This is a genomic window from Gammaproteobacteria bacterium (genome assembly GCA_029882975.1).
Taxonomy (GTDB): Bacteria; Pseudomonadota; Gammaproteobacteria; order SZUA-152; family SZUA-152; genus JAJDNG01.
The window spans coordinates 1-57,671 of the sequence record JAOUJW010000017.1 but is presented as its reverse complement, the minus strand read 5'-3'; the positions used below and the strand labels follow the sequence as shown (position 1 = coordinate 57,671).

Below are 57,671 nucleotides of genomic sequence, written 5' to 3'. Positions count from 1 at the left end.
CTGCTAGTGTCTCCGATTCATTTTTAGTCAGACCATGTTTAAAAGGTGCTCTATACAATGCTTGAGTAATAAGCTCATGGTTGTTTGGGTATTCCTCGATGGTAAGGATTGCCCGTTTATAATATAAGCGTGCATCCGCTGCTTTCGATTGCGTCATAATTTCTTCATTGTCTGCGAACGCTTCGGCATACTGCACCGTATCCCACCATTCCGGCTTAAGAAATTCCAAAGTATCGTAATTTATCAGGGTAGGAAATACACTAACAATGACAAAACATATCAAAGATAAGATGCGGGACCACATATTGCCCTCATTGGAGTAATTAAATTACTACGACTATAGTGCCCCTTACTAATAGCGTTTTCTGAAGAGGCGGATGTGATCACTAAGTCTAAGAGAGAAATTGTGAGAAAATTCTTTTGTTTCTTATACATTTATTTCTATCCAAGATCTATGACTGTTTAAATTATCTGTTAAGCCATCATGTAAATAAAGAGTAAAATGATGAGACGATTATCAGGAGCCTATAACATAAGAAATTTCTATCTAGCCGGTACTATGCTGTAGGAAATGCGCCATTCATACCCTTTAATTATCAAGTAGTTAATGCGAATAGTGAAACCATATCAAGAGGCGAGTTGCAAAGGGGTTGTACATATTTCGTTCAACTTAGATAGCAATCGTTCCAACTGGAGATGACTAGTCTGGGACTTCAGCTTCCATCACACCAAGGACGTGGGCGTCTGTATTATTTGTTTATCATTGTCAATTTAAGACCTTTCAATTGTGTAAAACGTAACCGAGGCAGAAATGGAACTAGAGAGCTTTTCAGCCGCCTGGGATGCGAAATACCCCGCTATAGCCAAGTCATGGCGAGAACACTGGCCTAACCTAATTGCCTTGTACGATTATCCTGAGGAAATACGGAAAATCATCTATACGACAAACGCCATTGAGTCGCTCAATAGCGTGATTCGCAAGGCGACAAAAAATCGGTAAATCTTCCCTCATGATAACTCGGCTATGAGAGTTGTATACTTGGCTATACGCTTGTAGTGTAACGATATCTTCACTACGACTCTTATTACGTTTCAGCTCCTCGGTAATCCTCCTATTTTTAACAGAGGCGGATTCAACCGGTCACTGCAACACTGCTTCCAGTCTATCAGCTGGCGTTACAGATCCTAGTGTTTTTCTTGGGCGGTTGTTTAGTTTCGCTGCTATTTTGTTTAACTCCCCGATAGCGTAAAAATATTTGTGTGCTACTATATTTAGTATTCATGCAAACCCGGAACGTCTGGGATGGTTAAACCATCTGGTAATTATAGGGCACTCACAAGGTGTATACTTTCAGTCCTGCTGCTAATTTTATTAAGCGGTTGCGCCACAGATATCGTTCAAAAAAAGATTGATAATGCGTACGGTTATGAGATCAAAGAAACAGATATGGTTTCAATTAAAAAAGACCAGTTAATTATGTGTGTTGGTCTTAACTATCCACACTCATACGGCATCGTATTGACTGTGACTGCTCCAATTGATACAAGACAGCGCAATGGACAAACTGTGACGCTGGACAAATTGCCAATATACAAGCTAGACCAAGATCGCTTTATGATCATAAAACAAAGCGCCCCTTGCGAATATATCTCGGGTGCAATGCCAGTCGAGGTGTATCAAGGTGTTTACTACACCAGATTTAACAAACTGATTGTCACTAAGACAAAATATAGTTTCAACACCGAAATACCTGTCCTTTTGTTAATTTCTTTGGACGACACATTGTCCATAAAAAACTCCGGCGATACCAATCATCATGATTTCAAGGACGATAATGGCGTTTTCTACAAGCAAAATATACAACCGTTTTTAGATGACGTCGATGGCCTGGGAAGCATACTAGTCTATCTACCACACGGGTTTGATTTGGAAAATAATTACGGTTATGTAGTGCCACACTACGAAAAGAACTATCCATCTTTGATTTTGTGGTCTGTCCTAATCCCATTTGCATTCGTTTTTGATGTGGTAACTCTTCCATTTCAGGCGATATATTTCAGTCGACATTAGCGGTTAGATCATGGTTCCCAGGTTTGTGCCAACGACACTACCTTGTGGTTTTTGGCTAAGCGTCCAGGAGTATTCTAGGAACTCGTCGTCCTGATCGGCGCTGCTGCTGCCGTCAAGCGTAATCGTTTGCCCAACTTCAATCGTGTCGTTATCAGCAGTAAATCCCGCTATCGGAGGATAATTGACCTGGTTTTGATTTTGGTTGCCTCCATCATTACCTCCACCGCCGCCATCGCAGGCTGCGATAGACGCAATGATTATGAATAACGATAGATAACGAACCCCCTGAGCCATAGACGTGAACATGATTCTACTTCCAATCAATTTATTATTTTGTTGTTTATTATTCTTGCGGGCTGCCATAGCCGAAGTATTTTGATCTATTATGAGCCGTAGGGAGAATGTGGTCAATAAAAACACATCGACGACGCTTGGACGGAAAGTAATTTCCCAGTACCATTAATCACACCGACCTGCTTATAAACGCCGGCAGCGGGATTTGGGGGTAAATTGTAAGAAAATTGTTTAGGAGTTGAGTTGTTATGGGTGATTTGTTGATATAAAACAATGAGATAATAGTTTGACTGGGGTGGGTGGCATTTGGTAAAGGAGGTGGTTATCGAGTTAAGGAGGGTATTGGGGACTTGTCACCACAGCTTAATTCGTAAGCGATAAAGTCATATGATAAACAACAATTCGTAGGGCCTGTTGTCAGCCAATTTTAGACTCTTAAAAATATCGAATATTTTCATGCGCGAATGAGTAAGAAATGACTGACTTGATTTACTCGTTATACTTTTCGACAGATCGGACATTTTGCAGATTCATATTAAAATTTGTGAATTTCTCAAGAACAAACGTCTAATTGCCGGATTGCTATTTGACAACCTAATTTCAGCAAGAAAAATCTGCTTTCATAATCAGGTGCGTGGCGATGAGTGTTTATAGTAAAGAAGTTTTCATATAGAATATCCTGGTATCCGTCCTAAACTTGGGGTCCACCTCAGTTTCACTTTTTTGAGTCTAGTTAATCAGATCAATCATCGGAGTGTACTTTAATGTTACGCCTGTTTTGTACAATATCTGTTCTATCCATCATCCTTTTGAGTGGTTGCGGGGGTGGCGGCGGTGATACCGAACCCACCGTACCAAATTCCAATAATTCGCCGGAAATAACCAAGGTCAGCATCATTGAGGTTCAGGAAAACACCATCGAGGTAATGAAGGTTAATGTAGGCAGCAACGAGCAAACTCTCTCCTTTTCCCTGGACAATACACTTGCGGATTCCGCCCTACTTACAATAAATTCAGCGGGAGTATTGCAGTTTAGAAGTGCGCCGGATTTTGAAAATGCACTAGATGAAAATGCAGACAATATTTATGAAACCCGTATCAGTGTTAGTAATGACAGCCAGTCGACAACTTTTGATCTGAGCATAGTGGTTATCGATGTCCCTCCTGATACGCCTGCCAACAGTGCGCCGGTGATTTTGAACGGCAACCGCTTAAAAGTGGCAGAAAACACTACCCAAGTGGTAAACATTATCGCTACCGATAAAGAGGAAGAGGCCATAACTATTACAATTGGCGGTAGTGACGAAGCAGATTTTGATATATCAAGTGAAGGCGTGTTGTCTTTTGCAGTCCCGCCAAATTATGAGTCACCCAGGGACAGTAATAACGATAACATCTATGAAATAAGTATTTCCGTCAGTGACGGTTCACTTTCCTCAACCAATAATATATTTGTTGAAGTGCTGGACGAGAATGATGCCCCGACTATCGTTTCTCGTAATGAGGTTAACACCTACGAGAACAACACCTTTGTGCAGCAAATAGACGTTGTTGATGAAGATGGAGATATTACGCTCAGCTATCAGGTTAGCGGCGCAGACAGAAATTTGTTCACTGTTTCGAACACTGGTGTACTGCGGTTTATTGATGCGCCATCGTATGATGATACGCATGTAAACAATACCTTTAATATCACGTTAACCGTCGATGATGGGGGACTTTCCAGCGAACAAGCGCTTCGTGTTCATCTGATAAAACACATCGTTATACCCGATACCAGTTTTGGTGAAGTTGACTCTATCAACCTCAATCAACGGCTAGGATATACCAACTCAAATATTCAAAGTATGGACAGGATTGAAGATTCTGCACTGACTAATGACAAGAAGCTGGTTGTTGTGGGGGGCAATCGGGAAGGGGGCATAAATTATGTTGATTTAATAATCTGGCGCTACACTTCCGATGGTCTATTGGATACCGACCTGGAGACAGGTTTTGGTCCTGTCGATCCCAACAACAGTAACAAACGGCTGGGTTACAGCACTGGCCACAATACAGTGAATGGAGGCGGGTGGGAGCAGGTAAAGGCGGTTGACATCACCAGTGATAACAAAATTGTTATAGTGGGTTACATAAAATCAGCTTCTGGCGCTCGCAGAAGTGCTGTTTGGCGTTTCACTGCCGACGGCTTTCTCGATACCGGATTTGGCGACGTGGATAGAAACAATGTAGGACAACGTTTGGGTTATACCTTACTTCCCTATGGGAGTAACGCAGATAGATTAAATGATGTCATATTGACGGGGGATGACAGTATTCTGGCAACCGGGACACGTGGTCTTCGACCAACCATTGGCAGCAGCGTCGATGATATGATCCTTTGGAAACTTACGCCAATAGGTGAGCCGGACACCACTTTCGGACTTACGGATCCTGATGATCCTACAATACGGCGAGGTTATGTAGTTCGAAATGGGTTGGGTAGAAATATCAATGAGCCAGAAGTCTATGACACAGGATCTTTCATAGAGCTTACCGACACGGGTAACATCATTGTATTAGGAGGAACTGGAGGAAGTGGTCTGATTGTTTGGCACTACTCTTCTTCGGGGGCTCGTGGCGCCACTTACTTGCTTCGTGACAAGTTACACTACAGTAGCGCCCGTTCTTTTACGCTCAGTAACGCTATAGGAATGAAAAAAACACCGGACAACAAAATATTAATTTTAGCGCGTATGCGTCCCTATTCAGGAAACATCCCGACTCGTGAAATACTGATTCGACTCACCGCGGAAGGGGCATTGGATGATTCTCCTTCTACCGGTTTCGGCCCGGTTGATCCTGATATCAATAATATCCATAGCTTGCGAATGGGTTATAATGACCAGTTACTGGATTCGAGCGGTATTACTACGGTTGCCGCTGATCTTGCCGTTTTACCGGATAACAAGATTATTGTCGCGGCTTACGGTAACTATCAGTCAGAAAACCGCAGCGATACTATGTTACTTCGATACAGTGAAAACGGCTTTCTGGAAGGATATGATTATCATCGCATGCAAGCCAATACCCCTGAAGAGTTTACCAGCGCACTGGTTCTGGATAACGACAGAATTATAATTACGGGAAGAGCTCAGTATATTGCCGGTCAGCCGTATATTAACAAAATCTTTGTGAAGAGTTTTGTTCAAATACCATAAGGACTACAAGATTAAGAGATTAAGATTTCGTACTTGAGTAAAGTAAAAACAAAGCGGTTAGGAGTAGGTTTGTGCGGTTTTTTTTGGCCCCGGTTTTTTAACGACGGTATTTTTGATAAATATCACGCACCCACGAGTATACCGCATGGTTTTGCAACTCTTGGCAGAATGCCTCAATTTCCGCCGGCAATTGCACGCTTGTATCGTAGCTGTCCGGTCGTACTAAGGGTGCCAGTAGTGCGCACACACTAAGGTCGGCCCGGCTAAACTGATCACCGGTCAAATACTTTCTATCGCGCAAATGCTCAGCGAGTTCTCCCATTGCTTTTTCAATGGTGGTGCGACTGACCTTTGCGGTATCTTCATTTATCTTGTAGCCCTTGCGTACTAGCTGTTGAACTTTGCGAAAAGTTAGAGTGTAAAACAATTTACCGTACCAAGGTCCACCTCGTGTCCAGCGCTGAATAACCAGCGGAGGATGTTGCAGCAGGTAGTGATAAAAATAACAACGCAACGGTTCACCAATAATTCTGGAGGCATAATGCTCCCACTCTCGCGCTTCTTCAGCCAGCTTGGTGTCGGAGGGGGTTAGGGGATTGACCGGTATATTGGCATCGAGATAGTCGATGATTTTGTCTGAGTACTGAATATGGGCGTTATTAATGGACAATACGGGCACAGCAGTATCCGACGCAAAACGCAGTATCGGTTTACGGTGCAGGCCCGGCAGCAGGTTTTTTATCTGATAATCAATATCCTTAAAGTCCAATGCCCAACGTGCTTTCTCACAATAATGGGAAATGCTGAATTGATACAGTACGGGTTTATTGTTCATAAGATGTAATCTTGACTTCGATATGATTACTATACCATTTTTGTGAAATTAATACCTGTCGAGCAGAATTGGTTCTACCCACGAATAGTGGAGACTTTTTCAAAATTCCTAATACGACATGGTTACACGATGTATTCTGTACTGGCGACGAATGTGTCTACGCTGTCGTTGGAAATGATGGTAAGCAGTCTTTACACCTCAATCACTGTTGCGATTGAATCACTGTAATGGGATCGGTGAATAATCTTGAATTCGGTATCAGTATCTTTTTCCCCTCGCAATTTAATTCGGTGTATCTCAGGTCAATAGACATGACATTGCCCTCATACCCGGAGACACTGATGGTATCTCCTATGTAAAAGGGTCGATACAACAGAATAAGAATGCCGGAAAGCAAATTTGATATGGTATCTTTTAAGGCAAAGCCCAGTGCAAAGCCGGTCAGCCCCAGTCCTGCAACAATTGCCGACACATTAATACCCAAAGTACCCAGTGCCGTAACAAAACCTATTATGACAACGGTGATGCCGCTAACGCGAGCCAGAAATGCTGCCAAATGTCGATCAAAATCAATACGTTCAGAGCCTTTGTTAATAGCAGTTTTAATAAATTTTGAGATCACAAAAAAGATAAGAACGACCGCGACGGCACCACCCATTCTTGGAACCCATAGCGTAGCTTGGTCAAGTAACGTTTGCAGTACTTTATCCAAAAAATATCTCCTTGGTGAATTGGTAACGATATTAGTTTAACGAAAAACAGGGATAAGAAAAACCATGCCGAGAACAGCCATGCCGAGAACAACCATACTAAGAACAACCAAGGAAGCTCATTGTGATCCCGGTTTTGCTTTGACACAAAGGGTGAATGGGTAGTATATTTTCATCGTATCCTGCAAGTGCAGAGAATTATGAATCCAGCCCAGATCCTGACAGAATGTTCTAAAAACAGACAAGGGCAAACGAGGCACCTCATGCAAATTGTTCCTTTCCTAGTGGTTAGCCACAAAAGTCCGTTTTGTAATGCTCTGCGGTTTGTATGTGTGGTGTCGCTGCTTTTGATACTAAGTGCTTGTGGCGGTTCGGATGATAAATCGCCCAATCCGCAATCCCTTACCGCCCATAACCTGGGTGGACTCAGCGTTAACGAAGATGAGTCACTGCTCATCACTTTGACCGGAACTGACCCAGACGATCTGCCCCTGACATTCGCTGTAACAACTGATGTGAAAAACGGCAGTTTGCTGTGCGATGTGGCCGGTGCCTGCACCTATACGCCCAATGACAACTACTATGGTCCTGACGCATTTACTTTTACTGCAAGCAACGGCAGCGAGACCTCACAGACGGCCATGGTCAGTATTACGGTGAACCCCGTCAACGATATTCCCACGGCCGGCGCAGGAACGGATCAGGCCCTGATAGGGGGCGAAACATTCGTGTTGGACGGCAGCGCCAGCTACGATGTAGACAATGATAGTCTAAGCTATGATTGGTTGCAGATTGGTGGTGCACCTGTGGTTCTGCAAGACGAAAACACTGCTGCACCTCGCTTTCTGGTGCCCAATAGTAACGATACCTTGGTGTTTAGGCTCATTGTGAATGACGGTATATCCGACTCTCTACCGGCAACAGTTACGTTGAGCAGCAATGCCTATACGGGAACCACCAATCGGCGTCTGGTAGAGAATCCATTCTGGGTGTCCGACAAGAGTTGCAGTTTTTCAAGTGGTGTGGTCGTCTCGGGCAATTACGCTTATTTGGTCTGTAACACAATCAACACAACCGGCCTATATATCTTTGATATCAGCAATCCAGTCGGCCCAAGGGCAGTGGGATTTTACAACACTCCCGGCGGCGCGAACCGTGTCGCGGTTGTTGGCTCCTATGCTTACGTGGCCGACACCGGCGCCGGTCTTCAAATAATTGATGTGAGTGACCCTGCGTTGCCCACCTTGACCGGAAGCTACGATACTCCGGGTTCGGCGGTGTCAGTGTCGATAGCGGGTGATTACGCCTACGTGGCTGATGGTAGCAGCGGTTTGCAAATTATCAATATAAGTACTCCCGCGACACCCAGCCTTGCGGGCAGTGTTGATACTACCGGTCATGCTTATGATGTTACCGTCAGTGGCAATTACGCTTACCTTGCCGACGGCAGTGTCAGTCTTGTTGTTGTTTCTGTTGCAGATCCCACCGCTCCGGTAATACAAGGCAGTTACAATACATCGGGCACCGCAACGGGGATAGCAGTGGCAGGCAATCATGCTTATGTGGCCAGCGCATCCGGCTTGGTGGTTGTCAATGTTTCCAACCCTACTGTCCCAACGCACACCAGGACTTTTACTGCAGCCGGGGATTTGAACGATCTTACCTTGGTTGACGACAAGGCCTATGCGGTAAGTTTCAACCGGTTGCAAATTATCGATCTTACTGATCCGGGTAATCCGGTACTGCAGGGGTCTTATGACACCGGGTCATTTTCACGCGATGTGGCAGTGGCGGGAAACCGTGCTTACGTTACAACGGGACCCTATGGCGGGTTGCGTATCATCGACATTACCGAACCCGACCTGCCCAGCTATGTAGGGCAGTACACCCAGGTGCAAAATGCCACTGATGTGGTGGTGACCGATTCTCTTGCCTATTTGAGTGGAGGCGATTCAGGATTGCATCTGGTCGACATTAGCAACCCCAGCATTCCACAGTGGGCGGGCAACCATACCGTTTCGGGATATGCCTGGGGAGTGGCGCATGCCAGCCAACACGCTTATGTTACAGACGGATATGGTCTTAAGGTTGTGGACGTCAGTGATGCGAACCTTCCAACAGAAGCAGGTTTGTACAACAGCTTGGGTTTTGCGACCCGCGTTACATTGGCCGGCAACCATGCCTACATGGTCGACGGAATCTATACCGGGGAGCTTGCTGACGGCTTGCATATGATAGACATTTCCAATCCCAACTCGCCGCAATTGACGGCATCTTACAGGGTCGCGGGTTACGCTACGGATGTGGCGGTACAGGGAGAATACGCTTATCTCGCGGTTAGTAACTATGACCGGGGAGTGCACATTATCAACGTTGCCGATCCACAGAATCCAAGCTTTGTTGCTAAAATTGCAACGACGGCAACTGGCTTGGTCCGCGGGGTGGCGGTTTCGGGCTCCCACGTGTATGTGGCCGATGGGTCCAGTGGTTTATTGGTTGTTGACGTGAGTACCCCTGAAACGCCCAATACTCTGAGCACGTTTGATACCACGGGTTCTGCCTACGGGGTGACAGTGCAGTACGGCGAAGTTTATCTGGCTACTTCAGGGGCAGTATTTTCCTTTGATGTTACCGACCCTACGCTACCGAGTCTTATAGGTGCTTACGGCGTAGTGTGTACTGCAAGAAGCGTGAGCCTCACGAATGAACATGCGTACGCTGCCTGTGACACCGGAGGGCTGCAAGTCCTGCCACGAAAAGCCACTTTATCACAGTCGTATACCACTGCATCCGCGGGAGGTCAGAGTTTGACCTATCTGGTGACCTGGCCGGAAGCGACTGTGGCTCAGGAGCAGCGGGTGAAATGCTGGGTTACCGGAGGCAGCTGTTCGGTTGGGGCGGTGGACAATATGCTAAACCTAACCGCTGTTACCTGGATTCCGCCCACATCAGCGGGACATCACGAAATCAGGGTAGCGGTTGGCAACGAGCACTACTTCATCACGCAGAGAGACCGCGTGATGTTTGAGTAGGGCGTCATCGGCAGTAAACTGACCGGATACCACTATATCGGCTCGGTCTCCAGTGTGGATGGAGTACTTTTGGGAGAAGTCCTTTCCCCCTGATTTTTTGGTGGCGGTGGAGGTGGGTTTTTACCGGCTCGCGTCAAGGTGGGCGGCCTATAGTCGCTGCTGGACTGCCAGCGCTGCCACACGGACGGATCAATTGTTACATTGATAGCTGGGTTACCTTTGTAATCCTTATCATAGAGTCGATAGTGGCGGCCGTCGCCTTTATGAAACCAGCCGCGAAGTAGTTTATATGCTCCGCCCAGAAATTCTTTGAAAGAGTCTTTCGGGGGTGTTTTGCAAGCATCAGGTGCGGGGCAGCATTGATTAATTTTTAAACCGGCCGCTATTGCTTTTTCTTGAAGCCAGGCCAGTGGAATCTCGCATAAGGGTTCATCCCCGTAACCGCCGCCGACATTGGCGTGGGCGCCAATGAACCAACGTTGTTCTACTTCCAGTTGAGTCGGTTTTTGTTTTCCGTCTTTGTTGGTCCAGGGGGCTATATCGTAGGCTTCGCGATGTTCGTCCAGCGCCATGGCGTGATAGGCGCGTTCGACGATTTTGGACAATTGGGTGTCGTACCAGGAGAATATACCGCGTTCGGAAAGAAACGTACCGGGTACCCCTACGGCGCCTACCGTGTCCCAGACGCCTATGAAATGTATTTTAACTTCCTGGCTGTAGTCGTTGCGGAATTGTTTGCATGTGTCGTCATCCGGTTTGGCCGATTTGTCACGGTAGATTTTTTTAGCCTTTTCCAGTAAATCTTCAGTAACGATATGCAGAAGACCGCATTTTCGAATCATGCCCACCATGCTGCGTGCGGTGTAAGCACCACGACTGAAACCAAATACCCAGATTTCATCGCCGTCCCGGTAGCGGCGGGCCAGCCATTCGTAACCCTGTAATAGATTTTTATCCAGACCGTACCCAAAAACACCACCGCGAAACCGTGTTGTGCGTGAGGTGCCGACACCGGGGTCGTAAAAAAAACGTTGAGCAATGTCGCCATCGAAGTCCTGCAAACATCGCGACATTCGGTATACGTTGGTTCGGTCTTCCGGGTCGTTCCAGGTGCCATCGAATAATACTATAAGACGCTGTTTGAGGTTTGACGTGGGTGACATGACAGCCTCCAGTAAACGGCGATGAGTAATGATGAGTAATTATGGTTCAATGTTAGTAGAATACAACTTACAAGGAGTTTAATTATTCTTTAAACTATTTATAACATTATTTTATGCAAAACATATACCGATGTTAAAACTTAAACCCTTTCAGCTTGTCCTTCAGTTTATCCTTTACTTCCTGTTTTTTGGTATCCGTGGCAGATTTGAGTTCCGTCTTCAGCATTTTTTCCAGCCTATTAATTCGTTGCTCCAGGGAGTTTTCCTTGTCAGTGAGGAAGGCTAGATGTTCTTTGCTCGGATCTGCCATAGATGTAATCTTGTCATTCAACCGTGCCTTAAATTTGGCTTCCAATTCGTTTTGGGCTGATTTCAATTGTCCTGAAACAGCTTCTTTTAATTGTTGATCCAGATCGGAGCGTAAAGAAAGCTTTGGTGAGCTTAATGTACCCTGAAGTTTTCCAAGCAGATCAAACTGGCGGATGGATGTTATGGATTTGGCGATACGGCCGGTCATGCCTTCGGTTGCTGTACTGCTCCAGTTGGCGTTGTTAAACTTAGCATCCACATTCGCAGTGAGCACCTTGCCCTTGAGTTCAATATTGCCGGTAAAGTCGGATAGCGCACTGCTTAGGGTAAGCGGTAAACTGCTGCTTTTGGAAATGGAAACATCTGACATTTTATAACCGGAAAGAGACCAGGTAATGGTGTCTTTTGTCGCATGAGGTTTGACGTGGTCGAATACTCCGTCGATTTTGACGCTGCCGGCATTCTTCAAATTGCTACCCGAGGTGTGTAAGCGCATGGGACGGCCAAGAATATGGGGTTGATTGGTGGCGTCATTCACCTCAAGATCAATATTGCCTGCGGGTATCTCCAGGCTCAGCTTTGCCTTGCGTATGAGAAAGTCCGGCAGGGGATTGGCTGTGGCAAACTTAATGTAGCGGCCGGTTCCGCGAGGTGGAGGCAAGGACTTTGGAGTATTGTTACCGTCATCACCGGGCAACAGGCTTTGGGCCTGTTGGGCCCATGCCAATAAGCGCGTTAGCCACAATTGGGCACTTTCGCCAAACAACAGGCCGGTTATATTGTTTGCGCCGGATGCATCGAGTCCATAACGAGATTTAATCTTATCCCAGTCTTCAGTGGGCGAATTTTTCAGCGCTTCGTATTGTTGTTTAAGTTCTCCTTTGGCATTTTTCAGCTGTTGACGCACTTTTTTCAGAGTATCACGGTCAGAGCGAATGTCGTTCTTTACGGTGTTTAATTCCTGTTTTCTTGTTTTTAATTCTTCAACGGACTTTACTTTTGCTTCGCTCAGCTCTTTAATGCGTTTCTCATGCTGTTTTAGTTTGGCCTCATCCGGTAACGCCGCCAGGTTTTTGTCAAAATCCGTACGTTCGGTTTTGATGTGATCATCAAGAGCCTTGATATTGTCCAAGGTGGAAATGGACTCTTTGGCGAGGATTTCATCGATGCTGGGTAATGAATCTTTTTCTGTGGACGAGTCCTGCTTTGATCTCTGTGTAGACGGTTGTTCAGATTGGGTTTCGGTTCTGGATTTTTGTATGGCACCGGATTTCTGTCGCACGGTATCCAAGCGTATCCCGGTTGCCGACATTTCTTTGATAATCACCAGTCCCATAAGCAAGGGCTCTAACTCCAGTGAGCCGACAAGTTGATCGAATTGAATCATGTTTTGCATGGGCTGTTTCGGGTTGGTGACCTGCAGGTTTTGTAGACGGAAACCCAGTGGTGAAAAAGTCAGATTTGCACTTGCCAGTTCTACGCGAGCGCCAACCGCTTTTGTACCGACCGATTCGATGGATGCTTTTACTAACCAGTCGGCCAATAGCCACCAAACCAGTCCAATGGCAGTGATGACTACCAAGAAAACCATCGCGCCGGCGGGGCGTATTATCTTAAGCATCAATCACCCCCTGATACTGCATTGTAGGTGCGATACAGGCGACTGGCCTTTAAGAGCTGAGAGAGTTTTGATTTCGCTACCCAGCCTAATATATGTTGACGGTAGTTTCTGATGAGAAAGTTACTGACAAAGACCATGGGTACAGCAATCACAACTGCGCAAACCAGACTGCCTAAAGTCAAGGTGTTGTTAAAATGCGTAATACGCCATACAGGCTGGTTATACATACCGGTCCATATAGATTTTAATTCTGGGGAGGATAGTAGGGTCGCGCCCAGCTGTTCCATAGCGGGATCAGCCAAATAGGCGATTCCGGAGAAGAATGCCCACGATAGTAAGAAGGCGGAAAAGTTTACTCTGAAAAGAAAAACCAGGAATAGCAGCAGCAAATTATGCAGGCTCCAGAGCGGCGTCAGACCAACAATGAATCCTGCAGCGAAACCCAGACTAATTTGAGAGGGGCTAACCTCGGCGTTTAATACTTTAATAAGCTTCGCTATCGTGTCCAGCATAGACAATACCTTGTAAATACTAAGGAGAAATTAGAGTAACTCTATAAATGCTAAAGATTTTTATAGACTTCTATGGAGGTTATTCTATGCAAAGTAAAGACAAGACTTTCTTATTTTTCAAGGACACGGGTTGAGTTAATTGCTTTAGTGTCCGTTAAACCGTGGAGCTAAACTCAGCTCCCGGTTTTTATTCCTGGGTTTCTAACTGTGGTAGGTCAATATGTGTGCGTTATGGCCAGTTGTGATTGTTTTGAGTTTTGCTAAATAGTATTTGTGTGCCGACTACTTTTTCTTGCGCGAGGTGTAAACGGAGTAGCAGTTGGCGGCCCGCATATTAAGTTTATCAACCACGCATTCAACGTACTGGGTGACATCATGGAAACTTCCCAGTTGATAGCCCCTAATCTTGGAATTACCTTCGCTAATAACATAACTGCACCATTCACCGTCCTGAACACCCTCGGGTGGGGGAGATTTTTGCACGCTTTCCACGCGGTATTTGGGCAGAGTCGTACCTGGTTTTATGTTCATGTGTCAGCTCGCTTTGAAATTATAATGAATGAAACCGTATTGTTTGATTGCGCTCGGTGGGATGTGCGAAACAGCAGACGCGTTCGTGATATTAAGGTTTTTGCCATTTGTGGATCAGGGTAACCGCTTTCTCTAACATGCATCTGAGATCAGTCCAGTAGGAAACGGTTTACGTCTTATCGTGAAGGGTGCCCGGTAGGGAGGCACCGATAGATGATCGCCGTATTTTTAAATACTATCCGCTCAGTATATCACAACTTCGAGCGGAAGTACGGGGTAATGCTACATCAGAGATTTGGCGACGTGGTCATTTATGGGTTTCCTTGAACTTTAAACAATTTCAAAGACCTGGCAGCAATTTAGGGTAACCGGTACTCAATAGTATATGGATTGGAGGATTTTCGAAAATCGATCTTTAAAACCCGGAACATTATATTATTAATCAACTCTTACTGGGTTGTAACACAGGAACGAGCAGCATGGCAGAATTGTCAGCAATAAAGAGCATATTTAACAGGAGAAACCTTTATGACAAGTAGGGCAAGTTTGATGGGAACTGCATTTGTATTGCTTGCTGATTTAGTACAGCCCTTACGCATGCCTCTTTGGCGATGGTGGTATAACAGGCTGGCGAAAAAATATACTTCTGAAGATTTGCTGTTCATGAATTATGGATATGCTGATCCGGTCGCCACCGGCTCACCTCTAAAACTCAAAGAACAGGATGAACCTTATCGCTATCCGATACAGTTATACGAGTATGTGACTAACCGAGTGGATCTACAAAATAAAGACGTTTTAGAAGTAGGGTGTGGCCGTGGCGGCGGTATGAAGCACTTGGCCGGAGCTTATCCGCTACATAAAATCACCGGAGTGGATTTATCCAAGATTGCCGTTGCTTGGTGTCGACAACATCATCGTTTGCCCAATGCGGAGTTCTTACAAGGCAGAGCAGAGGATTTACCATTAAACGATCATTCTGTGGATTTGGTGATAAACGTCGAATCATCACACTGCTATGCGGACATGTCAAAATTCGTTAACGAAGTTTTTCGTGTACTACGACCCGATGGTATTTTTACGTTTTGTGATCTACGCACACCGGGTGGTGTTGATGAAGTGAAGAGTCTGTTTCAAAAGGCCGGTTTTGACATCATTTACGAAGAACAAATCAACCAGCAAGTGGTACGTGCTTTAGATCTTGTGTATGAGCAGCGAAAAAGGGAGTTGCAATACGCGGTTCCTAAAATCTGGCGCAAGGTAATGCGGGATTTTGCGGCTCTAAAAGGTTCTTCCGTTTACAACAAATTTAGGCAAGGGGAATTGCAGTATGTGCACTATCTTATGCAGAAACGATAGCACGGGAGCCGGACCCGGACCCGGACCGTATCGAAATGCGGTCCAGGGTTTGCGGCGAAAGGGTTTAACGTAAAATTTCATTTTGTACTGACGCTGAAACTGCAATACTGCACCATTTGTTAGATCATTGATCCCATCTCTGGTCGCAGCATCACTTTGCCCGGTCTCCGGTTACCAGTACATTAGAGTCAGCAACCCTTGTGCCCGCCAAACCGCTGAGTGCTGAGGAGTTTTCCCGATAGTAGTTGTGCCATTCGGCTGAATTTTATACGTATGGTGTTCGCGAAACCGGCTGGGCTTGTTGCCGATAAGGACAGATAAGTAGGTCTTACAGACAGCCTGGAAAATTTGGTGGTCGTTCTGAAATGACAAATATGACCGTCTGTAGTCTTGCTAGTGTAGGGTTGAGGCAATCCTATGAGAATTATCAAATACTCTAAATTTAATGGCAATGATGTTTGGCCAATAGAAATTAGCAAACAAAAAAGTATCGCCGTACATTTGTTTCCGACCCTGAAAAATCTTCAGGTAAGTTTGCGGAAAATAAGAAAAAACTGACTCTCCCGATCTTTCGGGATAGGTTTTCAGTTGAATCCATCCTACTTCAAAGGTGGATTGTCTCTTCCATGTGTAATCCAAGGCACAATTTCCTAAAGCGAATTCTCAAAACGCCGACAACATACAAAATCCATCAGGTATTTCCAGTCTTGTTTAGCTGCTAAAGACCTGATTTAGACGCTTTGAGCGCCATATTTTAAGTAAAATACTGTTGGGATAGACCATGAGAAGACTAATCTTCCCTCGCGATAGGTCACTAATCTATTGGGGTCCTCTGGCCGTATTTTGGCTGGTTTGGCTGGCTATATTAGGTTTTGATAATATTGTGCCGGTGTTCGAGACCTACTGGCGTAGTAGTGTGACCATGATTGCCGGTTCGTTCGTTGCCGGCGCTACCCCCCTGGGCGGCGGTGCTGTCGCATTTCCCGTGCTAACGAAAGTACTGCATGTCGATAGCCTTGATGCCAGTATATTCAGCTTGTTTATTCAATCTGTCGGTATGACTTTCGCGACACTGTATTTTATCAGTCGCAAAATCAATATTGATTGGCACGTGATTAAATACGCCAGTATTGGAAGTTTTTTGTCTCTGCCTTTTGGGTTGGCTTTCGTTGCCCTGGACAATACCACGATTCGTTTCATTTTTTCCGAATTTATAATTTTCTGTGCTTTTATGATTTTGTGGGATCGTCGTCATTCCAAAGAAAAAAATGATATTTCTGTGTACTGGCCAATTGCTTTCGGATTTGCCGGAGGGCTACTGACCGCCAAGATCGGATCGGGTTGCGATGCTATCTTGTATTTCTATTTGGTTTTTGTTTGCCGTGGCTGTATACGACGCAGTATCCCCACCACTGTGTGCTTTATGGCAATCAATTCGATCTACGCCAGCGCCTGGCTGCTGATGATGATAGAGCCCAGCGATTTTGTTGTGGGCAGTTGGTGGTCTTCAGCGCCGGTGGTTTCCTTGGGTGCTCCGCTTGGTGCGTTTGTATTATCCAAACTCAAAATGGGGCAAACCATTTCATTGGTTGTGACTATTATTTGTCTTGAGGTAGCCACCACCTTAATGTTCGTTCCTTTCTCACTTTTCGATAAAGTCACTATCTTAATCACAGTGGGAATATTGTCGCTTTATACTCGTTGGGATCTAACCAGGGCAAAACGCGTTGGTCTCATGAGTGGGCAACCGTAAAGCCTACGCTACTAAGTGCATATCTCTGCGGTAAAGGGTTTAACCTAATTTGTCCAGGTGCTTCAGGTTAGTGCTTATACACAAACCTTGTTCCTTGTTGTTATACTCCAGGAGCCTCTGATTAACTCCGTGACTGGCATTTATGACGGAAAAACCAATTGCTTCGTGGCAATTTTTCCCTCATCTCTGCTCATCAATCAGAGGTTCCCTAATTTCTATGCAATAAAAGTACGAATTAGTACGATCAAAACTATAAGTATAATTATGCCAAGAAATTTTGATGCGAATCCTCTTTTCCCCACTGTCCATTTCGCAGGTAATAGAATTTTCCAAACGTAGTAACCCAAAAATGGGGCACTGTATTAATAAACCAAAGACGTTATTGGTCTTGACGTTCAAGTGTTTCCGACAAATGTTTCATATCTTCCAAAGGGTCAAACAGTGAGCTTTTATGATTTCCAGAGTTAAATGCGGAACCTCTCCTGAGTGGTTTTTATCGGACACCCAGTTTGAGAGATCCAAACGTTTTTCCCTTTTTATCTCTTGTTTTAATGCGGGTATGAATTTTTTAGAAACATAGTATTCTCCACATATAGAACAAATATAGTGCACTTCACTCGATATTTTCGAAACAATTTGTTGTGATTGCTCACAGCATACGGCACAAATGTCGAGTTGATAGTTCTTAAACAGCATTTCGCAAATTTCTTAAACGAGTTCCCTAAACTATGTTAATGGGAAGTTCATTTATTGCAGGATGGCCTGTTAGAAAATTATGGCCAGGCAGAAAAAATATTATTGTACTTGATATAAATTAGCAACGCGTTGATGATTCTTCAGTAAAGGCCGGTCAAACTATCATTCTCGAATATTTAACCCGAAAAAACAAAGGCTTGTAAGTCAATCGGAGTTGGACAAAGCTCATGCTGAGTGTAGTGACAGCTTTAAAACCCGGGTCGCTGTAACTGAAAATCTTGCATAAAAACATAATCAATTTATTGAGCCGGCCCAAATCGGCCTTGACATAAGTTTGAGATTTTACTAAATTCAGTAATAACAGAAATTACAGAAGTGTCAACATGCAGCTAACCTCCGTAATGGAAAAATTTATTGTGCACTGGGGCGAGATGGGGACCCGCTGGGGGGTCAATCGCACGGTGGCGCAGATCCACGCGTTGCTATACCTGTCGTCACAACCGCTTAACGCAGAGGAGATCAGCGAAACTTTGGGAGTGGCACGTTCAAATGTAAGCACCAGTCTTAAGGAGTTGATGTCCTGGCGGCTGGTTAAAGTGAATCACGTGCTGGGTGATCGACGGGATCATTTTGAATCTTCCAAGGATCTATGGGAGATTTTCAATTGTGTCGTGGAAGAACGGAAAAAACGCGAAATCGATCCCACTCTGACCATCCTGCGTCAATGCGAGTTGGAAGCGGCGAATGACAAAACCACTCCGGAGGAAATCAAACAACGTATTAAAAATATGACTGAGTTTTTAGAGACCTTAACAGATTGGTATGAGCAAATGAGCCATATTCCCAAAACCTCGGTCATGAAGTTGCTAAAGCTGGGCAGCAAGGTCACCAAGTTGCTTGGAAAATGAGGGTATCGTTTATGATGCACAAAGTGCCCGGATGGGCTTTTTTTAAAAACTTAAAATTCAGTAATTACAGAAATTACAAAAACCAAGAACAGAACGCGATATCAGCCGGTCCTAACCGCAATGTTGTTCTGTATGACCATGAATGCCCCCTGTGTCGACGGGAAATGCTGCGCTTGAAATCCCTGGATAAGGATGGTCGGCTCGAGCTAATCAATATCAATGGCCCGAGTTTTCGTGAGAAAGATTGGGGGGTATCACATGCTCAAGTGTCCGAAGCAATGCATGTGCTCACCGGGGAGGGGATCTGGCTGGTGGGAATGCCGGCGATACGTTACGTATACGCTCAAGTTGGCCACGGTTGGTATATGGTGCCCAGTGGCTGGCCGGTGTTGTCTCGCTTAGCAGATTTGGCTTATGGTGCGATTGCTAAGAACCGCTACTTTGTCTCGAAGTGGTTGGGATTTAGAACCAAGCAGTCCCACTATATAGACACTCAATGTCCAACTGATCAATGCACTGATTTTGCTCAATTGACTAATCATCAAGCTCCCAAGTCTTCGGCTCAAGACAGCTTCAAACGTAATGAAGGTACAAAGAGATGAAGATCTTATTAACAGGAAGCAGCGGTTTTATCGGCCGGCAGGTATCAACGGCATTAGAAGCAGACGGCCACGAAGTGGTGGGTGTCAACAGGGCGGACGGCTGCGATTTTAACCACATGCTAAAGGCGAGTGATTGGTTGCCTTTTCTTCAATCCATAGATGTGGTGATTAACTGCGTTGGCATAATTGTAGAAACCGAGTATCAACGTTTTGATCGACTGCATAACCTGGCACCATCGGCCTTGTTCTGCGCCTGTGACAAAGTCGGTATCGCACGAGTGATACAAGTGTCGGCATTGGGCGCAGATGATCAGGCGTTCACAGAATACCAGTTAAGTAAAAAAGCGGCTGATGATGTCTTGCGTCAGCTATCCTGTGACTGGTTTATTCTAAGACCCTCCTTGGTTTACGGTGAAGCAGGGCGGAGTACGCGGTTTTTTAACAGGCTCGCAAGATTTCCCGTGTTGCCTTTGCTCGATGGTGGTCAACAACAAGTGCAGCCGGTACATATCGATGATTTGGTTTGCGCCATACAAGCGTGCCTTACCGCAGAACCGGCGCGACGCACCATCGATATTGTCGGGCCACAGGTATTTTCGTTCGCGGCGTGGATACAACAACTACGGCAACACCTGGGTAAAACGCCGGCATTTATTGTACCTATACCATTCCTGTTCATGCTGCCGGTTGCGTATCTCATACATCATGTATTGCCACTGTTTCATCCGGACAATTTGCGCATGCTGCAACAGGGTAATACCGCCAGCTCGGTGGCAATGACTCAGCTCATTGGGAGGTGTCCGCGTGACATACCTTAGTTTGAAAGCGATTCATCTGTTGAGTATGGTGTTACTTTTTGGGACCGGTCTGGGTAGTGCCTGGTACAAATGGATGGCCGATCGCAGCGGTAATGTTCACCACATTGCTGAAACCAATCGTTGCGTGGTCATTGCCGATTGGGTCTTTACCACACCTACTGTTATCCTCCAACCGCTAACGGGGATGGGAATGGTGATGTTAATGGATCTTCCCCTTAATACTCCCTGGGTACTGTGGAGCTTGGTTTTGTATATGATCGCGGGGGCTTGTTGGTTACCCGTGGTGTGGTTGCAGATCAAAATGAAACGGCTTGCTTTATTAAGTCGTAACAACAACACCTCCTTACCCGACCAGTATTGGGTGTATGCAAGATGGTGGTTCTATTTGGGGGTTCCGGCATTTACGGCCATGGTCCTCATCGTTTGTTTGATGGTCTTTAAGGTGAATGGTTAAGGTGAGTTATGAGCAAAGGTATAAACAGCCACAATATCATGCGGCTTGCACTGGGAGAACAATGGCAAGCATTGCCGGTAGCGCTACAGGCGCATTATCAGGATGAGGATAACAGGGATATCGGCGAACTGACTATAGAGTACCCGGCGTGGATGCAGCTATTTTTGAACCTATTACATATTATGGGGGCGCTATTGAATCGCAACGTGCGTCACGTTCCCACGGTTGTGCACAAAACCATGGACGGTGAGCGACAGATTTGGCAAAGAACCATCACTTTGGATGAGAACAAAAACGTTTATTTTAAAAGCCACTGGGTATATGCCGGACAAAACAAACTGGTGGAATATGTAAACCCAATGCTGGGTTTATGCATGTCGGTGAATGTAGTAGGGGAATGCTTGCACTACACCGGCGAGTATTATGTTTTGAGACTCGGAAAATTGTGTATTCCCATACCGGAATGGCTCATGCTCGGACACACCACTATTGTGGAGCAACAATCCGCTGATAGTCGATTCAAAATGGACTTCAAATTGCAACATCCACTGTTTGGACAGGTATATCGCTATAGTGGCGAATTTACGACGGTCAGAATTTAGTATTGGGAATTAGTCATGACACAACAAACGAAACTACAGTTTAGCGTCAATCAAAAAATATTGATGAGTGTCATACTATTATCCGCGTTAACCGGTGTTGTTATTAATATGATGCGGCACCGAGGCATAGATGGGTCCGCATTGTTATATGTTGGTATTCCTACAATTATCGCGCTGGTGTTTGCTACAACATCGTCTGCTAAATCCGCCGTGGGGTCAACACTGAAAGCCATTACCTTTGTCATTCTCATATCGGGACCGTTACTGCAGGAAGGCTTTATCTGTATGTTAATGGCGGCTCCTATATTTTATGTCGTTGGTGCTTTGGCTGCCTGGCCATTTGATCATTACCGCAAAAAGAAGGCACGCGAGGAGGATGCGTCTAAACTCAATGTGGCTGTTTTACCGGTATTATTCCTAATTATGTCCATGGAAGGGGTTACCGATATGACCACCTTCAATCGCTACAATGTGGTAGAACGCAGCGAAATTATTGGCCGCAGCGTGAGTGACATAAAGCAAACACTGGCGTCAAAGAGAAAAGTACCGTCACCCGATGCGTTGTTTGGAAAACTGTTTCCGCGACCGGATTGGGTTAATGCGCAAGGATTGTCGGTGGGTGATAAGCACTGGGTGGATATCAGTTATTTTAAATGGGTTTATTGGAATGAAAAGCGGGGGTCCACCTATTTTGAAGTCACCGAACATACGCCTGGGTCTGTTGAATTTAAACCCTATTCTGACGACGGTTACATGAGGTCTTACTTAGATTGGGGTAAGAGTACGGTTTTTTTTGAGCCGGTGGCGCACCATCGTACCAAGGTTACATGGCGAATTGAGTTTACCCGGAAACTGGATCCCATTTGGTATGTTCAACCTCTACAACGCTATTCAGTGGGTATATTGGCAGAAACTCTGATCAATACTTTACGATGATTATTCGAAGCCTTTTGTTGCTGCTACCCATGGGTTTGTGGGCCTGGTATATCATTCAACCAGGTCGCAACAGCCGGGAAATTACAGCGACTTTTCTTGGATTTGTGTGGGCCTTTTTTTCCACTCTGATGCTTAGCAGTATGCTCGTTGTTTTGGGCGCGTTACATTTCTCGGTCAATGACAGTCTGTTTTACGGAGTCCCCTTGGAATGGGTTTTTGCACAAGCCACGATGGTGGGCGCGTTGGTGCCATTGTTCAGAGTGTTGGCATGGGGAGTAGGGGGCAGGGTTTTAGTACAATTCTTCCTAATAACGCTGCTTACTGTGGCAAATTTGGTGGACTATACCCCGCATCAGCTTGTATTAATTATTTTGGGCATGGGTGTATTGGTGGCAATCCCTGCATTGTTGCTATCCGATTGGACCGCATTGGATACCAATATAGGTAAACGTTCTTTTCTACAATCTTTAGCCTGGGCGGCCTTGTTGCTCTGGTTTTTTCCTTCCGTCATATTTCAATTAAGCGGAAGCGATTGGTCCGGTCTGCTGGAGAAGGATGTAATAACGATGGGGCTGAACTGTATTCCCTTGGTATTACCGGCATATTTTTTGATCAGCGCATTATATGAATTTGCCACCAAGGGGGGCGGGACCGCATTTCCTTATGACCCTCCCAAGCGTTTGGTCACCACAGGGGTGTACAAAATAATTTCCAACCCTATGCAAGTGGGTATTACTTTGTCGATGGGCTGGTGGGGTGTTGTGATACAAAGTCTGTGGGTGAGTATTTCAGCAATTATTGCTGTGATATTGTTTGTGGTGTTTAAAGACGTTTGTAATGGCAGTTGTGCCATTGGTCAAAATAATCGTGAATGGCTTAGGTATCAACAAACCGTTCCTAAGTGGTTGCCGCGATTGCGATGGAAGAACTTTTTAGGCATCAAGCAGACTCGTTGAATTTATGGCCGGCTTCTATTATCCGCAAGCCCGGCAGTACACAAATGTTTGGCCGGTGAAAAATGCCAGCGGGTCGATTGTTTTTACAAAGTTGAGTAATTGTTGATCTATGTTCGTTCAAGATTTCGCTTTTTTCTCCTTCGTGCGATCTCAGTTGTAATGCATGCCAACAGCAGAACATTGATTACGCCACCGCCGCCGCCACCGGTAGGCGGCCGGGTTGTCCAGCGTAGTGTTTGAGCGTTACCAAGAGACGCGGTATTAATGCTGTAAGTCGTGGCGTTTGTTGCAGTGGTTTGTATGCCTATGGTAGCGGAAGCACCATAATCTGCATTGCCGTCACCGAATTGGATATCAGCGTAATTCATGAGTATGTCTGCACTGTTTTCAAAGAATACGAGTTGGAATGTAATGTCACCGCCATATTCAAAATGGGTTACATTTTGCCATTCCACGATCACCTCACGATTGGGTGGAGTACCGGCGACTGCATACACCACATGACTGTGATTGGCTACGACAAGGTCATCCCAAAAGGGGGCTACAATAGCATGCAAGTTAAAGAAGTCGCTATACAAGCCTGTGGGTAATAATGTGTTGGAAATGGATGGAATTCGATCTATGGAACGACTCTGATTGGAAAGAGCGATATAGCCTGAGTCACTAATGCCGATGGCATCGAATCGGCTTTGGGTTTCTGCAAACGGGATAGGGAAGGGTAGGTCCACTTGCGTAATGCGTCCGGTTTCCATGATCACGGCAGTGGCTGTATCTTGAATATCACGCCAATCGAAGCTTGCTTTGGATACGCTATAGTTTTTAAGCCGATTGACAGTCACTGTGCTGCTATCCGGAAAATTAAGGCTGAGCGATTGTTGTTTGAAGCGATTCATATTCAATTGCGCGGAATATATGCCATCTCCCGCTGTGTGGTCCACACCGGCTCCGTTATCCAACAAGACAATGGTGTCATTGGTTTCTTCAACGACTATGCCGGGGTTTCCTGCGGGGTCGCCACAGTTGATATGTAATACCGATAGAGTGATCCACTCGCTGCTACCCACTTCTATGCTGTTTGTTTTAGGCGAAAGTCGCTTATTCACAGTTTGGTTGTTACAAGTGAGGGCGCCGGTGCCGTCGGTATCCGCCGCTCGAATACGTCTGCCGGATATGGTGCGGTGTTGCATTGCCGCAGTGGGTGTGCCGGAGGATAGGATCAGATTTTTAATTTGCTTCCAATCCAGTTGGCTGTCATAGGATTTCAGTAAGGCGGCCAAACCGGTAACGTGTGGAGCAGCCATCGAGGTACCGCTGAAAGTCGCATAACGATTCGAAGCGGTTATGTTTGCGGGTAAGGTACCAATGCCGATGTCATCCAGGTAGACTCCGTCATTTACGATGGAACTGTCAGTCGATAAGCGAAAACGAAATTGAAACTGACTGGAGTAGTACCCGGTAGGGATGGCATAATAGTAAAACTCAAAACCGTTATTTTTTCCTGTTAAGGCTCCCAGTGTTACCCAAAGCCCATTGACATTAGCCTCGATAAATAATTTGTCCCAGCCGGTTTCTATCGCGTAGCTTGCATAAAAACCCAAGTACAAGGGTTCTGTAACATTAGCGAGATCTATGACCGGCGAGGTTAAAGACACTTCTGTGTCATTCTCATAGCTCCCGTTTGGACTATCGGTCCAGGATGCAGTAATACTGTGATATTGGTTAGTGGTGGTACTCCAAGGCGGCGTGGCGTTCCATTGAGTAACATTGCCTTCCATATCATCGTAGAAAATATTGGAGAATGGATTCGTGATCTCAAATTCCCAGCCGGGTACGCTGCTGGTAATTCGGTGTCCCGGTGCACCCACGTGGACGGAATGACTTCCGTAACTGGAGAAAGACGCAAGCCCATCGGTATCGGTGGTGGCTGCTACCGAAATCACGTTGGGTAGCTGATAATTTGCCGGATAATCATCCCACACATCGTTACTTATGGAGTTATTGCCTGCAGAGGCAATAAACAGGATGCCCGCTTCCGCCTGGCGATTGATAGCATCTTCCAAGGCTTTGGATTTGGTGCCTACCCAGCCCCAGGAATTGTTGGAGGCCACAATATTGATGCCGCGGCGTTTAAGATTGTAAATGTAATCCAGGCAGGCAATGGCATCCGAAACCACGCCTTTAAGGGTGGCATTGGATAGGTCAAATATCTGGCAGGTAATGACTTTGGTGTTCCAGCTAACACCGGCAACGCCCACACCATTATCACCCTGGGCAGCGATGCTACCTGCTACGTGCGTTCCATGGTTAATGGCATCGATAGGGGGGCGAGTGGGGTCAATCATATTTACCCCAAAAATATCGTCCACGTAGCCGTTGCCGTCGTCGTCAATATTATTATCAGGAATTTCGTTGGGATTTCGCCAAATGTTGTTGATCAAATCTTCATGGGTGGGGTCTATTCCCGAATCAATGATCGCTACAACCACATCGGCGCTGCCTTGGGATAAGTCCCAGGCTTGCTCGGCATTAATGTCGGCACCGCCGGGGTTGTTCATGGCCCAAAGTTCATTAAATCGAGCGTCGTTAGGGGTGTAGTCCATTGTCAGTTCATAGTTGGGCTCGGCGTAGGCCACAGCGGGGTCGTTTTGTAAACGTGTCAATGTTTCCCAGAATTCTTTGGATGGGTCGACTTTTACCAGTTGCAAACCTTTAACCGACGTAAACTGCTTGATGGTTTTTGCTGATTTTCGTAATGTGTTCTGTAATGTTCTTTGCGCGACCTGGGAGGTAACATGGCTTTTGAATTTGACGAGAATTTCGCCGGCCACCGGTGAGATAGTCGGTGCGGCGGCGGCGCTTGGTTTAGCATCGGATGTGGCTACACCGTGTTGTACATTGATTGATAAACTTGGGCTTGCAGCGTAAGTGGAATTCAATGCGAAAGCCAGTGTGGTGATGAAGACCGCGGATCCAACAGCGGATTTGCCAAGCATGAGAATTTCCTTAAATCTACATCTGCGTTTTGTGAGGAAAATTCAGTGTAAAGTATTCGAGAGCCGAATCCTATCGCCCAAAATACCTAATCATTTGGACTGCATAAATAATCGGAAAATGCCTACAGGGCGGCGAGGGAAAAGGGATGATTAGGCAAGGAGAAGCGCTCCTTGCCTAATCTGCTTAGCTCAAAGGCGCTTGAACCATCCCGGTACCCACGTCTTCTTCTTCCGTGTTAACCGCCAGTTCAGCTCTACTACCACTGGCGATCAGTTGCGCTTGTAGGGTTCGGTTTTCCACCCGGCCACTGATTTCTTTTTGCCGCTGTGCCCATAAAGCAGCAACGCCGGCTACGTGGGGGGTAGCCATACTGGTGCCGCTCAAATTGCGCAACTTTCCGCCAGGTATAGCGGATAGGACTTTTACTCCGGGGCCGGATATATCCACTTGATTGTTGGAAAAATCGGCCACAGTAAATCCATTATTGGTTTGTCCCAGAGCGCCGACGGAGATCACACCGCTACCGGCCGCGGGTGGGCCAACGGCGATTTCGTATTCAGGACGTGCACTTTCGTTTCCGGATGCGGCAACGAGGATGGCGCCCTCGCCAAAGAGTCCTTGGACTCGAACAAATTCGGCCAGGTTACCAAATAGATTGATGTTGGCTCGGTAGGATTCCAGGGCAATAGATGTGGCTGGTTTTATGTCATAGCCGCTGTGTTTGACCAGGTTATCTACATATCCTGGAAAGTCGATGCCCAGCGACATGGATACCACATGTGCGCCTTCGCTAACAGCCCATTGGATGGCTTGAGCGATGGCAGCGGAAGATCCGCCGTCTTCCCCCAGGACTTTACCAATGATAGCGCGCTTCACATTACGAGCAACACCGATGCGAGTACCGTTAACATCCTGGCCAAAAATGGTTCCGGCACAATGGGTACCGTGACCGTTTTTGTCGTCGTCCTCTTCAGATGTAAAATTACGCCGCACCAGCTCAAGGTTAGAAAAGGCGGGGTGGTTAGGATCTATACCGGTATCCAAGACCGCGACCGAAATATTACTGCCGTCAAAAGGCGACTGGAGTGCTTTTACCGCCTCTAAACCCCAAGGGGTTTTGACCGGGGACTCGGGTTCTGCATCAGACACCGGGCTAATGAGTTTCATGGGCATAGGGGGGGCAATGGCACGGGTTCTGGGGTCGCGGCGCAAGTCATGGCGCTCGCGGGTAGAGAGTTCCACCTCTTCCACTTCCAGGGATTCCAGGGCGGTGAGTGCCGCATGAGCACTCGAGGTTCCGATGGTATCCAGGGTGGGTACCATAGCCCCGCTGGTTCTTAGTACAACATACTTGTTAATCGACATTACTTCTCCTTGTTTCAGAATCATTCTCGTCGTCACAAAATGAAACTACATAATAATCCACAGGATCATTGTTCCATAATAACAGCTCTTGCATTACGGATGATGGCGGATTAGATGCTAACATAAATTGAGAGCCAAAAAAGAAGGTTTGAGAGTTGAGGAAGCTTAGTAAACTTTGTGAGTTAAGATGGTGTAGAAAGTATGGAGCGTATGGAGCGTATGAAGAGTGGGGGAAGTGTAGAGGGTGGGGAAAGAAGTGTAGAGGGTGGGGAAAGTGTAGGGAGTGGTAATTCAGCAGAGAGCGAGGGAAAGACAAACAGATTATTTAATAGTCAAAAATTTTTACCACCCCCGTTTCCAACGAGTATTCAGCGCCGACGATAGTCAACTTACCTTGTTGGACCAAATTCTCCAGAATAACCGATCCGTGTTGCAGTTGGTTGACGGATGCCCGAATATTAGCTCGTACCGCCAATTGAACCAGTTTCTCCGGTGTGGTTGCGACATCCACCAAAGTTTCGATGGAGGGGCGGATGCGATTGACTATGGAGGCAAGATTGGCTGACCTAAGTTCTTGGGGTTGATCCAACTGTTCCAGCGTCGCCTGAATGGCTCCGCAAAGTGTGTGTCCCAAGACCACTACTAATTGTGTGCCGAAGCATTCCACTGCAAACTCGACACTGCCCACTTGGGAAGGTGCGACGATATTTCCGGCCACTCGGATGACAAATAAATCGCCCAAACCTTGATCAAAGACCAGTTCCGCCGGTACGCGAGAATCGGAGCAACCCAATATTACGGCAAAGGGATTCTGGCCGGCGACGAGTTCGGTGCGGTGCTTTTCATGCATAGCCCGCTCTTGATTGCCCGTGACAAAGCGCTGGTTCCCTTCGCGTAGGCGTTGAATCGCTTCTTCTGCGGATATCATGAGTCTTTTTTGTTGAATTTGTGTTGAATAAGCAACTGTTTCGAATCTAATATGGATAGTATTGCTTGACCGAAGCCGCTATTCTACCATTATGCTTGAAAATTTTGCCAATCTTTCTGTTCCCGTACTGGGATTTGTGGGATTCAGCGGTAGTGGAAAAACCACATTATTAACCAATATAATTCCCGTTTTATCGCAACGGGGAATTGCCGTCGCGGTACTTAAACATGCCCACCATCAGTTTGATGTAGACAAACCGGGAAAGGATAGTTACGAAATTCGCAAAACCGGTGCACAGCAGGTTTTGGTGGCATCACGTAAGCGTTGGGCTTTGATGGTAGAAAATCCGGTTCGCCAGGAAGAACCCAATCTGGAGTATCTGCTCCGACAGTTGGATTGTAGTACGGTGGATTTAGTTTTGGTCGAAGGATTTAAAACCGAGTCCCATGAGAAAATCGAAGTGCATCGACAAGAATCCGAGCAGGAATTTTTGTATCTCTCGGACCCTAATATAATCGCGATTGCCACGGATGTACCAAGCATGGACGTGGACTTGCCATTACTTGATATCAATGATCCCGGCGCCATCTGCAATTTTATTGAATCCCACACCGGGATAGTGCAAAAGTAAGATATATCCCTTTGTCATGCCTGCTTCAAACTGTAGGGCGAAAGCCGACCGGGATTTGGCGGAGCCTGTTATACCAGACCTTCGAAGGGTTCTACATCTACCGGATCACCGGGTTCCACAGTGCCTTGAGATTGGGGTAATACGATAAAGCAATTGGCCCGGCTCATAGAACTTAATACGCCGGAGCCTTGCTTGCCGCTGCTGCGAACAATGGTTTCACCGAGCTCATTACTTTCCAAAACACCCCGATAGAATTCCACCCGTCCCGGTTTTTTCTTTAAACGGGAAGCGCAGGGTACTTTAAACCGAATGGCGGGGTTCGCTTTCAGGCCCGCAAGGGTCAGCAGTGCGGGTCGTACGAGTTGGTAAAACGTGACCATTACAGCGACCGGATTTCCCGGGAGTCCGAAAAACGGCTTCCCGTTGATTGTGCCAAAGGCAAGGGGGCGGCCCGGTTTGATGGCGATTTTCCAAAAATCCACAGCACCGATTTCGTCGAGTACATCTTTGATATAATCCGCATCGCCTACTGACACCCCCCCACTGCTTATAATCACATCCGCATGTCGGCTAGCGTGCTCTAAAGCAGCTCTAAGAGCGCTTGGATTGTCTTTGATGACGCCCAAGTCCTGCAAGTCCAGTCCCAAACGAGTCAACATGCCATAGAGGGTATATCGATTGCTGTCGTGTATTTCACCAGGTCCCAACCGGGTGCCCACCGGTCTAAGTTCATCTCCGGTGGAAAAAAAAGCCACCTTCGGTTTTCGAGTAACTTCTATATGCGTTGTACCCAAAGATGCCAGCAAACCCAATTCTGTCGCAGTGATGGGAGTACCCGCTTGAATGGCAATATCATTTTTCGCCAAATCTTCACCGGCATAGCGAACATTTTCGCCGCATTGGTGTCCTGCTCCTACTGTGACCACATTGTCTACGCATTGCGTTAACTCCTGCGGAATCACCGTATCACAACCGGATGGTATTGCTGCACCTGTCATTATACGAACACAGTTTCCCGGTTTTACGGTGTCGGGGTAGGGCTTTCCCGCCAAGGCGGTACCGGCAATGAGAAATTGTCTTTGGTCGCGTTGCGACAGAGCGGCACCGTTTAGCGCAAATCCATCCATGGCAGAATTGGTATGGGCCGGAACATCAAACATTGCTTTGACATCATGAGCCAGGGTGTATCCTAAAGCCTCACGTATTGGCAGTAACAGTGTGTTGTGGATAAAAGTGTTAAGGAAGCAAGAACGAGCAATGGTTTGTATTCTTTCCTGCGCCTGTGACAAAGATAAAGAGGGGTCGATGCTATCGGAGCAACAGGATGCGATGCTGCGTTTCTTGCTGGAAACATTCTCAACGATGTCATCACTCATTCAGTTTGAATCCCCCATAGGATCTAACACGGTTTCAAGCGTGGCTTTCCCGTTGCTCGAGCAATGCTTCCATATCACATTGATCTTCTTCGGTATTAATGTTGATGAATACTTGGGTAGCCTTGGAAAAGTCCGCCAGAACGGTATTTTTTTGAGCATACCAGGTATCAATTTTGCGTCCACCGGCTTCCAGGTATTGAAGCAAGTCAGGCAGCAGGGAGCGTCGTAAGCAGGCAAACACCGGTTGCATGCGGTTGCCGTCATGAGCTACGGCTATCTCAGCCTCGTTGTGTTCCAGTGTATTGACCAGTTTAGAAACCAGGTCTTCCGGCAATAATGGTGAGTCACAGGGGAGGGTAACGACCAAGTCCGTTTTACTTGCCTGCAGCCCGCTGGCCATACCTACCAAGGGACCATAATAATCGCCTATGATATCTTCCACAACCTCGTAGCCGTACTGCCCATATTGCTCCAAATTCCGATTGGCGTTGATCAATAGGGTTTTCACTTGAGGCTGAACGGAATTCAGAACGTATTCGATCATGGCTGTTCCACGCAAGGGGATCAGACCTTTGTCCTGCCCCCCCATACGTCTGGCGCGGCCGCCTGCGAGGATAACTGCAGTGACTTTTTGTTTGGTTAGATTAACGGTTGTCATCTCTGTTTTGTCGGTATAAGCGGGTTTGGCCGGGTCTACTGCAAACCATCGCCTCATTTCAGCTGTCGTTTCCACAATGGTTTTTTCTTCCGGCGCAGCCGAAGGGTTTAGTGGGCCCGTGTATAGAAATGGTTCTACGATAGTATAGCGCTGTGGACCGGTTTTACATAGATGGCGATGGGTTTGACTGAACTGCCGGGCGAAGTGAGGTTCATGGCTGGTAACAATGGAACTGATTCCCTCAGCTTCAAGGCGCTTAATCAGTTGTATAGTCTGCTCTCTGGATTCCCGGTCCATATTGGCCATGGGCTCGTCCAAAAGCAAAAGTTTGGGGGCGAGAATTCGCGCTCTGCTGAGAGCCACGCGTTGCTTTTCTCCGCCGGAAAGGCTTTGTGCGTTTCTTTGCGCCAAGTGTGACAAACCCGCCCAGTTAAGGGCCTGCTGCACCTGTTCATCGATTTGGGTTTTGTTCAAAGCGGTAAAACGAAGGCCATATGCGACGTTTTCCCAGACACTGCGGTCAAACATATACGGGTGTTGATGCAAATACACGGTATGACGAAGCAGCGTCGGTCTCAGTGAATGCCAGTCCTGAGATACGCCATGGTAGTGGAACATTGCTTGGTCCGGTGCTTCCAGACCGGCCAGTATTTTTAATAAAGTGGTTTTACCGGCGCCATTGCGACCGCTTAGCACCATGCAGGTATTTTCCGGAATCTTGAAACCTGTTATATCCAGGAGTCTGTGGCGGCTTCTGGTTTTAAGCAGATGTTCAATGTGAATTAAGGCTGTCACTGCGGGGTTCCGCCTTTTTCTTGAAAGAAGCTCAAAAAAATATTTAACAGCAGCGCGGCTAGCAATAATACCAAGCCCAGCGCAATTCCCTGGGCAAAAGCACCTTTACTGGTTTCCAGAGCAATGGCTGTGGGTATATTGCGAGTATAGTTGGCAATATTACCTCCGACCATCATAGAGCTGCCTACTTCAGCGATCACTCGGCCGAAACCGGCCAGGATAGCTGCCAGAAGACCAAACCGGACTTCATACATTAACGTTAACATGGCTTGCCAAGGTTTGGCGCCAAGTGTTCTGGCACTTTCCCATACGCGTTGATCTGCGGCTTTAAATGCCGAATGACTGACAGCCACTAGTAGGGGAAAACAAAGAATGAACTGCCCTATAATCATGGCGGTTTGCGTAAATAATAATTTCCAATCACCCAATGGGCCGTTGCGGGACAACAGCATGTACACCGTCAATCCGACAATGACAGCAGGCAGTGCCAGCAAAGTGTTGAATAGTGAGATAAGAAATTTGCGCCCGGGGAAATGCAAATGGGATAGGGCAAATGCCACGCAGAGGGCGAACGGCGTGGCCATCAATATTGCGCGCAGGGAAACGCTGAATGAAATGGCTACTATAGTCCATAATTCGGTATCGCCGGTGAAAAGTAAAACTAAAGCGTTCCAGCTCGCTTCACGCAATGATTCCATGAAGCTTATGGCTCACTGACTTGGGCTCTTTGGGTCATGGCCATCGGTATAAACAGTTGCTTTCCGTTAATGGCAAACCTTCCGATCATTTGTTGCCCTTTAAGCGATGTAATCCAGCGGATAAACCGGTTCGCGCCTTTGTAGTTGGCATCAGGGTATTTTTGCGGATTTACCGCAATAATACCATAGGGATTGAACAGGTGTTGGTCTCCCTGTACCAGGATTTCCAGCGGACTCTTTGCCAGGTAGGCTAACCACGTGCCGCGATCGGTCAGTGTGTAGGCATCCAATTCACTTGCCATCTGCAGTACGCGACCCATGCCTTGACCGGCTTCACGATACCAGCGTCCGACCGGGGTTAAACCCAGTTGCTTCCATAGAGACGTTTCCTTTTTATGGGTGCCGGAGTCGTCGCCACGTGAAATAAACGCGTGTTTTCCCATCATGATTTGCCGTAAGGCTTGTGCGGCATTGGGGTTAGCGCGAATTTGGGCCGGATCATGCCGGGGACCGACAATAACGAAATCATTGTACATGACATCCTTGCGGTTAACGCCGTAACCTTCCTGTATTAAACGCTCTTCGGCCGAGCGGGCATGGACCAAAACCACATCCACATCACCTTCGCGTAACAAACGCAAGGCTTTACCGGTACCCACAGCGATGACATGAACAATATCATTGGTTTCGGACTGATAAGATGGTATCAGATGTTTTAACAGACCGGAACTGTCAGTGCTCGTGGTGGTAGCCAAGCGGATCACAGAATCGGATTTCGGAGTTTCAGCCATACTCACAGGAATAAGCAACCATATGCACAAGATAGCTGCAAGTATGCGCAAAGCGCTTGTGGAAAATAAAACGTCGGGTTGTTTTATTGTAGTCGAGTGATTGCTTTCACAACACATAGTTCCCCCAATCGTTATTATAACTGTTAGGCCGGGTGTGGCGCGTGTTGGGTGTTGGTCGCGGATGCTTTGGTTTGATCCAATATCATATTCTCCTTACCATTATAAACTAAGAAGTGCTTTCCTTTGGCCCGGGCAATCATTGTAACGCCCAGCTCCTGCGCCAATTCCAAACCCATTTGGGTAACACCGGAACGTGATAACAATATGGGGATTTGCATCAGTGCGACTTTCATGACAATCTCCGAAGTCAAACGACCGGTTGTATAAAAGACTTTATCGTCTCCCGGGATATCGTCTAACCACATATATCCGGCAATGGCGTCGGCGGCATTATGACGACCCACATCTTCTACGAACAAAGAAACTTGGCCATTGGTGCATAATCCACAACCGTGTACAGCGCCGGCGCGTTTATAGATTTCATTATGACTTCGAATGTTTTCCAACAAGAAATAAATCCGGCTTTGATGAATGCTGACTCGGGGCAGTCTGGTGTTGTAAAGCTTGTCCAGAGTACAGCTAAAAACCGTACCCTGTCCGCAGCCTGTGGTAACTGTGCGTTTTTTCAGTTTTTCATCCCAGCCATCAACACCATCCCAGGTGCACACATGGGCCGACTCGGTGTCCCAGTTAACGTCCACTGACTTGATTTGTTCCAGGCGCTCAATAAACCGTTGCGTGCGCAAATACCCCAAGGCCAAGGCTTCCGGGTGGGTCCCCAGAGTCATCAAGGTGACAATTTCTTTGCCATCTACATACAGTGTCAAAGGTGATTCACCCGCAACCTGGACTTCCCGAAAATCTCCTTGCTCGTCCATTGCTTGTACGCAGTGAGTTGGACTGAGGCCGGACTGGCTCAATTGGGGTTTACGGTTTTTTCTGGAGACCGTCATGGACTAACCACCGGAAACATTCATATGGCGGGAAATAACAACCGGTTGGTTTAAATTGAATTCATGTCCAAACGGTTTAACGGCCATAGCAGCCACAATGGCTTTTTGCAGCACATCCATTCGTCCCGGATGAGCACGTACAATGGCTTTCAAATCCACCGAATGCTCCTGACCCAGACATAAAAGCAGGCGTCCATCCGTAGTCAGGCGCACCCGGTTGCATTGTTGACAAAAATTATGACTGTGAGGAGAGATAAATCCTACTTTGCTGTTGCTGTTTTCAATCTGAAAATATTTTGCCGGACCGCCGCTGGATGCCGTGGACGTGTGTAGAGTAAACCTTTGTTCTAAATCCTGCTTAATCTGTGAATTGCTGTAGAAGGTATCCGCGCGATTGCGTTCCTCCAGATTGCCTAGGGGCATTTCTTCTATAAAGGCAATATCGATTTTTTGTTGAATTGCAAAGTGCACCAAATCCAGGATTTCATCATGGTTAATATTTTTCATGATGACGGTGTTAAGGCGTAAGCGTTGGAACCCCAGTTGTTTGCAGGTTTCTATCCCGTGCAACACAGTCTCTAAATGACCGATACGGCTGATTTTTTTGAAGCGTTCCGGACGCAGGGTATCCAGGCTGATATTGATTCGTTTTATGCCCGCTTGTCGCAGTTCCGGTGCCAATCGCTGTAATTGTGAGCCATTGGTGGTTAATACGGTTTCTTTAAGTTCGGGAAAGGTTTGGATTTCCTTTATTAACCAGGAGAGATTGTTGCGAACCAAAGGTTCGCCTCCCGTAATGCGCACTTTACTTACGCCCAGTAGCGAAAATGCCTGAATGATAAACGCAATTTCCTCCAACGTTAGAATACAACTGCGAGGCGTGAATTGAGTTTTTTCGTTCATACAGTAAATACAGCGAAAATCACATCGGTCAGTGACAGAGACACGGAGATAGTTGATGTGGCGTCCGAATCGGTCCTGCAGCGGTTTGGGTGAGGCTATAGATGGAGTTGTACCCATTTCATACCGGTCAGTTCATTGAGAAAGCCAATGCGTCATTTATTTAAGCTAAGCACATGCTGTTGGATTTGTAAATCCACAAAAAACTTTCATTCCCGGAAATTACTCCTATACTGATTTTAGACGCGTCTTACAAAAGAGTGGATTAAAAATTGATCTACAATACGACCAGTCCCCAAATCTCCCCAGAAAGCCGGAAGGCCATACCCGTGTGTGTTGTTATGGATTACCGGGTATCCGCCAGCCCCTGGTCGTCCGGGCAGTGGGAAGCGGGAGCGGTACTGGTCGGCGAACATCTCGACTCAATGAAACACTCCGGAAACAGTGACAACAGTGCTGGTGCAAGTGCAAACGGTAGTAGTAACAGTAACGCCGACTACCATTCAGTGTCCGGAGACGACTCCCGCGCATTACGTAATGATTCCCCTCAATCTCAATATCTATGTGCCGGTCTCAGTATTTCCCTTTATACCGATGATGCCGATAGTTACTATCACAATCTCATGTCAGAAACACCTAAGGTATTCGTCATTTGTCACAGTGAAACTACAGAGAATACCGCGGAAATCAATGACGGCCCTATCCCTCCTTTTCTGGTTACCTTAAGTTACGATGAAGCGGCTTCTTATATGGAAGTCGATGAACAAGTGTTTTCTGTCAGTATGCCGCCGGAATTGTACTTGTTGCTCGAACAATTTGTGCTTGAAAATTACATACCCACGCAGCGTAAAAAGCGGCGACGAAAAAACTGGAGTGAGGCCGGCAGTGAATGAAAGATGTACCCCAGTCTGACATAGACCCTCCGGATGACGTGGAAGAGGATTTTCTGAGGCGTTGGAGTCGGCGCAAATCGCATCATCAACAATTGACGCCAAAAGAGCCGCTACCAACAAAGGCGAATGCCGGGTTAAGGGCAAGCACCGATATTCATGCAGCCGAGGTGTCATCAGGGGAGCCCGCTTTGTCAGCGCTCTCACAATCAGAGCTATCCCAATCAGAGCTATCCCAATCAGAGCTGCCCGAAGAACCGAGCGATGCGGATATGCCGGATATCGAGAGTCTTGGTGAGCATTCAGATTACAGTGGTTTTATGTCACCGAAAGTCAGTGAACCATTGCGTCGCCGTGCCTTGCGAAAATTATTTGCCATGCCGGTGTTTAATGTGACAGACGGTCTCAACGATTACGATGAAGATTATACCCAGTTTGCCCCCTTGGGGGATGTGATTCCATGGGAAATGAGAGAGAGATTGCGGTTTGAATCCAAACGAAAAGAGGATGAGGCTAAGTCTCAGGAACAAGAAGCGAAAATTCGGGACGAGGAAACCCGGGAAGACCCGGCAGACGAGGACCGGGAGGAATTACAAGATCCGGTGGAATTGCTTGCTCCAAGTGTATCTGAAGATGATGTAGACCCTGTCAACAAAGTGGAGTTAATTCAAAAAACTGATGCTTGAAATAGAACCTTTTAATGATGTGCTTGAACGCACCTACCAAGATAAGCCATTACAGCACTCTCTGACGGCCGTGGCGCAATTGCAGAGTCAAGCAGCCACGGTAGTTGAATATGTATCACGCGGTTGGGTAGTGGTGCTGTCGGATAAACACCAAACCGATAGCGCGCTGTTAGAGGCGGTGGTGGACAAGTTGGTCCAAGGTGGCTTGCATTGCACTTTGCTTGGCGTCGAAAGCTCCTCTGACAGGGAGACTATCAGCGTCACTCACTATAATCGAAGCAAAACCGTGTTGGAAAAAAGTTTTCTCTGCAGCGATCTTCGATTGGTTGGATACTTGGGGCGGTTTCAATTCACGTTTTCCACCCCTAAAGGTTCGTTTGGTCTACAGGACTTATTAACCAGCGAAGCAACAGTAGACTTGGTTGTTGATTTGAGCGATCGGGAATTTTTTATCGCCCAGTTACCACCGCAGGGATACACTAAGTTAGCAGCCTATTCTGATGCAGTATTGGATAGGGTGTGTGAAATGGTAGGTGAATTCGAGAAGCCAAAGTATTTTAACTACGACCCGGAAATTTGCGCTCACAGCCGTAGCGGAATTACAGCGTGTACGCAATGCATCAACGTATGTCCCGCTAACGCGATTTCCACTCTAGGTAATGGCATTCACGTGGATCCTTATTTGTGTCAGGGGGCGGGAAGTTGTGCCTCGGCCTGTCCTACCGGTGCGATTCGTTATACCTATCCCAGTCTGGAAGATCAGCTGCTGCGGGTACATACCGCATTAGAAGCGTATCGTCGTCATGGAGGAGAAAATCCTCGTTTGATTTTTTACGATACCGAAGTCGGTCAGGAAACGCTCAATAAAGTAGTGGGTCACTGGCCGGAAAACATGATTCCTCTGGAAATAGAAGAATTGGGTGTCGTGGGAATGGATGTGTGTCTGGCGGCTTTGGCCTACGGCGCGGTTCAAGTGGTACTACTGGCAACACCACATACCGCCGCATCGGTATTAAAAGAGCTTGATAATCAACTACTGATTATGGGAACCCTGCTGCATTCTCTGGGTTATTCTGATGACTCGGTTTTACAATATAAAATGGATGAATCGGGCTGGGCGGCATTGTGTGCCGCCGAACCGGAGAACAAGGCGCTAAACCCGGCGGAGTTTTTCAGCAGCAACAGCAAACGAGAAGTCTTGCACAGAGCTTTGGACCATTTGTACCAAAATGCAACAACACCCAGACCCTTGGTATCATTACCGATTGGTTCACCATTTGGCGAAGTTTGGCTGGATAAGAATCGTTGTACCTTCTGTATGGCGTGCGTCTGGCAGTGTCCAGGCAACGCCCTGATTGCGGCATCGGATCATCCGGTAATTAAGTTTGTGGAGGCCGATTGCGTTCAATGCGGCCTATGTGCCCGCACATGTCCTGAGGACGCAATCGGTCCGTCGCCGCGTTATTTGTTTGATCGAGCCCAACGGGAGAGCAAGCGAATTTTGAACGAAGAGGAGCCTTTCTTATGCATCAAATGCGGGAAAGCCTTTGCCAGCCAACGCATCATTGAGCAGATGACCTTAAAGTTAAAGCAGCATGCCATGTTTCAAGGACAGGCCTTACAGCGCCTGAAAATGTGTGAAGATTGCCGCGTTAAGGATATGTTTGAAGAAGAACTGGGCATGAGCCGGGAAGTCCCATGACAGAAGAGATGATAGTAGAGTCAAGCTCTGCGGCTGGATCAGAGCAGCCATCAAAGACGCCGGGGTCTGAACATTTGGTCAGGGCCGGTGTGTACAGACTGTTGGCGGCCTTATTGGTGTCACCGCCTACACCGGCTTTGTTAGCGACCGTTCGGGCGTTGCACGCAAACGACGTTGAGAACGCATCAAAAAACTCCGCGACAAGCTCCGCCATGAATGCTGCGTGGAACAATTTAGTACAGGCTGCAGAGGCGCATAGTGCCGAGCAAATTGAAGCAGAATATTTTGCCCTGTTTATTGGTTTAGGGCGAGGCGAATTGCTTCCCTACGCATCGTGGTATTTGACCGGTTTTCTTATGGAGAAACCTTTGGCACGTTTGCGCAACAGGCTGCAGGAAATGGGTTTATCTCGTCAGCAGGGGGTAAATGAACCGGAGGACCATGTGGCCGCACTTTGTGAAACAATGAGTGTGATAATCACAGAATCTAGACTATCCTTTAAGCAAGAACAGGAGTTTGTTGAGACATTTGTACTGTCATGGATGCGCCGATTTTTTGACGATTTGAGAGAGGCGGAATCATCAGAATTTTATCAAGCGGTGGCGGATGTCGGCCGGCAATTCATGCTGATAGAACAGCAGTGGTTTGATTACCCACCATAGAGTACTACCCCAGTGATCGACTTGGTTGAATACTTCAATGTGGGTCACGACATTCGTTTTAAGCTGTGCCTTGGTAACACAATGAAACCAGGCTTGGGCTAACAAGGAGCGCAAAATGGGAAAACGTCAGTCTTCAAAATCTGCAACGCCGTCAACGCCTCAATCCAAAGAACAACAACGCCGCGCGTTTTTGGCAGGAATGGTTGCCGTCGGTGGTGCTACCGCTGTCAGTGCAGCTTCCGCTCGCTTACTGGGCAATGACAACAACAGGAAGGCGCCCGTCCAGGCGAAAATCGATCCTCCGACTTCCAAGGGTTATCAACTCACCGAACACGTGCAACGTTACTATGATAGTTTGAACGAATAAGGCAGTTTTGCAACAGTAACAAAAGTCAGCAGGCAGGGAGAAGTGTATTAAGTATCAAGGTTAAACTCTGAACACATTGCACTGTAAGCCGAAGTAGGGTGGATGGGTGCGGTGCACGAACAAGGAGGCCGTCCATGAAGTTGGTAAAGAAGTCGTCCGGAGCCCAAGTGCGCTCCGGGTCAACACAAACCGCAACGGCATTAAATCGGCGCGATTTCCTCAAACGCTCCGGACTCTCCGTAGGTGGGCTGGCCGCAGTCAGTAGTATGCCTTTAGGTATGATGCAAAACGCACAGGCTGCGTCTCCTGCGGCCGCCAAAAAATCCGGAGAAAGCAAAACAGTTCGAACAATATGTACACATTGTTCGGTGGGTTGCGGTATATACGCTGAAGTGGAAAACGGTGTATGGACGGGACAGGAACCGGCTTTTGATCATCCTTTTAACCGCGGCGCACATTGTGCGAAGGGTGCTTCCGTACGCGAGCACGGCCATGGCGAACGGCGTCTAAAGTATCCCACTAAACTGGTTAATGGAAAGTGGACTAAAGTCTCATGGGATCAGGCTATCAATGAAATCGGCGACAAATTACTGGAAATTCGTAATACGTCGGGACCGGACTCGGTATTTTGGCTGGGTTCAGCGAAGTTTAATAACGAGCAGGCCTACTTGTTTCGCAAGTTCGCGGCCATGTGGGGCACTAACAATGTGGACCATCAGGCGCGTATTTGTCATTCCACTACCGTAGCCGGCGTAGCCAATACATGGGGCTACGGCGCCATGACCAACTCCTACAACGATATTCACAATAGCAAAGCCATATTGATAATTGGCGGGAATCCCGCCGAAGCCCACCCGGTATCTTTGCAACATATTTTCCGCGCCAAGGAAAGAAATAATGCGCCTTTGATTGTTATTGATCCACGTTACACCAGGACAGCGGCGCATGCCGATGTGTTTTTACAAATACGCCCTGGCAGCGATGTGCCCATTGTTTGGGGAATGATGTGGCATATTTTCAAAAACGGCTGGGAAGATAAAAAATTTATTCAGCAGCGTGTCTACGGCATGGATCAAATCCAAAAAGAAGTCATGAAGTGGACGCCGGACGAAGTGGAGAAAGTAACAGGAGTGCCCGAAGCCCTGGTTAAGAAAGCAGCCAAACTGATGGCGGATCATAGACCCGGAACGTTTATCTGGTGTATGGGTGGAACACAACACACGATTGGCAATAACAATACCCGTGCTTACTGTAACTTCCAATTGGCATTGGGAAATATGGGGGTCAGTGGAGGCGGAACCAATATTTTTCGCGGCCACGATAATGTACAAGGTGCCACGGATTTTTGTGTTTTGAGCCATTCGCTACCGGGTTATTACGGACTGTCTGAAGGGGCTTGGAAACACTGGAGTAAAGTTTGGGATCTGGACTACGAATGGATTTCATCCCGTTTTGACCAAGGCAGTTACGAAGAAGCTAAGGGTAAGCCGGTTAAACCCATGAACACCAAAGGTATCCCAGTTTCCCGTTGGATAGATGGAGTGTTGGAAGATAAGGATAAGATTGCTCAAAAAGACAATTTTAAGGCCGTGTTTATGTGGGGCCATGCGCCAAACAGCCAAGTGCGAGGGCCGGAGATGAAGCAGGCTCAGGAAAAACTTGATCTCCTGGTGGTGATAGATCCGTATCCTACCGTCAGCGCAGTTATGCACGACCGCAAAGACGGGGTGTATTTATTACCCGCGGCGACTCAGTTTGAAACCTATGGGTCCGTTACCGCTTCCAATCGTTCCTTGCAGTGGCGAGACAAGGTATTTGATCCCTTGTTTGAATCCTTGCCGGATCACACCATCATATACAAGTTTGCCAAAAAGCTGGGTTTTTCCGAGCAATTGTTTAAAAACATCAAAATAAACGGTGAAGAACCTCTAATTGAAGATGTCACCCGGGAATTCAATAAAGGTATGTGGACTATCGGTTACACCGGACAAAGTCCCGAACGCATGAAAAAACAGCAGCAGAACTGGCATACTTTTAATTATACCTCGCTGGAAGCTCAGGGTGGCCCTTGCAATGGTGAATATTTTGGATTGCCATGGCCTTGTTGGGGTACGGCGGAAATGGGACATCCGGGTACTCCCAATCTGTACGATATGAGCAAGCCCGTAGCCAAAGGGGGATTGACCTTTAGAGCACGCTTTGGGGTGGAACACGACGGCGTCAATATACTGGCAAAAGGAGCCTATAGCAAAGGCTCAGAGATTAAGGATGGATACCCCGAATTCACTGCTGACATGTTGAAAAAACTGGGTTGGTGGAAGGACCTGACCGACGCGGAAAAGGCATCGGCTGAAGGCAAAAACTGGAAAACAGATTTGTCCGGTGGCATCCAGAGAGTGGCCATAAAACACGGTTGTGCGCCGTTTGGTAATGCCAAGGCGCGCAGTATTGTGTGGACCTTTCCTGATCCTGTTCCCATTCACCGGGAGGCCCTGTATACCAATCGGCGCGATTTAGTGGAAAAGTATCCCACCTATGAAGATCGCAAATCTTTCTACCGCTTACCTGTGCGTTATCAATCCATACAGGCGAAAGATTATTCCAAGGACTATCCGTTGATCATGACCAGCGGACGGTTGGTTGAGTACGAAGGGGGTGGGGACGAATCCCGCTCCAACCCGTGGTTGGCTGAGTTGCAACAGGATATGTTTGCGGAAATTAATATTGTCGATGCCAATAACAATGGAATACGCCCCGGTGACATGATTTGGGTGGAAGGACCGGAGGGAGGCAAAATCAAGGTTAAAGCAAAAATAACTCAGCACGGTGTCGTACCAGGCGTGGTTTGGCTGCCCTTTCATTTTGGTGGTCACTTCCAAGGTAAGGATTTGCGTAGTAAGTACCCTAAAGGAAGCGATCCGTATGTATTGGGAGAGGCTTGCAATACTGCGTTTACTTATGGGTATGACTCGGTGACTCAAATGCAGGAAACAAAAGCTTCTTTATGCCGCATAAGCCGCGCTTGAACCTGGGTCTGGAATCAGGGTGAGGAGATAAGAAATGGCTCGAATGAAATTTCTGTGTGACGCCGGACGGTGCATTGAGTGTAATGCCTGTGTAACCGCATGTAAAAATGAACATGAAGTGCCGTGGGGTATGAACCGGCGTCGAGTGGTCACTATCAATGACGGTTCCCCCGGTGAGCGCTCAATTTCGGTGGCCTGCATGCATTGTTCGGATGCGCCCTGTGCTGCCGTTTGTCCGGTGGATTGTTTCTATACCACGGATGATGGTGTGGTACTGCACAACAAAGATCTGTGTATAGGCTGTGGTTATTGTTTTTACGCTTGCCCGTTCGGTGCGCCACAGTTTCCCGGGGACGGGGCTTTCGGGTCACGCGGAAAAATGGACAAATGTACTTTTTGTGCCGGAGGACCAGAGCCTGACCATTCCGATGCGGAACATAAAAAGTACGGTCGCAATCGCCTTAGTGAAGGTAAGTTACCCATTTGTGCTGAAATGTGTGCAACCAAAGCGTTATTGGCCGGAGACAGCGACAAAGTATCGGATGTTTACAGAGAGCGTGTTACCTATCGGGGTGCCGGTACAGGCGCCTGGGGCTGGGGTATCGCTTATAAAGGAAAATAAGGGCTGGAACGGACATAAGGGTGGACAGGCATGCATACAATGAGTGAAGTGAATCGTACGCCCGATAAAGGTATCAGGCGTAAAGGTCTCTCACGGAGAGTAATACGTAACACATTTTTAGTGATGATGTGTCTGGCTATACTGCCTTTAATTCCCTACGCCATAGAAGCCGTGACAGAGGGAGTTACCAATCCCAATCCGGGTGCTCAACTTTGGCGTGATATACGCCAACGTGATGGTGCCGTAGAAGGACAGACTCAGATCCAGGGCATCGAGCGGGGTGTCCTCATCAGCACGCAGGGCGAAGAGTGGCGTCAGTATCGGTCAGATACCTTGGTGCCTTACAGCAGTATAATTTTCAGTGCGATTATCCTGGCGTTTGTAGTGTACTATCTGGTCGTGGGTCAAATAAAAATCCAAGGTTCCAAAACCGGTAGTACCATCCAAAGAACCACAAAAGCCGAACGCTATGTTCATTGGTTTGCTGCCGGTTTGTTTGTCATTTTGGCGTTAACGGGTTTAATTTTGCTGTATGGTCGTTGGGTTTTGATTCCCATACTGGGTCCGGAAGGTTTTGCGGTTACCGCCACGTTATGCAAGTTGTTGCACAACTATCTGGGTCCGGTATTTATCATTGCTGTTATCTTACTGTTTTTGTATTTTGTCAAAGACAGTGTGTTTAATATGAAGGTGGACGGAGCGTGGTTCGCTAAAGCAGGAGGCTATCTGGGCGGGGAACACCCCAGTTCCGGTAAATTCAATGCCGGTCAAAAAGCCTGGTTTTGGGTGGCAGTATTAGGCGGCTTGGTTTTGAGTGGCAGTGGTTTGGTGTTGGACTTTCCAAATTTTGAACAAGGACGCGTATTAATGCAGGACGCCCACTGGGTTCACAGTATTAGCGCAGTGGTTGTCATAGGATTTTTCTTTGTCCACGTCTATTTAGCCTCAGTTGGCGTCGAGGGGGCTTTGGATGCCATGGTAAGTGGAGAAGTGGACAGTAATTGGGTTAAACAGCATCATGATCTGTGGTATGAACAGGTCAAAGATCAGGCTAAAACTCCTCCCACCTAAACTTTCCCTGACCAGCGCCAAGTTTCGCGAGGTACCGTCTGGACCTCGCGGTGTCCTTTGACAATAATCGCAAACTTCAGTTCAATACGGTTGTTTTCTCTATCCGGGAGAAACAGCAGTCTGCACGATTGTGCTGTATCGGTTATAATCGGGGCTAGCCAAATCGGATTTTTCGCGCAGGAACTATGAGTTTGATCAACCTTATAAAAAGCCGGACTTGCAGACTACTCCTCACTCTGTGGTCGACGGCTATTATAGTAACGCTGGTATCCTGTGCCACCACCGAGGAGCCGGGAGATACCTCCGAGGAAACCACAGAGGTAGAGCAACGAAAAGTGGTGCCCAGCCCGGAAAACTCACGCCAAGGTGATGCTGTCCTTCGTGTTACAGGCTCTGACGGCAAAGCACTTCCGGGTGTATTGATCATCAGTTCACGGCTGATGGACTTATCCGGCCAATATACCGTGAACAAACCCAACAAAACGCTGGCAGAAGCGGGCTTGTTATATTTGTTGCAAATGAATCCGGCGGCTCAGTGGGATTTTTTGATTCATACCCCCGATGATCGCGTTCGTGTGGTAGGGATTAGCAATAGCGAGGGTAAGGTATTTGAACGTTTGGAGACGAACAGTTTACATCGGGCAGTGCGAGTGGGGCCGCCACCGGTGGTTTACGTGTTTGTTAAAACCGGGTACCAAACGCAAGTCATATCCCGTCCCTTATTCAAGGTTCTGGAAGGTGGGGAAATTTCCATTACCATGCAAACCAGTGCAATTACAAACAACAATGCGGGTGTTGTTGAAGCCGGGCCAGACACTCCGGATGCAAACTCCGCCATAGGTAAACCCGAAATCACAAAACCCGACGCCGTTAAGACCGGCGCGGACACCGACAAACCCAAGGATGCGACTGCTACCAAGGAACCGAGCATGGCAGCCGTTGGGGATATTGTGGAGACAATGATTATTAACAATCTCAGTGCCTTCTCTATAAGCGAGGTGCTGGACTTTCAACAACGGATTTCTGTACGTCCCGCTGAGGCTAAATTACTGCAAGTCCAATACACCCGCTCCTTGGAAACGATACGCACTCAACTGGCTATTTCAAAAAACAATATTCCACTGGCGCAAGAATGCCGTCTGCGTTACTGGCTGGCAAGGACGCAGCTCAACATTTTGGGGATGGATTATAACAACTACAACCCGGAATCCGAGGCATTGAAAGCGGTGGAATCCGAACTGGGTTTTATAAAGTCGAGATGTCAGGATCCCCATTTGATTTCATTAATGTTGGTTGATGAGCGGGACGTTTTTATTAATAAGCGTCAATGGTTTTATCGAAACAAGGTTCCCACAGCGAAATGGCCGGCATCCATGAATTGGAACACATTCAAGCGCGATTGGATTATCAATGCCGAAAAACTGGACAAAACACAGAGCAAACGTTTGTGGCCGGTGTTTCATCGTACGTTGTCGCAAATGTATAATCAGGGCTACTGGTCACAACAATACGAAAAATTAGGTCGTTTCAAAGAAGAACATCCCTTGATGTATGGACAGAGTGATGAGCGTGAGCGGGCTTCTTCAGCGTTGATGAATGCTTCCAGGTACAAACGCCTTGCTAAAGCAAAGTTGGACGATACCCGCTTGGAGCAAACGCGTGCAGAAGCACTAAAATGGTTTTTGCTGGCTTCGGATCTGGGTAACTGTGTTGCCGATCGGGAAATTGGCGATATGTACGAAAACGGTATATTGGTTGATGCTGATTACAAACAAGCCTTGTTCTGGTATAGAAACGGATTGTTTAAAGATTGCGAGATTCGTCAGGTCGTTGCCGATTTGCAAAGTCGGATTTTACGGGTTTTGAAACTGGCTGAGGAGAAATCTCAATTGCAACAGGTATTGGAGATCCCGGGCAACAGTGCCGGAAGTCAACCGGTCAAATCACCGAAAAGCCCGTAATCGAGGTAAAAAAGACTATTAAAAACAATTGGATAAAACTATTTTCGTGAAGTTTGAAGTAGTTTTTTTGCATTTGTAACTTATTGTTTTATAATGTGCCAACGTGCATACTCAGTTTAGGAGCCGTTCTGTTCGGGGATCGATGCAGGATGTAGGCGCATTCAGGGTGACTCGATTGTTCCTATAAGCTCCACCAATTTCACAGACATCATTAATTGGCTACCGCGAGAGTTGGCCGGTGGCCTGTTCCAGTTGTCCTGGCAGTTTTTCCGAATTCGCAATGAGTATTCACACCGGGGATCTGAATTGATAGGGGGACAGATTGTTGAGGTTCGCATTACAGCTTAAGGGAATGACACGTTCGGTTCAAACGGTACAGTTTGCTTGGATTCTGTGTGTGGTTTTTCTGCTTTCCGCGTGTGGCTCCGGCCCGGCAAAATTAGCAACAAAAACCAAAATTAAGCGCTATGAATCCAATCGAAATGTGGAACAAATTGTTGATATTGCAAATTCGGGCGACAAGCGAGAGCGTTTACTGGCTTTGGAATCTTTGGGTCGTCTTAGAGATCCGCGTGCCGTAAAAACCTTATCCGACGCCTTACATTCCAGCAGTTGGGTGGAACGAGAAACCGCGGCTCGGTCTTTAGGGAAATTAAAAGATTATTTGGCCGTTAAGCCTTTGCTGGGCGCGCTTGGTGATGAAGCAAAATTTGTCAGCGAGTCGGCATCCAAGAGTTTGAATGATACTGTCGTGTCTTTAACCAAATCTCGAGATTTGCGTTATTTTAATGTGTTATTTAATGGCCTGACTGAAGGCGATATTAAGATCTCCGACGGTGCCTTGCTGGCTTTGCAGCAGGCCGTGACGGTTGTTGCGCAAATGAACGATCCGTCACACCATAAACCCATTCTAGCTGCACTAAAACATGAAGACGCCTATATACGCAGTATTGCGGCTCGTTTATTAGGTACATTGAAACACCACACCGCGATTGTACCGCTCATCGAAGCGCAAAATGACAGTTCAAAAGCAGTACGTGATGCAGCCAGCACCGCCATTCGTGCGATCAATGATCCCCGTGCGGTGGATCCCCTAATACAATCATTAAACCATGAGCGTCGGGATGTCCGTGAAGAAGCGGCCATAGCGTTGGGTCGGTTCACGGACTTAAAAACGGTTAAACACTTAATTACACGATTAACGGATAGCAATCCGCGCATTCGCTATGGCATTGCTGTGGCGCTGGGAGAGGCAGGCAGTGCCCATTCGGTAAAGCCTCTGATTAAAACGATGGATGATCAGGATTCGGAAGTTCGTTTTGCGGCGGCGGAATCTTTGGGTAAGTTGTTTTGGTTTCCGGAATCTGAAATGGACCAGGCACGCTACTGTGCTGCGCTACGGGAATGGGACAAATGTGTGGCGCTGGGTAAAATTGCAATCCAGCCCTTGTTGCTGGCGATGACGGACCCGGATAGTGATATACGCAAAGAAGTGGGGGATGCTTTAAAGCAGTTGAACTGGAAGCCGGGAGATGACCGGCAAAAAGCCCTGTTTTGCGTTTCGCAAAGAAAATGGGATCAATGTATTGCCTTGGGTAACATTGCCATCGCCCCTCTGGCAGAGCAACTACAATCTGACAGCATAGATTCGAATATTAAAATTCGCGTCGTCGAGACTATGGCGGCTATCAAAGACGAGGATGCTGTTAAACCGCTGTCTGATGCACTGCAGGATGGATCCGAATCGGTACGCTTGGCAGCCGTGAAAGCCTTGGGCCGGATTAAAAGCGCTGGAATTATACCCGCTCTCATGTTGGCATTAGACAACAGCAGTCAACAAGTACGCGAAGAGGCGAGCGTCGTATTACAGAAAGAACTGGATTCGGTAGGTAAGGCAGGCGGGAGTAAAGTGCTGAATCCCATCATATCCGCATTGGGCGATAATAATCGCAATGTCCGGGTGGTGGCGGCACGCCTTTTGGGAGAAATGAAAAATCCGAAAGCCACCATTCCGTTGATACAGGCACTGGAGGACCCGGAAGCTGATGTGCGCGAAGCGGCCGCCGAAGCCTTGAAAAAAATTAAAGATCCCAAAGCCATTGCGCCTTTGGTTCATGCGCTGAAATCCAACAATGCCCACGTGCGCGAATATGTGGTCAAAACTCTGGGGGCTTTCCAGGATCATCGAGCGATTGAACCCATGATGGATGTTATAAATGATAAAGATCCTAAAGTGCGAACGGCAGTCGTGGAAGTATTGGGTGATGCCAAAGACCCTCGTAGCGCCGATTTATTGGTCAAAGCCTTAAGCGATTTTGATGAAGGTGTTCGAGAAAAAACTGCAGAATCTCTGGGCAAGATAGGTAGCCGGCAAGCAGTTGATGCGTTGTTGTTACGGGTGGAATCCGACGAAGTGAATCGCGTTCGTGTGGCCGCCGGCAAAGCACTGTTGAGTATGGATTGGAAACCTAAAGACGAAAAGCAGCAAGGCTGGTCCTGCGTTATTAATCGCGAATGGAGTAAATGCTTGGATGTGGGGCAGGCTGCTGTGGATGCACTTATGCAGGAAATGTCCAAACAGGACAGTCCGGTTAAATTACAGATAGCCAGAACACTGGGGGGGCTGCGGGATCCGCGTTCCATTCCTTTTTTGTTACAGTATATGGAAGAATCCAAACAGGAAAAAAACCTCAACGACCAGGCTGAAGTATTATTGGCTACCACGGCGGCCATAAAAGAAATGGGCAAAGATGCGCTGAGTCATATGATTCCTGTACTGCCGGATTGGTATATAGGCAAGCAGGCGGGAATCGTGCTCGATTCCATAAACTGGACACCAAGATCCGATGAGGAGCTGGTGCACTTTCAAGTGGCGAAACGAGCCAAAGGTGAGTTACTGGCAAATTGGCCAACCACAGAGGCTGTGCTATTGAAGGATCTGGAATCGAACGACTATGCGAGAGCCGAAAACGCCGCATTTGCTATTATCGGACTGGGCAAAGACGAAATGGTCAATAGTTTGGTAAGTGCCTTGAATCGTCTTGGCAATCTCGATATGGCCGAAGCCTACTTAAACTGCGGGAATGATTTGTTAGTCAAGGCTTCAGTTAACTGGGCTTTACAAAAAGGGGAAAAGGTTCACCCCAACCGCCGTGGTGCACAACCGGTTGTTTGGGGAGAAATGTGATCAAAAGGTCCCCGATGTTTTGTCACACTCCGGACTGCCATAGGCAAAAATCGGTGCTCAATCCTAACTGTATGTTATTAAAATAAAAATAACAGTGGACCGCGGTATTATTCACACTTTATATTTTCTCCGCATAGCGGGAAAATAACGCTATGGATCCTATCAATTCTCTGAGCGACTACCACACCAAACGCTCACCGCCGTCCTTAAAATGGTTACTGTTGTTGGTACCCGTCCTGTTCGTGTGTTCAGCATTAACCGTTTATATGTATAGTCGTTTTGATATGGAATTAAACATACCGGATACCCTGGTGTCGCCGGAGTCCGGGCGCCATGCCGCAGCGGTGACACCTTTGGTATTGGCCGGGATTTCCACCGGCACTACAGTAGATGCCAACAGTGTTGCTTTGGGCCAGGTATTGGGAAATGCCATACTTCGTGCGGCAGAGGGCAATGGTGTGGCCGGACCGGAGCTTATCTACCGTGGTGAGAGCCGTGTTTTACACACCAAATCTGCGGAAGATTTGGCTCAAAGATATAATGCGGCTATTGTGGTGTGGGGTAGGAGATCCGATCAGTCTGTCCAACTCAGTGTCTATCACCCCCACGTTGACATGTTCAGTATCGCTAAGTTTGAAAAAGGACAAAGGCATCGCACCCAGCTACGTTCTCCTGCCGCTTTGTTGGAGTTAAATCTTGCCGATTATCAAAAGCATGCCGATTTATTTGCCAGTTTCATCTTGGCCCAAGTGTATTACTTAGGCGGACACTTCGAAACTGCATTAGACTTTTACCATAAGACGCTGAGTTTAGCTAAATCTTCCGAGGCGCTAGAGTTGATCCCGGAATTGTACTTTAGTATGGCCTGGTTGTACTTGCAGAAGGACGTAATGGACACCGGTAAGGCAATTGAATACTTCTCAAAAGTGTTGCAGATGGAGCAAAACCGTAGTTCCTATATCTACAGCAATCGTGGTGTTGCTCATCAGTTGGCCGGTGATTTGAGTCAAGCCGTACAGGATTTCAATCGCGCCATTGAGTTGGATCGAAAAAATGCTGTAGCGTTTAACAACAGAGCCAATATACGGGCAGAATTAAAAGATGTAAAAGGTGCGTATGTCGATTACTACAAGGCGGTGGAAATTGAACCGGGTCTCAATGTTGCTTATTACAATCTGGGTAAATTAAATCACGCGCAAGGTGATTTGCGCAGCGCACTTAACAATTTCAGCAACGCAATTACCGTCGCACACAATGATGCCGATGCATATTATAACCGAGGATTGATTCGTCAATTGTTAGGCGATCCCGTCGGTGCGGCGGAAGACTACAATCAGACTATCAAAATCTCTCCCAATGAGTTTGACGCCCATATCAACCGGGGCGTCACCCGATTAGAGCGCAAGGATAACACCGGAGCGATAGACGATTTCAGTCGTGCCGTGCTCATCAACCCTGATCATGCCAGTGGCTATTTCAACCGAGCCATTGCTTACCAGGTTGTCGGTGATCATGATAAAGCCTTAGAGGATTACGATACAGCGATTCGGTTTCAGAAAGATTATTTCATGGCATTTAACAATCGGGGCACTGTGCGGCAATTATTGCAGGATTGGGTAGGTGCCATTGGCGATTTTACCGAAGCCATTCGCTTGAAGCCGGATTTTGCCGTCGCCTATGTAAATCGGGGTGCCTGTTATTTAAGTACCAGTAAAGCAGGGGAGTCGATACAAGATTTTAACAAGGCTATTTCCATTGAGCCGGAATATGCTCAAGCCTACTTTAACCGGGCACTGGCATATCAAGCCTTGGAGCAATATGAAAAAGCCATTGCAGACTACAGCAAAGTCATTTACTTTTATCCCGACAGTGATACGGCATACATCAACAGGGGTGCGGCCAAGCAAGCTGTCGGGTTGTTGAAACCGGCAATTAGGGACTACAACAAAGCGATTTTACTCAATCCATCCTATGCCGATGCCTATAACAACCGTGCGGTGGCGGCACAAATGAATTCAGCTGATCTGGAAAAAGTGATTCGAGATTTTAACAAGGCAATCGCATTGGACCCATCGTACGCAGAAGCTTTTTTCAATCGCTCCGGCGTGCATTTGCTGAAGAACAATCTGAGTATGGCAGAATCCGATCGAAATAAGTCTACGACGTTAAATCCTCGAATGATTCAAGGGCAAGCAGGGCGGTAAATCGTTTCGCGCTTATGTAAGCACAATGCTCAATTGCTGTTTTGGTAACCTTGACGTGGTTTCGTTTTGCATGAAGGACATTGGACTTCCATGGACGCGCCGGAGAAGTGTACGGCCTGACCAAAAGCATAATGAGCGTTGCAGTAGGGGCAGGTCACCGGTGTGTTCAAGGCGATATTTAAGCTCCTATCATTCATGTCGAAGTCCGGATCGATTGCGGCGCGTGAAGACCAGGCTCTCACAATACTCAAACATTCTAAGAAATCTTTTGGCTTTGCAACCGGTTCGGAGTTATTTCCTCCGGATGAAAACAGCTTGCTTAAGAAACCCATGATTTAATCCCCCTGCATCCAAAGCGGGTCATTTACGCCCGACTTTTAGGATTGTTTTAGTTTTGACCCGATCGAGTAGGAAAAAGCTGACAAAAATCAACAATTGTAATGTTGGATCATTCTCTAGGATAGGTCAGGAAAAAGCAATACTGCCTCAGGAATTATTTATCCAGCTATACGAATATCTTATAAGTAATTGATTATGTACGGTAAATAATATTTTAGATACAAGGCCTATATAAAACTGATAGTATCACTATGGAATTCGTAGGTTAAAAGCGGACGTCCCCATCAGCTGAATAGCGGGTGGAGAGCCGGGCTATGACCCAGTAATTTTAGAATATTTGTTTAGAAGCCGATAAACTAAGTATGATTCTGTGGCTTTCGGTTAATTTACCGATGAAACTCCTAGTTAACTGAATTTATACTTAAAAAACTGTCTAATTGGCTTATGGATGGCTGTAACAAGAAGGTAAACGCTATAGCATAAGGTACTGCAAACACACTGAGGTGATTTATGAGTTCGTATCCGCTTATTCTAAAGCTGGACAAGGCCGGTAATCCGGATCGTTGGATCAATCATGAGGAAGCAATTCGCTTATATACCAATGACCGGGTGATTGCTAATCTGGGGTCGCAGAACTTTGTGTTTCGCGGTGGCATCAATGCAAGAACTCAACGCCGCTCAGTGATCGAAGTGGGTTCTATCCTCTTAACCCGCGCCCAGGTTAAAAATCATTCGCTTCATTCCTTTGTTCCTCATTTAACCAATAGAGCTTTATTTCGGCGTGATGGTCATATTTGTCTGTACTGCGGTGAACAGTTTCGACATTCCGAGCTAACTCGGGATCACATCATCCCCATTAGTCGAGGCGGTAGAGACTGTTGGGAGAATGTGGTGACGGCTTGTTGTCGTTGTAACAATCTGAAAGGCAGCCGTCTTCCGGAAGAATGTGGTAAGAAACTGCTGGCGGTGCCTTATGTACCAAATAAAGCGGAATATTTGTTTTTACAAAATCGCCGCATCATTACCGACCAGCAAACATTTTTGGTTGCTCGTTTTGGAAAAAACAGTCAACTGAAACAGTTCTTGTTTTAATCCACGGATTTTTGTTTGAGCAAGCCCAACCCCTCGCTCTCGCGAGCGCGTATGTTGCCAGTCCCTTTTTTCTTGTTATATTCAGCCTCGTCCTAATGAGCCGCCATTTTGTAGTACGGATTTACCCAGCAAACCGGTATGGGTTCATTGGATGGAAAAGACAGTTGTTGCTTGGAAAACAATTCGGGTTCCTGCACTTCCTCGCCGCAATGAAACCGTCCATGGATGTTGGCTTGGGTGGGATCGATGAGTTCCTGAAAATTCAGTACTTCCACCAAGTCGCCACTTTGGGTGTCTTTCATGTACATGGTTTGCTCCTTAGCAAATATGCCAAGAGAAAAAACACAAGTGATCCATTAAAAAGTGTAGCCGCAATCTGGACCGGGGTCCAGGATGGTGTTGCTTAACTGTTGTACAACTTATCCCGAACACGTGTCGTGTACACGACAGTTTAAACTGATATAGGAAGTATAAACTGGCTGTGCAAATTGATAATTGTCAAAATCAATAGGGATGTTTTTAATGGTGGACTAATGTGTTTGTTTATTTGCGCAACAGTACTAAAGAAGTTTTTGTTTATGTCTAAGGTTCATATATAATGGGTTTGCTCAGTTTGTTGGTTTTATCAATCAACTTAGGGAACCTCTGATTGACTATAGGGAAACCGTCTAAAATGGCCTTCGGTACATCTATTTCTATCTCCCGTGCAACTATGCTTTTGATGCAATTAATCCGCTGCTTACAAAAGGCGTTGCTTGCAAACAGCAATGCTTAGGGTTTAGGTCAGACTGAAAATCATTGCGTGGTCAACATTGTGTAGTCAGCCAGAGGTTCCTTAATGTGGTACTACAAACATTTATTTGGAACTACCAGTAACAATAATACAAGGAGATTAATTAATGAAAATTGTGTCAAAAACAATTTTGTTTTTCTGCGCAGCGCTACTGACCTCTCAAGCTTGGGCCTTTGAGGCATTGCCGAAGCAAGCACCCGCACCAAAAGACAATCCTATTACTAAAGCAAAGATAGAATTGGGTAAACAGTTGTTCTTTGATCCCCGTTTATCAAAAGACGGTACTGTATCTTGCAATTCTTGCCACAATGTCATGGCCAGCGGTACGGATAACCGTCCGGTATCTGTGGGTGTTGATGCACAAAAAGGGGGCCGTTCCGCACCTACCGTATGGAACGCAGCGTTTTTATCCACTCAATTTTGGGATGGACGTGCCGCTTCTTTGGAAGATCAGGCTAAAGGTCCGATTCTGAATCCCATTGAAATGGGTATGCCGTCTGCCGATGAAGTGGTGGCTAGAATTAAAGGAATTCCAGGATACGTCAAACAGTTTAAGAAGGTGTTTGGTGGTAAAGATCCGGTAACGTACGATAACCTTGCAAAGGCAATTGCCACGTTTGAGCGTACGTTGATTACCCCGGACTCCAAGTTCGACCGATATATGCGTGGCGATAAAAAAGCCTTATCCAAGAAAGCCAAGGCAGGTATGAAATTGGTTAAAGATATTGGTTGTACCAGCTGTCACACAGGCCCCAATTTCTCCGGTCCTAAGAACTTAAAAGTTGGAGAAGGGTTTTTTCAAAAATTTCCCACATTCTCAGGCAGTAACTACGACAAGAAATATAACTTGATGGCAGATCTGGGGTTGTATTCGGTCACCAATAAAGATAGTGACAAAAACATGTGGCGTGTTCCCACCTGGCGTAATGTGGCCGTCACAGCCCCATACTTCCACAATGGTTCTGTGCAATCTTTGGACGAAGCGGTTAAAGTCATGGCCAAGACACAGCTTAATAAAGACTTAACGGAACAGCAGGTAGGTGAAATTGTCGCATTTCTGAACAGTTTAACCGGTAAGTTTCCGAAAATCACTATGCCACGATTGCCCGATACGCCTAATACCTCTCTGGTTAACTAAGTGGGAAACCGTTAAATCAGCGATGGAACCCGCGAGGTTCCTCATAAAGGCGCACGAGAGTGCGCCTTTTTTTTATGCTTGGAAAAATTTCGTCAGCTTGTTAAAAAACTACAAATTTATTCCAGTTAAACCGTGCGGCTGACAAAAATGGGGCTATGTTTATAAGCGACACCTGGGAGTTACTCAAACGGAATTCTTTATGTTGGAATCAGATACGGTACTGAACATTCTGTTGTATTTCGCCACACTGTTTATAGCTTTGGTCGGCTCTTTGGCTTTGTTGGTGGCAGTGATATATATTCGGGACATCACCCAAACCAAACAAGCTATTCGTAAAAACTATCCGGTGATCGGCCGGTTTCGTTACCTGTTTGAACGTTTGGGAACTTTTTTCCGGCAGTATTTTTTTGCTATGGACCGGGAAGAGCTGCCATTCAATCGTGCAGAACGCAGTTGGGTCTACCGGGCGGCAAAAGCGTTACCGAATACCACAGCGTTTGGTTCTACCCGCGATTTGAAACATCCCGGCACCATTTTGTTTGTGAATTGTCCGTTTCCCCTATTGGGCTTGGATACGGCTTCGGTTGCGCCGGTGACTATCGGGCCCCAAAGTCGAAAACCCTATTCTCCACGAGCATTTTTTCATATTTCCGGTATGAGTTATGGTGCCATTTCAAAACCTGCGGTGCTGGCCTTATCACATGGTGCAAAAATGGCCAATTGTTGGCTCAACACGGGGGAAGGGGGATTGTCTCCTTATCATATACAAGGTGGGGCTGACTTGGTGTTTCAAATCGGAACAGCCAAGTATGGTGTTCGTGATGAGAACGGTATGCTAAGTGAGGCGAAACTACGCGAACTGGGTGATAATGACCAGATTAAAATGTTTGAAATCAAGCTCAGTCAAGGCGCTAAACCGGGTAAGGGAGGCATACTGCCTGGTCAAAAGGTAACCGATGAAGTGGCACACATTCGAGGGATACCGGTGGGGAAAAGCTCCATTAGTCCTAACCGCCATCCGGATATCGGCTCAGTTGATCAATTATTAGACATGATCCACAAAGTTAGACAACTCAGCGGTAAGCCTGTGGGATTTAAAGTCGTCATTGGCGCCTACGGTTGGCTGGACGAATTATTTGCTGAAATCGTCAATCGTGGGCAGGAGTCCGCTCCGGACTTTATCACTATTGATAGCGCTGATGGGGGTACGGGAGCCGCCCCTATGAGTTTAATGGATTATATGGGGCTGTCCATCAAGGAAAGTTTACCGTTGGTGGCCAATAAACTGCGGCAATATGACTTATCGAAGCGAGTTAAACTGATCGCTTCGGGAAAATTGATAACCCCGGCCGACGTGGCCTGGGCATTGTGTTGCGGTGCAGACTTTGTGGTTTCTGCGCGTGGGTTTATGTTTGCCTTAGGTTGTATTCAGGCGCTGCAGTGTAACCAAAACACCTGCCCTACCGGTATTACCACCCATGATCGTCATTTACAAAAAGGATTGGATCCGGAACACAAAGCCATACGTGTAATGAACTATGCCAAAGGTATGGAACACGAAGTCGGGGTGATTGCTCATTCCTGCGGAGTGCGCGAGCCCAGAGAATTGCAGCGTATCCACGCGCGGATAGTCACAGAGAATGGCCGCTCCATCAGCTTGGAGGAGGCTTATGCCAATGTATAGCAGGCCTTAATTTATAGCACGAGTATTGATTTTTGCCCAGCCGTGCTACACTTAAGCAGAATGTCATCGGGAACAGAATGCCGAATGTTGCTGTTGTGCTAATCGAAAAACATTCGCACTATAGCGCTGCTTTGGTTATGATGCGCCGGTTGAGGTTGACAGACTGGTTAATAATTGACCAGCCTGTATCAGGGGTCACTCTTCAAAGCAGATCGTCAGTGAGATCTCGTTTAAGGGGTTGCTACATTGGAGCTAGTGGAGAACGGTTCTTAGAGTCAATATGGAAACAGTACAAGCGGATCAATCCAGCGCATCAAGATTGCCGGAACGAAGCGGACCAGCCGTTACTCTAAAGGGCTCGGTATTTACTCTTCCCATTCTGAAACTCAGCAGTACCGATTTGGATCTCATCGAAAACGAACTGAATTTGCGTTTGTCCACGGCGCTCGATTTTTTTAAAAATGCTCCTGTGGTGATTGACCTGGAGCAGACCCAGGATGCCGAACAAGCATTGCGATTTTCACAGTTGGAAGCATTGCTTAGAAAATTGAATTTAGTACCTGTCGGGGTACAAAACGGTTCAGCGGAACAAAATTCCGCAGCCATCAATTCCGGTTTTGCTATTTTGACCGGTCAAACGGTTGATCGCGTCGTGGAAAGCCGACGTCATCAAATCGAAGAGACACCTGAGGAATCCAACGATTCGGAAGAAATCCGTCAAGGGGCAGCATCAATT

The 57,671-nt window shown here is 46.9% G+C and carries 47 protein-coding genes and 1 pseudogene (1 of these 48 running past the window's edge); 29 read left to right on the top strand and 19 right to left on the bottom strand.

Translation table 11 applies throughout. From position 1 onward, the window contains the following. Positions 1-196, bottom strand: partial view of a hypothetical protein gene (locus OEY58_13455; GenBank protein ID MDH5326461.1) — the 5' portion only. Its footprint begins 917 nt before the window's first position; 196 of the gene's 1,113 nt are visible here — the first part of the coding sequence; its start codon is at positions 194-196; its stop codon lies off the left edge, out of view. A gap of 603 nt (positions 197-799) precedes the next feature. Here OEY58_13455 and OEY58_13450 point away from each other — a divergent pair. Together OEY58_13450 and OEY58_13445 are read left to right on the top strand one after the other, a co-directional pair. After that, positions 800-997: pseudogene (locus OEY58_13450) on the top strand (transposase). Between the two features lie 306 nt (positions 998-1,303). Continuing rightward, positions 1,304-2,071 (top strand): hypothetical protein, encoded by a 768-nt coding sequence (locus OEY58_13445; GenBank protein MDH5326460.1) that lies wholly within the window; start codon positions 1,304-1,306, stop codon positions 2,069-2,071. 3 nt (positions 2,072-2,074) lie between these two features. Here OEY58_13445 and OEY58_13440 read toward each other — a convergent pair whose 3' ends face one another. Next, the gene (locus OEY58_13440; GenBank protein ID MDH5326459.1) at positions 2,075-2,377 is read right to left on the bottom strand and encodes a PKD domain-containing protein; all 303 of its coding nucleotides are present in this window, start codon (positions 2,375-2,377) and stop codon (positions 2,075-2,077) included. A 752-nt stretch (positions 2,378-3,129) separates the two neighbouring features. On the opposite strand from OEY58_13440, the gene OEY58_13435 reads away from it, so the two are divergent. Next, positions 3,130-5,565 carry a hypothetical protein gene (locus OEY58_13435; GenBank protein ID MDH5326458.1) on the top strand — a complete coding sequence of 812 codons (2,436 nt, stop codon included), beginning with the start codon at positions 3,130-3,132 and terminating at the stop codon, positions 5,563-5,565. Positions 5,566-5,662: 97 nt separating this feature from the next. Here OEY58_13435 and OEY58_13430 read toward each other — a convergent pair whose 3' ends face one another. Then, a complete protein-coding gene (locus tag OEY58_13430; GenBank protein MDH5326457.1) occupies positions 5,663-6,400 on the bottom strand; it encodes a glutathione S-transferase family protein in 738 nt (245 codons plus the stop codon). 202 nt (positions 6,401-6,602) lie between these two features. Then, positions 6,603-7,112 carry a mechanosensitive ion channel gene (locus OEY58_13425; GenBank protein ID MDH5326456.1) on the bottom strand — a complete coding sequence of 170 codons (510 nt, stop codon included), beginning with the start codon at positions 7,110-7,112 and terminating at the stop codon, positions 6,603-6,605. 330 nt (positions 7,113-7,442) lie between these two features. On the opposite strand from OEY58_13425, the gene OEY58_13420 reads away from it, so the two are divergent. Continuing rightward, positions 7,443-10,142 carry an Ig-like domain-containing protein gene (locus OEY58_13420; protein MDH5326455.1) on the top strand — a complete coding sequence of 900 codons (2,700 nt, stop codon included), beginning with the start codon at positions 7,443-7,445 and terminating at the stop codon, positions 10,140-10,142. A 32-nt stretch (positions 10,143-10,174) separates the two neighbouring features. Here the strand turns inward: OEY58_13420 and OEY58_13415 are convergent, their stop codons facing one another. From OEY58_13415 to OEY58_13400, 4 genes are all read right to left on the bottom strand, one after another. Further along, positions 10,175-11,305 (bottom strand): DUF2235 domain-containing protein, encoded by a 1,131-nt coding sequence (locus tag OEY58_13415; GenBank protein ID MDH5326454.1) that lies wholly within the window; start codon positions 11,303-11,305, stop codon positions 10,175-10,177. A gap of 133 nt (positions 11,306-11,438) precedes the next feature. Continuing rightward, complete coding sequence (locus OEY58_13410) at positions 11,439-13,235, bottom strand: TIGR03545 family protein (protein MDH5326453.1); 1,797 nt, start codon at positions 13,233-13,235, stop codon at positions 11,439-11,441. After that, complete coding sequence (locus OEY58_13405; protein ID MDH5326452.1) at positions 13,235-13,747, bottom strand: TIGR03546 family protein; 513 nt, start codon at positions 13,745-13,747, stop codon at positions 13,235-13,237. The genes OEY58_13410 and OEY58_13405 overlap by 1 nt, the downstream gene beginning before the upstream one ends. A gap of 282 nt (positions 13,748-14,029) precedes the next feature. Then, positions 14,030-14,278 carry a hypothetical protein gene (locus OEY58_13400; GenBank protein ID MDH5326451.1) on the bottom strand — a complete coding sequence of 83 codons (249 nt, stop codon included), beginning with the start codon at positions 14,276-14,278 and terminating at the stop codon, positions 14,030-14,032. 528 nt (positions 14,279-14,806) lie between these two features. Here OEY58_13400 and OEY58_13395 point away from each other — a divergent pair. The 9 genes from OEY58_13395 (at position 14,807) to OEY58_13355 (ending at position 23,362) form a co-directional block, all read left to right on the top strand. Beyond that, a complete protein-coding gene (locus tag OEY58_13395) occupies positions 14,807-15,637 on the top strand; it encodes a methyltransferase domain-containing protein (protein ID MDH5326450.1) in 831 nt (276 codons plus the stop codon). Between the two features lie 781 nt (positions 15,638-16,418). Further along, complete coding sequence (locus OEY58_13390) at positions 16,419-17,390, top strand: sulfite exporter TauE/SafE family protein (GenBank protein ID MDH5326449.1); 972 nt, start codon at positions 16,419-16,421, stop codon at positions 17,388-17,390. Between the two features lie 1,079 nt (positions 17,391-18,469). Beyond that, complete coding sequence (locus tag OEY58_13385; protein ID MDH5326448.1) at positions 18,470-18,994, top strand: MarR family transcriptional regulator; 525 nt, start codon at positions 18,470-18,472, stop codon at positions 18,992-18,994. Positions 18,995-19,005: 11 nt separating this feature from the next. Beyond that, a complete protein-coding gene (locus tag OEY58_13380; protein MDH5326447.1) occupies positions 19,006-19,596 on the top strand; it encodes a DUF393 domain-containing protein in 591 nt (196 codons plus the stop codon). Next, positions 19,593-20,414 carry an NAD-dependent epimerase/dehydratase family protein gene (locus OEY58_13375; protein MDH5326446.1) on the top strand — a complete coding sequence of 274 codons (822 nt, stop codon included), beginning with the start codon at positions 19,593-19,595 and terminating at the stop codon, positions 20,412-20,414. Before OEY58_13380 ends, OEY58_13375 begins: the two co-directional genes overlap by 4 nt. Next, positions 20,401-20,868 (top strand): DUF2269 domain-containing protein, encoded by a 468-nt coding sequence (locus tag OEY58_13370; GenBank protein ID MDH5326445.1) that lies wholly within the window; start codon positions 20,401-20,403, stop codon positions 20,866-20,868. The genes OEY58_13375 and OEY58_13370 overlap by 14 nt, the downstream gene beginning before the upstream one ends. An 8-nt stretch (positions 20,869-20,876) precedes the next feature. Then, positions 20,877-21,470, top strand: coding sequence for a DUF4166 domain-containing protein (locus OEY58_13365; protein MDH5326444.1), 594 nt, complete (start codon positions 20,877-20,879; stop codon positions 21,468-21,470). Between the two features lie 15 nt (positions 21,471-21,485). Next, positions 21,486-22,406, top strand: a complete 921-nt coding sequence (locus OEY58_13360; GenBank protein MDH5326443.1) for a hypothetical protein — start codon at positions 21,486-21,488, stop codon at positions 22,404-22,406. Then, positions 22,403-23,362 carry a hypothetical protein gene (locus OEY58_13355; GenBank protein MDH5326442.1) on the top strand — a complete coding sequence of 320 codons (960 nt, stop codon included), beginning with the start codon at positions 22,403-22,405 and terminating at the stop codon, positions 23,360-23,362. Before OEY58_13360 ends, OEY58_13355 begins: the two co-directional genes overlap by 4 nt. A gap of 107 nt (positions 23,363-23,469) precedes the next feature. Here the strand turns inward: OEY58_13355 and OEY58_13350 are convergent, their stop codons facing one another. From OEY58_13350 to OEY58_13340, 3 genes are all read right to left on the bottom strand, one after another. Next, positions 23,470-26,355: a S8 family serine peptidase gene (locus tag OEY58_13350; GenBank protein MDH5326441.1), complete on the bottom strand. Its 2,886-nt coding sequence runs from the start codon at positions 26,353-26,355 to the stop codon at positions 23,470-23,472. Positions 26,356-26,539: 184 nt separating this feature from the next. Beyond that, positions 26,540-27,721 carry a S8 family serine peptidase gene (locus tag OEY58_13345; GenBank protein ID MDH5326440.1) on the bottom strand — a complete coding sequence of 394 codons (1,182 nt, stop codon included), beginning with the start codon at positions 27,719-27,721 and terminating at the stop codon, positions 26,540-26,542. A gap of 325 nt (positions 27,722-28,046) precedes the next feature. Beyond that, positions 28,047-28,649, bottom strand: coding sequence for a carbonic anhydrase (locus OEY58_13340; protein ID MDH5326439.1), 603 nt, complete (start codon positions 28,647-28,649; stop codon positions 28,047-28,049). A 91-nt stretch (positions 28,650-28,740) separates the two neighbouring features. On the opposite strand from OEY58_13340, the gene mobB reads away from it, so the two are divergent. Next, positions 28,741-29,280 (top strand): molybdopterin-guanine dinucleotide biosynthesis protein B, encoded by a 540-nt coding sequence (gene mobB, locus OEY58_13335; GenBank protein ID MDH5326438.1) that lies wholly within the window; start codon positions 28,741-28,743, stop codon positions 29,278-29,280. A gap of 68 nt (positions 29,281-29,348) precedes the next feature. On the opposite strand, the gene OEY58_13330 is transcribed toward mobB, so the two are convergent. From OEY58_13330 to moaA, 6 genes are all read right to left on the bottom strand, one after another. Beyond that, entirely contained in the window at positions 29,349-30,656 is a 1,308-nt protein-coding gene (locus tag OEY58_13330; protein MDH5326437.1) for a molybdopterin molybdotransferase MoeA, read from the bottom strand. Positions 30,657-30,690: 34 nt separating this feature from the next. After that, entirely contained in the window at positions 30,691-32,109 is a 1,419-nt protein-coding gene (mobA, locus tag OEY58_13325) for a molybdenum cofactor guanylyltransferase (GenBank protein MDH5326436.1), read from the bottom strand. Next, positions 32,106-32,807 (bottom strand): ABC transporter permease, encoded by a 702-nt coding sequence (locus OEY58_13320; GenBank protein ID MDH5326435.1) that lies wholly within the window; start codon positions 32,805-32,807, stop codon positions 32,106-32,108. Before OEY58_13320 ends, mobA begins: the two co-directional genes overlap by 4 nt. Positions 32,808-32,812: 5 nt before the next feature. Next, complete coding sequence (locus OEY58_13315; GenBank protein ID MDH5326434.1) at positions 32,813-33,598, bottom strand: substrate-binding domain-containing protein; 786 nt, start codon at positions 33,596-33,598, stop codon at positions 32,813-32,815. A gap of 143 nt (positions 33,599-33,741) precedes the next feature. Beyond that, positions 33,742-34,611, bottom strand: a complete 870-nt coding sequence (locus tag OEY58_13310; protein ID MDH5326433.1) for a formate dehydrogenase accessory sulfurtransferase FdhD — start codon at positions 34,609-34,611, stop codon at positions 33,742-33,744. A gap of 3 nt (positions 34,612-34,614) precedes the next feature. Next, positions 34,615-35,631, bottom strand: a complete 1,017-nt coding sequence (gene moaA / locus OEY58_13305; GenBank protein MDH5326432.1) for a GTP 3',8-cyclase MoaA — start codon at positions 35,629-35,631, stop codon at positions 34,615-34,617. A gap of 152 nt (positions 35,632-35,783) precedes the next feature. Here moaA and OEY58_13300 point away from each other — a divergent pair, with 152 nt between their 5' ends. The 11 genes from OEY58_13300 (at position 35,784) to OEY58_13250 (ending at position 51,889) form a co-directional block, all read left to right on the top strand. Further along, positions 35,784-36,404 carry a DUF3305 domain-containing protein gene (locus OEY58_13300; protein ID MDH5326431.1) on the top strand — a complete coding sequence of 207 codons (621 nt, stop codon included), beginning with the start codon at positions 35,784-35,786 and terminating at the stop codon, positions 36,402-36,404. Next, positions 36,401-37,087 (top strand): DUF3306 domain-containing protein, encoded by a 687-nt coding sequence (locus OEY58_13295; GenBank protein ID MDH5326430.1) that lies wholly within the window; start codon positions 36,401-36,403, stop codon positions 37,085-37,087. The genes OEY58_13300 and OEY58_13295 overlap by 4 nt, the downstream gene beginning before the upstream one ends. Then, complete coding sequence (locus OEY58_13290; protein MDH5326429.1) at positions 37,080-38,789, top strand: 4Fe-4S binding protein; 1,710 nt, start codon at positions 37,080-37,082, stop codon at positions 38,787-38,789. The genes OEY58_13295 and OEY58_13290 overlap by 8 nt, the downstream gene beginning before the upstream one ends. Next, positions 38,786-39,451 (top strand): molecular chaperone TorD family protein, encoded by a 666-nt coding sequence (locus OEY58_13285; protein ID MDH5326428.1) that lies wholly within the window; start codon positions 38,786-38,788, stop codon positions 39,449-39,451. Before OEY58_13290 ends, OEY58_13285 begins: the two co-directional genes overlap by 4 nt. Before the next feature lie 115 nt (positions 39,452-39,566). Next, positions 39,567-39,818, top strand: a complete 252-nt coding sequence (locus OEY58_13280) for a formate dehydrogenase (protein ID MDH5326427.1) — start codon at positions 39,567-39,569, stop codon at positions 39,816-39,818. 134 nt (positions 39,819-39,952) lie between these two features. After that, complete coding sequence (locus OEY58_13275) at positions 39,953-42,844, top strand: formate dehydrogenase subunit alpha (protein ID MDH5326426.1); 2,892 nt, start codon at positions 39,953-39,955, stop codon at positions 42,842-42,844. Positions 42,845-42,878: 34 nt separating this feature from the next. Further along, on the top strand, positions 42,879-43,466 hold the full coding sequence (fdh3B, locus tag OEY58_13270; protein ID MDH5326425.1) for a formate dehydrogenase FDH3 subunit beta: 588 nt from the start codon (positions 42,879-42,881) through the stop codon (positions 43,464-43,466). Positions 43,467-43,496: 30 nt separating this feature from the next. After that, positions 43,497-44,537: a formate dehydrogenase subunit gamma gene (locus tag OEY58_13265; protein ID MDH5326424.1), complete on the top strand. Its 1,041-nt coding sequence runs from the start codon at positions 43,497-43,499 to the stop codon at positions 44,535-44,537. 185 nt (positions 44,538-44,722) lie between these two features. Further along, positions 44,723-46,498 carry a hypothetical protein gene (locus OEY58_13260; GenBank protein MDH5326423.1) on the top strand — a complete coding sequence of 592 codons (1,776 nt, stop codon included), beginning with the start codon at positions 44,723-44,725 and terminating at the stop codon, positions 46,496-46,498. A 352-nt stretch (positions 46,499-46,850) separates the two neighbouring features. Continuing rightward, entirely contained in the window at positions 46,851-49,685 is a 2,835-nt protein-coding gene (locus OEY58_13255) for a HEAT repeat domain-containing protein (protein ID MDH5326422.1), read from the top strand. Positions 49,686-49,837: 152 nt separating this feature from the next. After that, a complete protein-coding gene (locus OEY58_13250; protein MDH5326421.1) occupies positions 49,838-51,889 on the top strand; it encodes a tetratricopeptide repeat protein in 2,052 nt (683 codons plus the stop codon). A gap of 29 nt (positions 51,890-51,918) precedes the next feature. On the opposite strand, the gene OEY58_13245 is transcribed toward OEY58_13250, so the two are convergent. Further along, on the bottom strand, positions 51,919-52,221 hold the full coding sequence (locus OEY58_13245) for a hypothetical protein (GenBank protein MDH5326420.1): 303 nt from the start codon (positions 52,219-52,221) through the stop codon (positions 51,919-51,921). 517 nt (positions 52,222-52,738) lie between these two features. Here OEY58_13245 and OEY58_13240 point away from each other — a divergent pair. Next, positions 52,739-53,320 carry an HNH endonuclease gene (locus OEY58_13240; protein MDH5326419.1) on the top strand — a complete coding sequence of 194 codons (582 nt, stop codon included), beginning with the start codon at positions 52,739-52,741 and terminating at the stop codon, positions 53,318-53,320. Positions 53,321-53,412: 92 nt separating this feature from the next. Here OEY58_13240 and OEY58_13235 read toward each other — a convergent pair whose 3' ends face one another. Then, complete coding sequence (locus OEY58_13235) at positions 53,413-53,628, bottom strand: acetyltransferase (GenBank protein ID MDH5326418.1); 216 nt, start codon at positions 53,626-53,628, stop codon at positions 53,413-53,415. Between the two features lie 591 nt (positions 53,629-54,219). Between OEY58_13235 and OEY58_13230 the strand changes: the two genes are divergently transcribed. The 3 genes from OEY58_13230 to OEY58_13220 form a co-directional block, all read left to right on the top strand. Next, on the top strand, positions 54,220-55,251 hold the full coding sequence (locus OEY58_13230) for a cytochrome-c peroxidase (protein MDH5326417.1): 1,032 nt from the start codon (positions 54,220-54,222) through the stop codon (positions 55,249-55,251). 199 nt (positions 55,252-55,450) lie between these two features. Next, positions 55,451-56,935, top strand: coding sequence for an FMN-binding glutamate synthase family protein (locus OEY58_13225; GenBank protein ID MDH5326416.1), 1,485 nt, complete (start codon positions 55,451-55,453; stop codon positions 56,933-56,935). 280 nt (positions 56,936-57,215) lie between these two features. Next, the coding region (locus OEY58_13220) for a hypothetical protein (protein MDH5326415.1) at positions 57,216-57,671 on the top strand (456 nt) is incomplete at its 3' end.

Excerpts from the sequence above, each read along its gene's own strand:
- OEY58_13435 (MDH5326458.1), top strand. The coding sequence starts at position 3,130 with ATGTTACGCCTGTTTTGTACAATATCTGTTCTATCCATCATCCTTTTG.
- OEY58_13275 (MDH5326426.1), top strand. The coding sequence starts at position 39,953 with ATGAAGTTGGTAAAGAAGTCGTCCGGAGCCCAAGTGCGCTCCGGGTCA.
- OEY58_13440 (MDH5326459.1), bottom strand. The coding sequence starts at position 2,377 with ATGTTCACGTCTATGGCTCAGGGGGTTCGTTATCTATCGTTATTCATA.
- OEY58_13415 (MDH5326454.1), bottom strand. The coding sequence starts at position 11,305 with ATGTCACCCACGTCAAACCTCAAACAGCGTCTTATAGTATTATTCGAT.
- OEY58_13445 (MDH5326460.1), top strand. The coding sequence starts at position 1,304 with ATGGTTAAACCATCTGGTAATTATAGGGCACTCACAAGGTGTATACTT.
- OEY58_13250 (MDH5326421.1), top strand. The coding sequence starts at position 49,838 with ATGGATCCTATCAATTCTCTGAGCGACTACCACACCAAACGCTCACCG.
- OEY58_13255 (MDH5326422.1), top strand. The coding sequence starts at position 46,851 with ATGACACGTTCGGTTCAAACGGTACAGTTTGCTTGGATTCTGTGTGTG.
- OEY58_13430 (MDH5326457.1), bottom strand. The coding sequence starts at position 6,400 with ATGAACAATAAACCCGTACTGTATCAATTCAGCATTTCCCATTATTGT.
- OEY58_13400 (MDH5326451.1), bottom strand. The coding sequence starts at position 14,278 with ATGAACATAAAACCAGGTACGACTCTGCCCAAATACCGCGTGGAAAGC.
- OEY58_13265 (MDH5326424.1), top strand. The coding sequence starts at position 43,497 with ATGCATACAATGAGTGAAGTGAATCGTACGCCCGATAAAGGTATCAGG.
- OEY58_13350 (MDH5326441.1), bottom strand. The coding sequence starts at position 26,355 with ATGCTTGGCAAATCCGCTGTTGGATCCGCGGTCTTCATCACCACACTG.
- OEY58_13375 (MDH5326446.1), top strand. The coding sequence starts at position 19,593 with ATGAAGATCTTATTAACAGGAAGCAGCGGTTTTATCGGCCGGCAGGTA.
- OEY58_13390 (MDH5326449.1), top strand. The coding sequence starts at position 16,419 with ATGAGAAGACTAATCTTCCCTCGCGATAGGTCACTAATCTATTGGGGT.
- mobB (MDH5326438.1), top strand. The coding sequence starts at position 28,741 with ATGCTTGAAAATTTTGCCAATCTTTCTGTTCCCGTACTGGGATTTGTG.
- OEY58_13245 (MDH5326420.1), bottom strand. The coding sequence starts at position 52,221 with ATGGGTTTCTTAAGCAAGCTGTTTTCATCCGGAGGAAATAACTCCGAA.
- OEY58_13235 (MDH5326418.1), bottom strand. The coding sequence starts at position 53,628 with ATGTACATGAAAGACACCCAAAGTGGCGACTTGGTGGAAGTACTGAAT.
- OEY58_13365 (MDH5326444.1), top strand. The coding sequence starts at position 20,877 with ATGAGCAAAGGTATAAACAGCCACAATATCATGCGGCTTGCACTGGGA.
- OEY58_13345 (MDH5326440.1), bottom strand. The coding sequence starts at position 27,721 with ATGTCGATTAACAAGTATGTTGTACTAAGAACCAGCGGGGCTATGGTA.
- OEY58_13340 (MDH5326439.1), bottom strand. The coding sequence starts at position 28,649 with ATGATATCCGCAGAAGAAGCGATTCAACGCCTACGCGAAGGGAACCAG.
- OEY58_13225 (MDH5326416.1), top strand. The coding sequence starts at position 55,451 with ATGTTGGAATCAGATACGGTACTGAACATTCTGTTGTATTTCGCCACA.
- OEY58_13355 (MDH5326442.1), top strand. The coding sequence starts at position 22,403 with ATGATTATTCGAAGCCTTTTGTTGCTGCTACCCATGGGTTTGTGGGCC.
- OEY58_13285 (MDH5326428.1), top strand. The coding sequence starts at position 38,786 with ATGACAGAAGAGATGATAGTAGAGTCAAGCTCTGCGGCTGGATCAGAG.
- OEY58_13240 (MDH5326419.1), top strand. The coding sequence starts at position 52,739 with ATGAGTTCGTATCCGCTTATTCTAAAGCTGGACAAGGCCGGTAATCCG.
- OEY58_13360 (MDH5326443.1), top strand. The coding sequence starts at position 21,486 with ATGACACAACAAACGAAACTACAGTTTAGCGTCAATCAAAAAATATTG.
- OEY58_13280 (MDH5326427.1), top strand. The coding sequence starts at position 39,567 with ATGGGAAAACGTCAGTCTTCAAAATCTGCAACGCCGTCAACGCCTCAA.
- OEY58_13385 (MDH5326448.1), top strand. The coding sequence starts at position 18,470 with ATGCAGCTAACCTCCGTAATGGAAAAATTTATTGTGCACTGGGGCGAG.
- OEY58_13290 (MDH5326429.1), top strand. The coding sequence starts at position 37,080 with ATGCTTGAAATAGAACCTTTTAATGATGTGCTTGAACGCACCTACCAA.
- OEY58_13380 (MDH5326447.1), top strand. The coding sequence starts at position 19,006 with ATGATGCACAAAGTGCCCGGATGGGCTTTTTTTAAAAACTTAAAATTC.
- OEY58_13395 (MDH5326450.1), top strand. The coding sequence starts at position 14,807 with ATGACAAGTAGGGCAAGTTTGATGGGAACTGCATTTGTATTGCTTGCT.
- OEY58_13260 (MDH5326423.1), top strand. The coding sequence starts at position 44,723 with ATGAGTTTGATCAACCTTATAAAAAGCCGGACTTGCAGACTACTCCTC.
- OEY58_13295 (MDH5326430.1), top strand. The coding sequence starts at position 36,401 with ATGAAAGATGTACCCCAGTCTGACATAGACCCTCCGGATGACGTGGAA.
- OEY58_13330 (MDH5326437.1), bottom strand. The coding sequence starts at position 30,656 with ATGAGTGATGACATCGTTGAGAATGTTTCCAGCAAGAAACGCAGCATC.
- OEY58_13230 (MDH5326417.1), top strand. The coding sequence starts at position 54,220 with ATGAAAATTGTGTCAAAAACAATTTTGTTTTTCTGCGCAGCGCTACTG.
- OEY58_13310 (MDH5326433.1), bottom strand. The coding sequence starts at position 34,611 with ATGACGGTCTCCAGAAAAAACCGTAAACCCCAATTGAGCCAGTCCGGC.
- OEY58_13405 (MDH5326452.1), bottom strand. The coding sequence starts at position 13,747 with ATGCTGGACACGATAGCGAAGCTTATTAAAGTATTAAACGCCGAGGTT.
- OEY58_13320 (MDH5326435.1), bottom strand. The coding sequence starts at position 32,807 with ATGGAATCATTGCGTGAAGCGAGCTGGAACGCTTTAGTTTTACTTTTC.
- moaA (MDH5326432.1), bottom strand. The coding sequence starts at position 35,631 with ATGGGTACAACTCCATCTATAGCCTCACCCAAACCGCTGCAGGACCGA.
- fdh3B (MDH5326425.1), top strand. The coding sequence starts at position 42,879 with ATGGCTCGAATGAAATTTCTGTGTGACGCCGGACGGTGCATTGAGTGT.
- OEY58_13315 (MDH5326434.1), bottom strand. The coding sequence starts at position 33,598 with ATGGCTGAAACTCCGAAATCCGATTCTGTGATCCGCTTGGCTACCACC.
- OEY58_13410 (MDH5326453.1), bottom strand. The coding sequence starts at position 13,235 with ATGCTTAAGATAATACGCCCCGCCGGCGCGATGGTTTTCTTGGTAGTC.